Origin of the sequence: Enterococcus sp. DIV1368d, assembly GCF_050542975.1 — a bacterium.
GTDB classification, from domain to species: domain Bacteria; phylum Bacillota; class Bacilli; order Lactobacillales; family Enterococcaceae; genus Enterococcus_D; species Enterococcus_D casseliflavus.
Map to the genome: position 1 here is coordinate 1498355 of NZ_CP172939.1, position 57671 is coordinate 1556025.

A 57671-nucleotide genomic window follows, 5' to 3' on the forward strand; every position below is an offset into this window, starting at 1 on the left:
ACAAGTAGTACTACCGAACCAAGTAGTGAAAATAGCACCAGCAGTAGCACGGAACCAAGTAGTGAAAGCAGTACAAGTAGTACTACCGAACCAAGTAGTGAAAGTAGTACAAGCAATAGCACGGAACCAAGTACTGAAAGCAGCACCAGCAGTAGCACAGAACCAAGTAGCGAAAGCAGCACTAGTAGCAGCACGGAACCAAGTAGCGAAAGCAGCACTAGTAGCAGCACGGAACCAAGTAGTGAAAGCAGCACTAGTAGCAGCACGGAACCAAGTAGTGAAAGTAGCACCAGCAGTAGCACAGAACCAAGTAGTGAAAGCAGTACAAGTAGTAGCACGGAACCAAGTAGTGAAAGTAGCACCAGCAGTAGCACGGAACCAAGTAGCGAAAGCAGCACTAGTAGCAGCACGGAACCAAGTAGTGAAAGTAGTACAAGCAATACACTGGAAGGTTTGCTAAATAATAGTGGATCAAGTCACTCTTCCAGCTCGGCAAGAAGTGATGGTGCCAACCATAATAAGCAGAAGCTTCTCCCGCAGACGGATGAAGTCTTGAATGATCGGTTGATTTTCTTAGGGATAGTCATACTGTCTATCGTTACCTATGTGACGCTAAAAAAATCAATGGGGAAAAGTCCCTTCAACAGATAACAAAAGTCTACAACGGGCAAAAACAAACATAATTATTCAATGGGGACATGGGTTAGCAGAAAACAGAATAAAAAGTAGCGACAAAACCGTTCATGTGTTTTGATCGACTGATTCAGTAAAATTTAGTTCTTTTTGCTGAAAGAGGTCATCAAGGGCATTATCGGTTTTTTTTGCTATTTTCTCGATGGGGTGACCTACCGTTTTTACGCTTGTAGCCCGCCGATTACAGAAAAAATTTGGCTGTTTTGGAATTCTTAAAATGGTTTCTGTAACATTTATCAAGCAGAAACGATGCGGATAACTATCTCACATACCCTTTTTATTCGCGAAGAATATTTGTATTCTTAGAGCAAGTTAATAATCATAAACCGCTTCCATACGCTGACGCTTTTTCGACATATGACTGGAAATGTGCGAGAAATATCAGAAGTTCCCTTAGTCTAGTTAGTGTTTCGGACCCTTCTTTCTAGAAACTGATTTTTGTTTCGATTGCTCGGAAAATGAGCAGAATTCTTCAAAAACATTTACTGACCAAAGGATTGTGATTTTGCTAACAAGAATGAGCGAAGAAGGGTTTAGTGGTATGCACAGGAAGCAATTTATAAAAACGTAAAGCGTTTTGATTACGAAGCATGTTTTTCTTCAAACTGAACAAACCAAAAATAATAGAGAAGGTGGAATGAATATGAGTAAAAATGGTTCTCCAAAAGTGACAAAGATGCAGGTGTTTCCGATTGCTGGGTATGACAGTCCGACCCTTACCTTAAGCGGGTGTCATGCACCTTATTTTACGAGGAATATTGTTGTATTAGAAGACGAAACTGGGAATAGAGGCATTGGTGAGATCCATGGCGGTGAAGACATCACCAAAATGCTGGAGAGTTACATTCCTTTTGTCGTGGGTCAAGAAATTGCCAATTATCGTAATGTGATTACAACGATTCGCAAAAATGCAGCGGCGATGAAAGGAAACGATGGGGAAGGACTTCAAGGGTTGGATTTAAAAAATCTGAAATTTGTCGTCCAAGCGGAGGCAGCGGTTGAATGTGCGATGCTGGATCTGCTTGGCAAGTTTCTAAATAAACCGATGTGTGCATTATTAGGTGATGGTCAGCAGCGTAATGAAGTTGAAGTGTTGGGGTATTTGTTTTATATCGCCGATGCAGGGAAAACCGATCTGCCTTATCGCGTAGAGGAAGAGCCCAAAGATGAGTGGGAGCGCATTAGAAGACAGGAAACCTTAACACCAGAGGGAATGGTGCAGCAAGCAAAAGCACTTGAGGCACGCTATGGGTTCAAAAATTTCAAAGTCAAAGGTGGCGTGCTGAAGGGAACAGAGGAAATGGAAGCAGTAGTTGCTTTACATGAGGCGTTTCCAGAAGCGCGAATCAATATTGATCCTAATGGTGCTTGGTCGTTAGCAGAGGCAATCGATCTTTGCAAAGACAAACTAGACACGATTTCTTATGTGGAGGATCCATGTGGTCCTGAAGCAGGTTTTTCAAGTCGTGAGATCATGAATGAATTCAAAACAGCCACGAGACATCAAGTGGCAACAAATATGATTGCGACCAACTGGCGACAATTTTATCATGCATTAAATTCAAAAGCAGTAGATATCGTTCTGGCTGATCCGCATTTCTGGACATTAAACGGAAGTGTTCGCATGGCCCAAATCTTGAATGACTGGGGATTGACTTGGGGTTCTCACTCCAATAACCATTTTGATATTACGTTGGCAACATTCGCACAGTGTGCCGCAGCTGCACCAGGAAATATTACACCAATCGATACACACTGGATTTGGCAGGATGGACAAGAACTTTGCGATGACACTGTCTTGATTCAAGATGGCGTGATCAAAATCACCGATAAACCTGGCCTAGGTATTGAAATCAATATGGAGAAATTGCTGGAAGCACATCAATTGTACCAGTCAATGGACCCCAAATACCGTGATCGTGATGATTCAATTGCGATGCAATACTTTATTGAAGATTGGCAGTTTGACTCAAAAAAACCTTGCTTTGTGCGCTAAAGGTATTTATTGAAGGACTACTTGATGTCAGAGATATAGCTGAAATTTTTGCTTGAAGTTTCAGCTATATTCCTCTTTGACTGATCTATTATTCGGAGGGATATAAAAAATGAGCTATTTAGCTATTCTTGGCTTTGTCATGATGACATTGATCACGGGTTTATTACTAAGAAATAAAATAAATATACTTGTCTGTTTTGCATTGATACCTGTCGCATTTTCTTTCTTAAGCGGGGCAAGCTGGACAGCGACGGAAGGATATATCGCTGACGGTCTTGATATGACACGAGACATCTTTTTGATGATCATGTTTTCATTACCTTATTTTTCTCTGATATCTGATGCAGCAGTCTTCGATATTATGGTATTCAAGTTTTTGAAAAAAGTAAAAATCAAAGCGCCGATTCTCTGCAGCTTGACTGTGTTTATTTCGGTGATCACCACATTAGATGGAAGTGTCATGTCGACCTATCTAATTGCGATCCCGTTGTTTTTGCCGCTATTTAAGAAGTTGAAAATCGATCCGGTGATACTCGTTTTTCTTTGCTCAGTCGGTATCATGTTAGGATCGATCACACCATGGAACGCACGGATCTTACGGGCTGCAAGTCTGCTTCCAGATGTACCCAATGCACCGATGACCTTATTTACCACCTTACTACCTGTTTGGATCACTGTCTTTATCGGAACGATGATCCTTGGTTATTTCTTAGGTTTAGGTGTCCATAAAAAGCATATGGCAAATGGAGAAAAATTTGAAGGGATCGCTGATTCATTAGCGAAAGAACAAAACTATGGACCGCTTGCTCGTCCCAAGCTATTTTGGTTCAATCTGATCTTGACCATCCTCTTAGTGATCGCTTTGTCGTTTTCAAACCTGCCTTCTTACTATATTTTCGCAGCTGGCTTGATCATCGCTTTGTGCGTGAACTATCCGGACTTCAAAGATCAAAATCAATTGATCAGCAAATATGCTTCAAAAACATATCCGATTGCGCCCATCGTTTTGCTTTCTGGGGTTGTCGTGGGGATCTTGCAAGGAACGGGCATGATGGATGCGATGGTTCAAGTTCTCGTGAATATTATTCCCGCAGCTGTTGGTCCCTATGTTCATATTGCGATCGCTATCTTTAGCACACCATTGATGCTGTTGTTTACCAACGATACTTGGTTTTTTGCGCTCATTCCGATCATTGCAGCTTTAGCAGGAGAATATGGCGTTGCTCCAGATATTGTTGCCTTGACATTATTCTTTAATATTGGTGCGTTTGCTTCACTGATTGCCCAACCACAAATCATTATGGCTTGTGATTTAGGGGAAACCAATGTACGAAAATTCTTGCGTTATTCCTTCTTTAAATTCTGGGGAATCAGCTTAGCATGGACGCTAGTAGGGATCTTATTGGGGATCTTTATTTAAAAATGTTCTTTAGCACAGAAATTCACTGTTTTTCGACGAAAAGTCTGCACTCGATACTCTGTATTCTTTTTTGGGGAAACAGTATATTAAAAACTATCAATTTGACTAGGAGAGATTTTGATGATTCCAAAAATCGTAAAAATGGAAGTTGTCCCTGTAGCAGGACATGACAGTATGCTATTAAATCTAAGTGGAGCCCATGGCCCTTTCTTTACTAGAAATATCGTTATTTTAACTGATGACACGGGTAATACGGGTTTAGGAGAAGTGCCAGGTGGTGAGAAAATTCGTCAGACATTGGAAGACTGTCGTGAATTAGTTGTGGGTCGGACTTTGGGCGAATACAAAAACATCGTAAAAGAGATTCACGAACGTTATGCGCAGTTGGATGCTGGTGGGCGCGGGAACCAAACATTTGATTTGCGAACGACGGTTCATGTTATGACTGCTGTTGAAGCGCCATTGTTGGATTTACTAGGACAGCACATGCAGGTGCCCGTTGCCGCTTTGTTAGGTGAAGGACAAGTGCGCGAATCAGTGAAGTTTTTAGGTTATCTGTTTTATGTAGCAGATCGCAACAAAACAGACTTGCCTTATGCTTCTGACAATACGCTCGATGATTCATGGGGAGCACTACGTCGTGAAGAAGCGATGACCCCAGAAGCAATCGTCAAGTTAGCGAAAGCTGCCTATGAGCGCTATGGTTTTGAGGACTTTAAATTAAAAGGCGGCGTGTTATCAGGGCAAGAAGAAGTACAAACCGTCAAAGCGTTGAAAAAAGAATTTCCCAATGCTCGGATTACCCTTGATCCGAATGGCGGATGGTTACTAGATGATGCAATTGCGCTTTGCAAAGACCTTCACGGCGTATTAGCGTATGTAGAAGATCCTTGTGGTGCAGAAGGTCGCTTCTCTGGTAGAGAAACGATGGCAGAATTCCGCCGAAAAACAGGATTGCCGACGGCGACGAATATGGTAGCAACGGATTGGCGAGAAATGAAAGCAGCGATTCGCTTAGATAGTGTGACGATTCCGCTGGCAGATCCGCATTTTTGGACGATGCAAGGCAGTGTGCGTGTGGCGCAGTTATGTCATGACCTAGATTTGACTTGGGGTGTGCATTCCAATAATCATTTTGATATTTCTTTGGCGATGGTCGCTCATACTGCAGCGGCAGCACCTGGGGAAGTAAATGCCGCAGATACCCACTGGATTTGGCAAGATGGCGAAGGCTTGACCAAAAATCCGCATCAAATCAAAAACGGTGAAATTACTATTCCTAGAAATTCCCATGGCCTTGGGCTGGAACTTGACCGAGAAAAGCTTGATGCGGCGCATCAACTGTATTTAAAAGAAGGCTTAGGGGCGCGCAATGATGCGATTGCCATGCAGTACTTGATTCCTGGCTGGACATTTGACAATAAGAAACCAGCTTTAGTCAGAGAGTAATCGAGCGAATACAAATTAATCGAAGCTTTGAGTGAGAGGATTGACCATAATGGAAAAAGAAAAGATTAAAGGGATCATTGTTCCTTTACTCACGCCAGTGAATGAAGAAGAAATGATTTGTGAAACTAAGTTGCGAAAGATCGTACGGCACGTGATCGATCATGGTGTTCATGGCATTTTGGCTTTTGGCAGTAATAGTGAGTTTTATATGTTCGAACATGATGAAATGCTTGCAGCAACAGAAATCATTTTAGATGAAGCCGCTGGAAAAGTACCTGTTTTCTTTGGGATGGGCCCAATACGTACGAAACATGCGGTGGCGCTTGCCAAACAGGCAGCAAAATTGCCGATCGCTGGTATTTCCGTTTTACACCCAATGTTCATCAAACCCACAGAAGAAGCACTGTACAATCATTTTAAAGCAATCGCAGACGCGGTTTCCGATACGATGGTGCTTTTGTATAACAATCCAGCAAGAGCTGGGTATTCGCTGAGTCAACCATTGATCGAAAAGCTGGCGCATACCGTTGAGAATATCGTAGGGATCAAAGATTCAAGCGGAGATTTGACCTTCCTAAGCGAACTGGTTCGACGGAATGCTGATGTTGGCTTTCGAGTGATTGCAGGAAAAGATACCATTGTTTATCCTTCACTCTGTATGGGAGCAGTCGGCGGTGTCTGTTCAACGGCAAATATTTATCCTGAATTGGTTTGCGGTATTTATGACCAGTACGTATCTGGTGATTTCCAAGGCGCGCTAAAGAACCAATTTACCCTGAACCCGATCCGTTTATCGCAAGATGCAGCAAGTTTCCCTTCAGCTACCAAAGATATGGCAAACTTGATGGGCTTGAATGTGGGACCTTCGATTTTGCCGACGGAAGCAAGTAAGGGCGTTGTCTTAGACAAGATGATTGATGAAATGAAGAAGGCGGGTTTCTTATAATCAAGCCTAACTATAGAAAAGGGGGTGGATTCATGGAAGAACAGCGAATTGTGATTGCAGCAGATTCTTTCAAAGGAAGTGCCTCCAGTAAAGATATCTCAATGTGGTTAGAAAAAGGGATTCGTCGGGTTTTGCCCCATAGTCCTATCGATAAATTTTCAGTCGCCGATGGTGGAGAAGGCACAGTCGAAGCTTTAGTTGATGCCTTGGCAGGAAAACGAAAAAGGATAACTGTTCAAAATCCATTGGGAAATCCTGTGAAGGCGCAATATGGTGTTTTACCTAATCAAATCGTCGTATTAGAAATGGCAGAAGCAAGCGGGATTACTTTAATCGAGCAAAATGCTGAGAATGCCTTAAACGCTTCGACTTACGGGGTAGGGGAGTTGCTTTTGGCTGCCCTCGATGAAGGCGCAAAAGAGATTTACCTTGGCATAGGCGGCAGTGCAACGAGTGATGGCGGGACTGGAATGGCAAAAGCATTAGGGGTCTCCTTTTACGACGATCAAGGAAAGGACATCCCGAGAGGATTAGCTGGATTAGCAAAGCTTGCTTCGATAGATATTTCTAAAATCGATCCACGATTAAAGGATGTAAAAATCAATATTTTATCGGATGTAACGAATCCGTTAGTCGGTGAAAAAGGTGCCATTGCTATCTATGGTCCTCAAAAAGGCATTCCGATTGACCAAACGAAAACCTGTGATCAGTGGATGAAACATTATGCCTCTGTGATCAAAAAAGAGATGCAGATTGATATTGCTGACGCACCAGGTGCAGGGGCAGCAGGCGGTCTAGGGGCTGCATTGCAAGTGTTTTGCCAAGCCAAAACGTGCAACGGTATTGAAACGATCTTAGATTTAGTAGAAATTGAAAAGAAAATTGCCCAAGCTGCTCTCGTCATAACTGGCGAAGGCAAGCTTGACCAGCAATCGCTGAATGGCAAAGTTCCTGTGGGAATTGCCGAGCTAGCCAAAAAGCACCATAAACCGGTGATTGCTGTGGTCGGTAGTCGGGAGAAAGAGGTTTCGGCAGCTTATGCCGCTGGAATTGACCTTATTTTGCCAATTATCCATCGACCAATGAGTTTGCAAGAAGCAATGACACAAGTAGAGGAAAATGTGGTGATCGCTGGAGAAACCGCGATCCGAGCATATTTATTAAATCAACGAAAGTAGGAGATGGTATTGATGAAAGTAGGATTTGTCGGTTTAGGAATCATGGGTAAACCAATGGTGAAAAATATAGTAAAGAATGGCTATGAGGTTATTGTGTTTGATTTTAACCAATCCGCAATCGATGAAGTTGTTTCAGCTGGTGCACTTGCAGCCGAGTCAGGCGCCAAGGTGGCAGAAGCAGCAGAAGTGATCATTACGATGCTGCCGAATTCTCCAAACGTAGAAGCGGCACTATTCAATCCTGGAGGGATCGCTGAAGGCTTGTCAGCTGGTAAAACAGTCATTGATATGAGTTCAATTGCACCAAAAGCCAGCCAAGACTTTGCAGCTCGTTTGAAAGAACAAGGAGTCCATTTTATTGATGCGCCTGTCTCTGGTGGAGAACCAAAAGCCATTGATGGGACGATCGCGGTAATGGTTGGCGGAGAAAAAGCAGTTTTTGAGAAATATGAAGCTTTATTGAAGACGATGGCTTCTTCTGTGACACGAGTCGGTGAAGTAGGTGCTGGAAATATTACGAAACTAGCCAATCAAATGATTGTAGCGATCAACATCGCAGCTATTTCTGAAGCTTATTGTCTAGCCAAAAAAGCAGGTGTTTCTCCTGAAGCAGTTTATCAAGCCATTCGCACAGGTTTGGCAGGAAGCACAGTCATGGATCAAAAATCAGAAAAGATTTTTTCTGGTAACTTCGATCCTGGTTTCCGTATCGAATTGCATATCAAGGACTTGCAAAATGCATTAGACACCTCACATGATAGTAATGTTTCTACACCATTTACAGCATCTGCAATGGAGATTATGCAATCACTGAAAGCCTACGGATTAGAAAAAAGGGATCATTCTGCAATCGCAAACTATTATGAAACGATCAATGATTTAAAATTGCAAGGTTAACAGTAACGAATCGAGGTCATTTGTTTTCCTTTTCACTGAAAAGAGAGCACGAGCTGTTCACAACTAAAGGACATAATAAAAGAGCGTTTCTTCTCAGAGGAGCGCTCTTTTTGTTGCGTGTATTGAAACTCAAAAATACAGTGTAAAAACAATTTTGCGTCAACTGGAAGACAGAAAACAGGGAAACGTTGCTGGTGCTATGAGTTAGGCTGTTGATGGATGATCAGGCTGATTGGAAACAGATGACTTGAACAACAAATGATACCATCGATTTAAAATGCGAAGTTTGTTACGCTGAAGCATTTGCTTGTTCAACAAATTATCTCTCTAGATTAGACAAGCGATAACTCATAAAAGCCGCCGACAACACAGTAAAATCACTCAAATTACGTGGATTGTAGCCCGTCTTTTCCGTGATGCGATTCAGTTTGTTTTGAAAAGTATTCTTGTGTAAAAAAAGTGCCTCGGCACACTTCATAATACTACCATTATAGCGTTTATACGTTTCAAAGATCAATTGGAACTGCTTAATCTCCTCAACAGTCAGACTGCCAAGCACTTTCTTTTGCAATTGTTTATTATCTTCTGCAGAAATCCCGACAAAGAGCAACCCATAATCCATTTCTTGATAAGAAGAGATGGTCGCACTTTTTTGATTGATCAACCAATTGACGGTTTTTTGCGCCTTTTCATAACTAGACCAATACTCATCGATGGTTTCTGCTAAACCGCCGATCCCAAAGGACATTTGACGATCAAAACGCTTAGAAATATCCTTTTGCATTTGCATCAGTAAGGGGATCAGCGAAGCTTCTTCCTGCTTTTCGAAAAACAGGCAAATTTCTTGATTGATCAGCGAGAAGAAACTACCTGGAAAAATGTGCAAATGCGATTGGATGGTATGGAGCAGTTTTTCATAATTCAGATTATTTTTTTCTCTAGTAAAAAGAAATTTCCCTATCACGAGGATGCGAGGTCGTTCCAAATCAATGTCTAAGAGCGAGGCTAAATAAGCCGCCAAGCTATCATCTCTTTGAGGAGCGATCAGCATCGTAGCTAGACTGTGGTAGTTTTGCCGTTGATGGAAATTTGTCAATTGAATCCAGTTTTCTCGGATCAAAATCTCCGTCATTTTTTTGATAATATTCCCCAAAGGCTCTACCTTTGTACGCTCGCCAGTAATTCCAATAATTGCTACAACGGATTGATTAAAAAGGACCGGGATATTGATTCCTTTTTTTGCTCCTTTAAACTGATTGTCATGTTCAATCGTTAATGTCTGTTGATTTTTGGCTGCTAAACGGGCGCCTTCATGACTGGTACCAATCCGCACGGTATCTGTACTAGCTATGATCGTACCCGAGGTGTCAAAAAGATTGATTTCATGGTTGATGATATCTTTTAAGCTTTTAACAATCAATTTTGCTACTTTTGGCTCTAATTCCATCGATCACGTACTCCTAAAGGTTGATTTGCTTATACTTGAATTTTAGCACGAAAATGGTCATATATTATATATGATATATATTTAAATGATAAATAATAAACTGTTTTGTTGGCGGTGGTAAAAGTTCGAGAGAGTTTCAAATGCGGAAGAGGATGGTAAATATCTTTTCTATATATAATACTCGAAATTAAAGATGCCATTTTATTGGGTCTTTCCTTTTTTTTTCGGCGCATGTTTTCTCTGAGAATTTATTATAATTTCCTTATCAAGTTATCTTGAAATATTCATTTAGGAAGTGAGGAAATGAGAAAACTGGTTGGAATTGTGTTGATTTTGCTGTTAGCGGGATTATTGCTGCTGGTGTTTGGTTTCGATCATACTTCAGCAAAAGAACGAGCCGGAGGGAATTTATCGTTTTCTGTTCAAACGAATCGAGTGATCTATGATGAAGCCTTGAAAGTCATTACGATCCCGGTACGGCCGAACAAAACGCTGACTTCACAAAACGTTTGTATCCGTTTAACTTATGGTTGGGATGGCAATGGACACAGTGAAAAGGTGATTGGTGAAACGTATCTAACAAATGTCGATTGGTTTTCAGGTGTTGAAAACTACTTAAGGATCTATGCTGAGATGGCCATCGATGAGATCAAAAGTGTGGATAAAGTAGATTTAGTTGTGATTTATGACGGTGAAACAACGATTACTGAAAACTTGAAGCCTAGTCAATGGCAGGTAATCACACCCCCGAGCTCTAGTGAGACCACGAACTCTGAGATAAGCGCAAGCTCTAAGGTGTCTGAAGAAACAAGCTCTTCCTTTAGTAGTATCGAACCGAAATTTAGCGACTCTCAATCGACGGATCCAAGGACTTCTACTACGGAAAACACAAGTCAGGATTCTCAAAGTATCGAAAGTAGTCACTATGCAAGTGAGTCAGAAAACTTCAACACCCAACCAGTTAGTGAGAGTGAATCGAGTCAGACAATTAGGAGTCAAGAAACCACCGCAACAACAGGAACAATGACCGTTAGTGAAGCGGCATCTGAGGATCTTTCAGATTCAGAAACGAAACCAAACAAATTAGCGCCTAACCAAAGTCAGTCAAGCAAGCGAAGTGTTTCCTCCAATGATCCCGTAGGCAAACAACTCGCTAAAGCATCGTCTTCAGTGAAAATGGAACAGGAACAACGTACGGAGACAAGCAGTGCTAAGGAGGTCAATGGAGCCTTACTACCGAAAACCGGCAGCAAAAATACGAGTATTCGCTATTTACTCTTTGGTCTAGGCGTGGTTATCCTTACTGTCTTCCTTTACTGGCTGAATCGAAAGTTATTTTCTGATGAGAGACAGTAAAGAAAAAAGCCGAGGATAATGAGAGAATTGATAACCCACGATTGGAATTTTCTTCCCCAGAAAGCACAATCACGTTTTGTTTTACCGTTTTTAACAAAAAGTCTGACGATCGTTTTGAGGCGTCAGACTTTTTTTATGAAAATATACAGATAACGAAAGGAAAATTTGTTAAAAGTGATTTGACAGAAAAGAGCGCACGGTGGTACGATCACCAAACACTGCCAGCTTACAATTTTGTAAGATGACAAATTTAGGATAAAAACAGCGTTTGCTGATTATACAAGCGAGGGAAATTTCATGTTACAGGCACTTTTGGATACGACAGAAAAACAAATTTATGCGTTTCTAAGTTATTGTTACGAAACGAACAAGAAAGACTATACAATTAAAGAGCTCTCAGGTGTTTTCGATAGGAAAACCAACAAAATGCAGTCGATCGTTCAGCAAGTAGAGGTGTTTCGTGCACGCTATCCTCAGTTTACTTTGACCTATGATCGGCTGGAAAAAGAAGTGTCGATTGCTTTTTCTCCACGATTTCTATTGAGCCAAGCCTATAGTGTATTGTTGCAGGGAACCGTTGGGTTTATCTTGCTGGATGCACTCTTTCAGGGGGATTATCATTCCCTTGAACAACTCAGCCACAAAACCTTTAGCAGTCCCCGCACGATTCAACGAAAATTGCAGGAGTTAAATCATGTTTTGGCGAACTATCATTTGTCCTATAGTTTAAAAAAAGGTGATCCTTTAGCAGGTGCTGAATATGCGATCCGCTATTTTTATCATCTTACCTATTGGCAAATTTTTGATGAGAAGGACTCACAAGTCTTGGCATCGATCAAGGAGAAAGCGCAGGCTGAAGCGTTGTTTGAAACCCATGCTTCTTATATGAGAAAAATCGATATCGATAAATTTCTTCATCTATTCGCTATAACCGTGCAAAGAATCCATCAAAAGCATCCGCTTTCGTTTTTACCCAACGAAGTACTGACGTTTGAGCACCCATTAATTGAAAAAAATCAGTTTGATCAGGTCTTTTTGAACCCATTGTTTAACAGGAGTCATCTGCCGTTTTCTGAAATTTCGGAGGTTGAACGCAGCTTCTTGTATTATATGTTTGGGGTAATGAACACCTATCTTGAGGAGGATCTCGATGCTGCTAACATCTCGTGGCTGACTCAGCCAAAGTACCAGCAAGAAGCGCAGCTCGTTGAAAAACTAGCCGTGTATTTTCGGTTGACGTTTACAGAGGCCGAAAAAAACTATTTACTGGTTAATCTGGTAATGATCCATTCCGCCTCTGGCTGTTTTGGTACGCGACAAAAAAGCGATAGTTTTGGCAAAACAACCGACGAGCAAGAGCTGCAAGCCGCTTTTCCAGTGCTTTATCCAACCATGAAACGGTTTTTTTTGGAAGCGACTGTTTCTTTACCAGAGTTGCGTAGATTACTGCAAATGAATGATCGTTTGATTTTCCAATACTGTATGTTACTGAGAGTTATTTTTATCAAATATGAACAGCCGGTCACGTTCTCGATCCATTCGAAATACGGAAAAACGCAAGAGCTTTGGATCAAGAACCGCTTGATGAATGCCACGCATCGAGCGATGGCCCATTATTCGCTGTCTCAAAAACCAGATTTGGTGATCAGCGATTATCCGATCCATCAGGAATTTTCCGAGGAAGAACAGCCTTACCTCTTTTATTGGAATGGTCACCCAAGCGCAAAGGAGTGGAAACAGCTCAAGCAAGTGATCAAACAGATCAGAAGTGCCAAGAACAAGGCAGCGTTCGCCCAACTGGCATTCACCCAAACGGAGTGAACCCGCTATAAGATCGAGCAAATAGAACTTATAATTTTGCCAAGCTTTTGACCAGCAGCAATAGGGCAAACGTGAAAAGCAACAGTGATACAGGAAGTTGTCAAGAAGCAAAAACAGGAGCATCGATGTTCCTTTTTCACTTCTTGACTTTTTTTTACAGAGATGGCATGGTATACATATTATCATAACGTTTTTTATTTAAAATCGTTGCAGAAATGGTGTTAGGAAGAAGGGGTAACTTTGACAGAAGTATTAGCACTGCAAAATGTTTCCAAATTGATTGGAACCAAACGAATCATTGATGATGTTTCCTTTGTGGTGGACCAAGGACAAGTCGTTGGTTTATTAGGGCCCAATGGGGCTGGGAAGACGACGATCATCCGAATGATCGTTGGCTTGATGAAGCACAACACAGGATCGATTGCCATTATGGGAAATTTATTGGATTCTTCTTTTAAAACAGCGATTGCCTCAGTCGGAGCGATCGTTGAGAATCCTGAGTTTTATAATTATATGACCGGTTATGAGAATTTGATGCAGTATCAACGTATGGCGAAGAAAAAAGGCACAGCCTCTGAGCTAGAAGCCCTGATCCGTCAGGTGCATTTAGAAGGACATATCCATCAAAAAGTCAAAACTTATTCTTTAGGGATGCGTCAGCGTTTAGGTGTTGCCCAGGCGCTGGTCCATCAACCAGATCTATTAGTTTTAGATGAGCCGATGAATGGTCTGGATCCTAAAGGCATGCGGGAGTTTCGGGAAATGATTCTTTCTTTGCGAGCAAAAGGGGTCTCTGTTTTAGTTTCCAGTCATCAGTTAAGCGACATCGAGCAAATTGCGGATCATTTGATCGTGGTGCAAAAAGGAAAAGTCACCCATCAAGTAGCAATGGCAGAGTTGAAAGCAGAGAAAAATGTGTTGATCATCAAAACCGATGATAACTTGCAAACAGAAGCACTGTTAAAAGCTTCCTTTGACGTCGAGGTCTTGCACGTAGAAGACGAATTGCACGTCACGCTGCAAACAGATCAGCGTTCTGAAATCGCTGCAGCGATCGTGACGGCGGGTATCGGCTTAAAAGAACTACGGACAAAGCAATCTTCTTTGGAAGATACATTCTTGGCTTGGACCGAAGAAGGAGGTTTGTAAGCATGCTGACATTGATAAAAAATGAATGGATCAAATTAACCAAAAAGCGTTCTACTTGGATCATGCTGCTTTTATTGGTTTTAATGACGTTTGGCTTGACCTATGTTGTACGCTTAGGTAGTCCAGAAATTGGAGCCAATGATTTATTTGCTTCTTTAAGCGATATGACGTCGTTCTTAAACTTATTTGTAGTGATTGTGGCGGCTTCTTCAGTGGCAGAAGAGTTCAGTCGTGGAACGATCAAGTTCTTATTGATTCGGCCTTTTTCCAGAAGCCAAATCTTAGCAGCAAAAGCCATCAACACGTTTTTATTTGCGCTGTTAGGGACCGCTGTTTTACTGATCAGTAGTTTAGCAGCTGCCAATTTATTTTTAGCTGCTGAATCACCTTTTGCTGCTACTGGCTACAACGGGCTAGCGGCGATTCTCGTTGCCCTTGTTTTTGCGGGAACCAACTTGCTATTGATTGTCTTTTATATTGCATTGACCATCTTTATCTCAGCCGTGATTCGCTCCCAAAGCTTGGCGGTAGGCTTAGGCTTGGGTATGTTGTTTGGAAGCAGCATCATCAACTCGATCATGCTTTTTGCGCAAGAAAAATACCCATGGCTGAAGTGGAATCCATTTAATTTTATGAATATTAAAGAGCAAATACCGAGTTTATTAAATAGTCCTGACATGCAGATGACTGCTTTTGATCCGGGATTGGGCTATTGGGAAATGGCGATCGGGATCCTTGTTTACAGTGTTTTAATCTACCTTTTAACAAATTGGTTATTCAACAAAAGAGATGTCGCATTAAGTTGAGGAAACGAGTGAAAGTTTTTGGATAAATCCAGCTTTCACTCTTTCTTTTTGTGTTTTTTTCTAGTAAAATGATTCATTGAGAGTACAAGAGAAAGGAGAGTTTTCAAATGACTATTAATATAGGAATCGTAATCGTGATCGCTGTTGTTGCAGCATTACTAGGCGCTGTCGGCGGCTTCTTTTTGGCGCGTAAATATATGCAAGATTATCTAAAGAAAAATCCTCCCGTTAATGAGGATATGCTTCGCTCGATGATGATGTCAATGGGTCAAAAACCTTCTGAGAAAAAAATTCGTCAGATGATGCAGCAAATGAAAAACCAAAAGTAGGTTTTTTTCTAAAAAGCGGGCTGATTTTATCAGCTCGCTTTTTATTGCGGCAAAACGCAGCAACGAATCAAAAATGTCCCCAGGCTACTTTATTTATTTCTGTTCTGTGAATAGCGGGGGAGTGAATGTAACTGAATCCAATGAATATTCGGAAAAATCGCAAAATTTAGGCAACAGGTCATAAAGAAATGGAGAGTGTTATGTCAATATTTAGGAAGTTAGGTTGGTTTTTTAAACAAGAAAAGAAACATTATTTGTTAGGCGTAGGCTCTTTAGTCTTGGTCGCCTTGGTACAGTTGGCACCTCCGAAAGTTATCGGGATCATCATCGATGAGATTGCGGAAAAAGAGATCTCGATGCAGACGATCTTTTTTTGGGTCATGATCTTGATTGCTTCAGCCATCGCTCAATACGTGTTTCGTTTTGTCTGGCGAACGCATATCTGGGGCAGTGCCGCTCGGCTAGAAAAAACGTTACGCAGACAGCTATTTGCACATTTTACAAGGATGGATCAGTTGTTTTATCAAAAGCATCGGACAGGTGATTTGATGGCCCATGCCACCAATGACTTGAATGCCATCCAAAATGTGGCAGGGGCGGGGATCTTGACCTTTGCCGATTCTTTCATCTCGGGAGGGGCAACCATCATTGCGATGGTTCTCTTTATCGACTGGCGGTTAACGATCATTGCTCTATTGCCGCTGCCTTTCTTAGCAGTCATGGCAAGGGTTCTTGGCAGCAAATTGCATGATGCGTTTCGTGACTCGCAAGAAGCATTTTCTTCCATCAACGACAAAGCCCAAGAAAGTATTACTGGGATGAAAGTCATCAAAACCTTTGGACAGGAAAAAGAGGACATCGCTGATTTTCAAACCAAAATCGACCATGCCATCATCAAAAACCGCAAAGTCAATTTTCTGGATGCCTTGTTTGATCCGTTTATTACGATCATCATCGGAATCTCCTATGTGCTGACGATCATCGTCGGTGGCAATTATGTCATGGACGGTACCATCTCGATCGGTCAATTGGTATCTTTTATCAGTTATATCGGCATGTTAGTTTGGCCGATGTTTGCCATCGGACGTCTGTTTAATGTGCTGGAACGAGGCAATGCTAGTTATGATCGGGTTGCCGAATTGTTGGCGGCCAAGACCCATATCATTGAAGCCAAAGATGCGGTCGATGCCCCAGCCCAAGGAACGGTTGACGTTCAAATCAATGATTTTCACTATCAAGGAGATGATTTTGCTCTGCAAGACATCCACTTTACTTTGCCTGCCGGGCAAACACTTGGTGTCGTCGGGAAAACCGGTGCTGGAAAAACCTCTTTGATGAAACTTTTGTTGCGAGAGTATGATTCATTTGATGGAGCGATCACCTTCGGGGGCATCGATAGCAAGCAATACTCCTTGAATGCTCTTTTGGGTTCGATTGGCTATGTTCCGCAAGATCATTTCTTGTTTTCCATGACGATTCGAGACAATATCCGCTTTGCGCAACCACGGGCTTCTCAAGCAGAAGTGGAAGCAGCTGCTGGATTGGCAGTGATCCACGAGGATATCAGTCAGTTTCCTGAAGGGTACGAAACGATGGTGGGGGAACGTGGTGTTTCTCTTTCTGGTGGACAAAAACAGCGGTTATCCATTGCCCGTGCTTTGATCACTGATCCAGAATTATTGATTTTAGATGACGCCCTTTCAGCAGTAGATGCCAAAACAGAAGAAGCTATTTTACAACAGTTGCGGACGTTCCGTCAGAATAAAACAACGATCATTGCTGCCCACCGCCTAAGCAGTGTCAAGCACGCAGAAGAAATTCTCGTGATCGACAATGGGAAAATCAGTGAACGTGGGACCCATGAACAATTATTGGCTGCAAATGGCTGGTATAAAAAAATGTGGGACAAACAGCAACTAGAAGCCAAAATCGAAGGGAGTGAAGCCTAATGCAAGAATCAGAATGGAGTAAATCGATTCCCTTTAAAGAGCAAAAAAACATCATCAAACGAATGTTTCTTTTTGCCAAGCCATTTCGAAAAACCTTCTATGCAGCGATCTTTTTTGCTTTTGTGCTATCGATCGTCAATATCCTGTTGCCTTTGATCATTCAAACCTTTATGGATAATTATTTGACCAATCAAACGGCGACCCAGCAAGTCATTTATTTCTTTGCTGCATTGTATTTCTTTGGGGTGTTGGTAAAAGCTGTGATTTGGTTTTTCCAATGGTTCCTTTATTCGATGGGTTCTTTAAAAACCTATCAGTATATTCGAGCAAAATTATTTGAAAAATTGCATAGTCTTGGGATGCGCTATTTCGATCAGACGCCAGCGGGTTCGATCGTTTCACGGGTCAGCAACGACACAGAAACGTTGTATGAATTTTGGTATGTCTTCTTGATGGTATTGACAGGAATTTTTGCGGTGGTTTCTTCTTTTGCCGCCATGTTCCGCATCAACGTCAAAATTGCCTTACTGAACTTGATTTTTCTGCCGATCCTAATGGTAGTCATCTGGTATTATCAAAAATTCAGCTCTCGTATCTATCGTCAAATGCGGGAAAAACTGAGTCAGCTGAATACGAAATTGAATGAATCGATTTCTGGTATGCAAATCATTCAGCAATTCCGTCAAGAGGCGCGGCTGAATGAAGAATTCGAAGCGACCAACGATGATTATTTGAAAACTAGATACGCTATGATCCGCACGAATGCGCTGCTATTATCACCAATCATTAGTTTGTTGTATGCCTTAGCGATCGCCTTGTCGTTGACGGTCTTTGGGTTTGATGCCTTAGAATCGCCCATTGAAGTCGGGTTGATTTTCGCCTTTACGACCTATATTCAAGGATTTTTTAATCCCATGACACAGATGATGGATTTTCTCAGCGTCTTTACTGATGGGATGGTCGCCGGCAGCCGTATTCTAAAGATTATGGATAACGAAGAATACACGCCCCAGCAAAACCCCGATGCGAGTCAAACCATCACCAAAGGAAAAATCGAATTTCGCGATGTCAGTTTTTCCTATGATGGTAAAAACAACGTATTGAATCATATTTCTTTCATCGCCTATCCAGGTGAGACCGTGGCTTTAGTCGGTCACACAGGAAGTGGCAAGAGCTCGATCATCAATGTGTTGATGCGTTTTTACGAATTCGGGGAAGGGCAAATTTTGATCGATGATCAAGATATCCGCGACTTCACGATGGAAGAGCTTCGGAAAAAAGTCGGACTCGTATTGCAAGACGCCTTCATGTTTTATGGGGACATCGCTGACAATATCCGCTTATTGAATCAGGACATTCGTGAGGAACAGATCGAAGCAGCAGCAAAATTTGTTCAAGCAGATGCCTTTATTCAAAAATTACCTGGTAAATACCACGCCAAAGTGATTGAACGGGGCGCCAGCTATTCAAGTGGGCAGCGACAATTGATTTCCTTTGCCCGCACCATGGTGACCGATCCGAAAGTGCTGGTCTTGGATGAGGCGACTGCCAATATCGATACTGAAACAGAAGGACTGATCCAAGAAGGGTTGGCAAATATGCGTCAAGGGCGAACCACGATCGCGATCGCCCATCGATTGTCTACCATCCGCGATGCCGAGTTGATTTTGGTGCTTGATAAAGGCTCGATCGTCGAACGAGGCACCCATGATGAACTTTTGGCTCAAAAAGGGTTGTATGCCGATATGTACCGTTTGCAGGCAAGTGAAGTTTAATAGTTTTAATAGTAACGCTAACCTTAAAGACTTTCGTTTTTAAGGTTTTTTTGCACGAAAAAAGAAAGAAGGGATGAATATAAAAATAACGAACAACGATTGACAGCGCTTTCCACCTTTGCTATGATAAAGATAATAAAACTGGTTCTAATGGATAGTGATTGTTGATTTTTAACAAGCTAAACCTGATGAAGCTGCGGTATTTGCGCTGCTTTCATGAGGTTTTTTCTGTGTTGACTGTTGGCTCAGCAATAAAGACAAGCAATGAACCATATCCGCAATGATAAAGTAAGTGGGGGTAGGACATGAAAATCAGTAAAGTGTTAAACAATAATGTTGTGATCACTACCGATCAAAGTCAAAACGAGATTATTGTTATGGGGCGGGGGATTGCATTTAAGAAAAAAGTGGGAGATGAAATTTCTTCAGAAACGGTCGATAAAGTGTATCGCTTAGAAAATCAGACGATCTTATCTCAATTTCAAGAGCTGCTTGCTGACTTACCACTGGAATATCTTGAATTATCCAATGAGATCATTGAGTATGCTCGGCGAGAATTGTCATCCCCAATCAATGATTCCATTTACATCTCGTTGACGGATCACATGCACTGTGCCATTGAACGATCGAAAAAAGGAATGACGGTCAAAAATGTCTTATTGTGGGATATCAAGCGTTTTTTCCCCGATGAGTACCAAATAGGCTGCAAAACAGTAGAGAAAATCAAAGAACATTACGGGATTCAGCTGCCAGATGACGAAGCTGGCTTTATTGCTCTGCATCTCGTCAATGCGCAAACTGAGAATGGTGACCAAGGCAATATTGCTGAACTAACCCAAACGATGCAAGACATCATAAACATTGTTAAATATTTTTTCAAAACAACCTTTGATGAAGAGTCCGTTTATTTTTATCGCTTCACTACGCATTTGAAATTTTTTGTTTCAAGAATGCAAAACCATACTACTCATGTGGATGAAACCGATGAAGATCTTTTGGCTATGGTCAAAGTGAAGTATCGAAATGCGTATCAATGCGTACAAAAAATCGCTGAGCTATTAGAAAATCAGTATCAGTATCAAATGTCCAGTGACGAAAGTTTGTATTTAACGATTCATATTGCCAGACTTGTGCAAAAGAATCGTTGATTGAAAAAAACAAGAAAGGAGAAGGATTTCTTGATTCATGAGAAGGTGTCGAAAAAGAAAAATTTCTTCGCAATGATTCTTATCAAACGTCAGCTTCAAGGCATCTGACCATGTAGCAAGAAATCAAAATAAGAAAACATTTTGGATAGTGACATTCAGTTGGCTAAACCTTCAATACAAAAAAATTGGAGGAATCAAAAATGGGAAAATATCGTGAATTAGCAGAAAAAATCGTAGCAAATGTCGGTGGAAAAGAGAACATCAATAGCTTGACGCATTGTATCACACGCCTGCGTTTTAAATTAAAGGATGAAGGCGTCGCAAATGATGAAGTCTTAAAGAACATGGATGGGGTAGTGACGGTCATGAAGAGTGGCGGTCAATACCAGGTGGTTATCGGAAACCATGTACCTGATGTCTATGCAGAAGTGATCGATGTAGCAGGAATCAGTGGTGATGCTGAAGAAACAGCTTCAGGTGGCAACTTGTTTGATCGTTTGATCGATATTTTGAGCGGCTGCTTCCAACCCTTCTTAGGGGCTTTGTGTGCGGCGGGGATGATCAAAGGACTAAACGCACTGTTGCTTTTTATTGGTACAACAGGCTTGATCGATTATACAACGACTACTGGTACCTATGTGATGTTCAATGCGATCGGCGATTCGATCTTCATGTTTATGCCAGTGATTTTAGGATATACGTCAGCGAAAAAGTTTCGCTTAAATCCAATGGTGGGAATCGTGATCGGGTCAGCGCTTTGTTACCCAACAATTCAAGGATCTGCTTTGCAAGCCGCATTTCTTGCAGGCGCTGGCGAGGGAGCTGCTGCACCGTATAGCTTGTTAGGCTTGCCTGCGTACGAAACGTTTTTAGGAATTCCGTGGGTTGGCGCAACGTATACTAGCAGTGTGGTGCCGGTCATCTTTATCATTGCCTTTGCTGCGCAAGTTCAAAAATTTGCGAAAAAAATCATTCCTTCTGTTGTCCAAACGTTCTTAGTGCCGTTCTTGGTTCTCTTGATTGCATTGCCAATTGGGTTTTTGGTGATTGGACCTGTAATCAGTATGTTGACGGACCTTTTGAGCTCAGGATTTGAAGCGTTGATGGACTTTTCACCAGTTGCCTATGGCTTGTTGCTAGGTTTTTTCTGGCAAGTATTGGTTATTTTCGGTCTTCACTGGTCAGTTGTTCCGCTACACATTATGCAAATCACGCAACTTGGTTATAGTCAGATTTTGGTAGCTACGTTTGGTGCCAGCTTTGCTCAAACAGCCGTAGTGATGGCGATGTACTTTAAACTGAAAGATAAAAAACTGAAAGCACTATGTCCACCAGCTATTATCTCAGGGCTTTTCGGTGTAACGGAGCCAGCGATTTATGGGATCACGTTACCGAAAAAAATGCCGTTCTTCTACTCAATGATCGGTGGTGCGGTCGCAGGTGCCTTCTTGATGATCAATGGAACAACGAGCTACACCTCTGGTGGGTTAGGGGTCTTTGGCATTTTCAACTACATCACTCCAGAAGGCGACGCTAGTGGCATGTGGTTCTCTGTCTTCGGAATCTTGATCGCTGCAGCGATTGGCTTTGGTTTGACCATGGCTTTCTGGAAAGATGATGCAGTGGAAGAAGAAATCGCAGAAGGACAACCAGCGATGACTGTTCGAAAAGAAGTGATCACTTCTCCAGTAGAAGGAACGATCGCGCCACTAAGCAGTGCCAAAGATGAAGCCTTTGCTCAAGGAGTGCTAGGAAAAGGCATCCTGATCCATCCTTCAAAAGGCGAAGTTGTGGCTCCTTTTGATGGTACTGTGATGACATTGTTCCCAACCAAACATGCCATCGGGTTGATTTCTGAGAATGGTTTAGAACTTTTGATCCATATTGGTTTGGATACTGTTCAATTGAATGGTGAGTTCTTTGAAGCGCATGTGAAGCAAGGCGATAAAGTCACTCGTGGGCAAAAATTGATCAGCTTTGATAAAGATGCATTGATCAAAGCAGGATTCAATATTGAGACCCCAGTGCTAGTGACCAACTCAGCGGATTATTTGGATATCATCGAGTCTGACAAACGAGAAGTTGGTTGTTCCGATGATTTGATCACGGCTTTAGTTTAGGAAACATTTTCCTGCAAAACAGCTATATAAGGATAAAAGCGATCGGTCGTGAAGGCTCGATCGCTTTTTGACAGTCATTTAATTGGGAAATAGTGAGTCTTTATAATGAAGGTTTTTATCATAGGTTGGTTCAGCGATTATCGTTGATGAAGTGGGGCGCTTATCATACGCCATCCCAATATCGATCAAATGCTGCAGATTTTTCTCATAATGTTCCGAAAAGACGACTGCATACAACAAATCTAGTAAGTAGCAAACCGAGGTATTGATCGTAAAATTCGCAATCTTTGAATAAAGCCTTTCTCTTGTTGTGATATTTAAGACACAATCGCTTAATTTCGCTAACGCATTCTCGCCAATACTGGTCATCCCAATGATGGAGACCTGCCGTTCGGCGAGGATCTTACCGATTTCTTTAACCATTTTATTTTCACCTGTGTAAGAAATCAAAATCGCGGTCGTATCGGAGGTACAGTTGGATGCCTCATAGGCACTTTCGCCGAAGGTATCGCAGACGTGGATACTTTTTCCTAAACGCCGCATCTTCAAAACAAAGTCTTGAGAAATCAAGGTGTTGGCATTGCTGGCGAAAATCCTGATATGGTTGGCATTGAGCAACGATTGTTTCGCTTTTTGTAATTCATCATGATGGATCAAGGAAAGCGTATCTTCAATCGTTGTTTGTTCAAGCTTTGCCAACTTTTTGGCGATGGTCATAATCCCGTCATGGGAAGAGAAGGGAAAGTTCGCATCCACATCGGTAAAATGGCTGCTCATATAAGTTTGCTCTTTCACAAAAGCCGTTTTTAAGTCGAGCCAACCATTGAAGCCTAATTTTTTGGCGATCCGAATAAAAGTAGAAGGATGAACATAGGTTTTTTCAGATAATTCCTTGATGGTTTGATCCGCCATCGCGGTCGGATTGGCTAATAAATAATCAATCAACGATCGTTCGGCGGGTGCTAGTTTGATTTGGCGCATTTTTTCTTGTAACAACATGGTATATATGCTCCTTTTTACATTTTTTATGATTATTTGTAAATGGTTTTTACAGAAATTCGTTTTTATTCAGTACCTAGCGAATCGTTTACATCCTAATTATTCCTTATTTGATGCTCTTTGTAAATCTTTTTTACAAAACATCTGCAAGAAGAAGCGAGATTTGCAAACGCTTTTTCTAAATATGCTATTTACATTGAATCAAATGTTTTTATGAATGATAATAAGAATGTAAATAAAATAGCAAAGGAGCAATACAATGACAAAAGGAATTAAAATTGCAACCATTGGTGGCGGCAGCAGCTATACCCCGGAGTTAATGGAAGGCTTTATCAAACGCTATGAAGAATTGCCGATTCGTGAGATTTGGCTAGTAGATATCGAAGCAGGAAAAGAAAAATTAGCAATCGTTGGTGCGATGGCACAACGGATGTGGGATGCGTCACCCTACGATGTAAAAATCCACATGACATTGGATCGAGAAGAAGCATTAAAAGATGCTGATTTCGTTACGACACAATTCCGAGTAGGATTGCTGAATGCCCGTATCAAAGATGAACGAATTCCTGCCTATTACGGCATGATTGGTCAAGAAACCAACGGCCCTGGTGGTATGTTCAAAGCGTTTCGTACGGTTCCAATCATTCTTGAAATCGTTGAAGACATGAAACGCTTGTGTCCCGATGCCTGGTTGATCAACTTTGCGAATCCAAGTGGTATGGTGACTGAAGCAATCGTGCGTTACGGAAAATGGGACAAAGTCATCGGGTTGTGTAACGTGCCTGTCATGGCAACGATGGTTGAACCAGCGTTGCTTGGCAAAGAACCTGACGAATTGATTTACAAATTTGCAGGATTGAACCACTTCCACTGGCACAAAGTTACCGACTCACACGGCAATGACGTTACGATGGACATTATTGATAAAATGTATGAAGAAGACAATGGCTTACCGAAGAATATCTTTGATGTACCATTTTACAAAGAACAGCTGGAACAAATGAAGATGATTCCTTGCGGGTATCACCGTTATTACTATCGTCAAGAAGAAATGTTGAATCATGCGATCGAAGAGTACAAGACTGTCGGTACACGCGCACAGCAAGTGAAACAAACCGAAGCCGAATTGTTTGAGTTGTACAAAGATCCTGAATTGGATCATAAACCAGAACAGCTGCAAAAACGTGGTGGTGCTTACTACTCAGATGCAGCGTGTGAAACGATTGCTTCCATTTATGCTAATAAAAATACCCAAATCGTCGTTTCAACCAAAAATGAAGGCGCCGTTCCAGATCTTCCTGCCGATTGCGTAGTCGAAGTAACAGCTTACGTTGGCGGACAAGGGGCTAGAAATGTTGCCTTTGGTGAGTTACCGACAGCTGAAAAAGGTTGGTTACAGGTAATGAAAGCAATGGAATTATTAACGATCGAAGCAGCTGTGACGGGGGATTACAATATCGCATTACAAGCCTTCACCATCAACCCATTGGTTCCGTCAGGTGATACGGCAAAACGTGTCATGGACGAACTGTTTATTGCCCACAAAGATCACTTGCCTAAATTTAAGGAAACGATCGCACGTCTTGAAAAAGAAGGCGTAGAAGTACAAGATGAAGTAGCCCGCGAACTTGATCGCGAACTAGTTAAATAAAGAGAAAGTAGGAAAGAAACATGGCATTTAGAAAAGACTTTTTATGGGGCGGCGCAACAGCTGCCAATCAATGTGAAGGAGGCTACCAAGAAGGCGGACGCGGCTTGGCAAACGTTGACGTGGTACCGATCGGCAAAGATCGTTTTCCAGTCATTACTGGTCAAATGAAAATGTTCGATTTTGATGACGAACATTTCTACCCAGCAAAAGAAGCGATCGATATGTATCATCGCTACAAAGAAGACATCGCGCTATTTGGCGAAATGGGCTTTAAAACCTACCGTTTGTCGATCGCTTGGAGTCGGATTTTCCCTAAAGGGGATGAAACAGAACCAAATGAAGACGGCTTGAAGTTCTATGAAGATCTTTTCAAAGAATGCCACAAATATGGGATCGAACCATTAGTAACGATCACTCACTTTGATTGCCCAATGCATTTAGTTGAAAAATACGGGGCATGGCGTTCTCGTGAATTGGTCGGATTCTATGAAAACTTGTGTAACGTGATTTTCAACCGTTACAAAGGATTAGTAAAATACTGGTTGACCTTCAACGAAATCAACATGATTCTCCATGCGCCATTTATGGGAGCAGGTCTTTACTTTGAAGAAGGCGATAACGTTGAGCAAGTGAAATACCAAGCGGCTCACCATGAGCTATTGGCCTCTGCGATCGCAACGAAAATCGCTCATGAAGTCGATCCTGAGAACAAAGTAGGCTGTATGTTAGCTGCTGGCGCATACTATCCATATACAAGCAAACCAGAAGATGTCTGGGAATCACGCAAAGCAGATCGCGAAAACTATTTCTTTATTGATGTTCAATCACGTGGGGAATATCCACAATATGCGCTGAAAGAAATGGAACGTAATGGGATCGAAATCAAAATGGAAGAAGGCGACCTTGAGCTGTTGAAAGCTCACACCGTAGACTTTATTTCCTTCTCTTACTATTCTTCCCGCGTATCAACCACGGACGCTGAATTATTAGAACAAACGGCTGGCAATATTTTTGCCTCTGTGAAAAACCCATACTTGGAAGCAAGTGAGTGGGGGTGGCAGATTGATCCACTTGGTTTGCGCATCACAATGAATGACATTTATGATCGCTACCAAAAACCATTGTTTATCGTTGAAAACGGCTTAGGAGCTGTGGATACACCAGATGCAGATGGCTATGTGGAAGATGACTACCGGATCCAATACTTGGCAGAGCATATTCAAGCAATGAAAGATGCGGTTGAACAAGATGGTGTCGACTTATTGGGTTACACGACTTGGGGTTGTATCGATTTAGTTTCAGCTGGAACAGGTGAAATGAAAAAACGCTATGGTTTCATTTATGTGGACCGTGACAATGAAGGAAACGGCACCTTGAAACGAACAAAGAAAAAATCATTTGATTGGTACAAACAAGTGATTGCTTCAAACGGTGAAGATTTATCGAATAACTAATTATAAGAAGCTGCAGTTGATCCCTTAGAGAAATCTAAGTAGATCGACTGCAGTTTTTTTAAAGTCTTTTTAAAAACTATTGAAACGAATGATTTGTATAAGTAGAAATGGCTGCTCCGAGATTATTGATAACCGACAATGAGAGTGCTGTAAAAGGCTTGCGTTGCAGCAATTACAAAAAAAGGCGACCTTAAGCATGACATGTTTTGTCCTTAAGGTCGCCTTTATTCATTTTTTAAAGAACTTTTTCAATCTCTGGAATCATTTTTTGAGGATTGGTTTGTGGAGCAAAACGCTCCACGACTTTACCTTGGCGGTCCACCAAGAATTTCGTGAAATTCCATTTAATGGCTTTGCCTAATGTACCCGGTGCTTCTGCTTCCAAATAGCGAAACAAGGGATCTGCGTCTTTGCCATTGATCACCGTTAACTTGTGCATCGGAAAATCAACACCATAGGTGGTTCGGCAAGCGGCTGCGGCTTCTTCGGCTGAGCCGACTTCTTGTTTGAACTGGTCAGAAGGAAACCCTAGAACGACCAACCCTTGGTCTTTATAGGTTTCATAAAGACTTTGTAATTCTTTGAACTGCGGGCTCAACCCGCACTTTGTAGCTGTATTGACGATCACCAGCGGTTGACCTTCGTAGTTTGCTAGCGAATAAGTTTCGCCGTTTTCTAATGTTGCTTGGTAGTCATAGATTGACATAGCAAACGCTCCTTTTAATGTAAATCATAGTCGATAGTTTCTGAGATAAGTATAGAGCAAAGTCTTCAAAAAAACCAAGCAAACTTCTTGGCGCATTTTATTTCTTATAAAAAACAAAAAATCCAGCGGCCGTTGGGACCACTGGACTCTTATTATGCTTCTGGTAAGACTTCTGGTTCTGCTTCTTGTGGATGAACGACAGATTTAGTTTTCCATACCCCAGAATGCCAGCGATAGATCATTAAGACGCTGCGCAATGCTTCGTCAATGGCATAAGCGATCCAAACGCCGATCAAGCCAAATTTAAAGACGATCGCCAATGAGTAAGAAAACGGTAAGCTGATGACCCATAGAACAATTAGGCTGCAGATCAATGGGAACTTCACGTCACCACTTGCATTTAATGAACCAACTAGGATCATATTGACTGCACGCGCTGTTTCTAAGACGATCTCTACTAAAAAGACACCTTTAGCAATCTCGATTACTTCGGTATTGGAAGTAAAGATCCCCATGATCGGTTCAATAAATAGATAGGTCAATAAGCAGATCGTAACCGAGGCGATGATCCCGATCACCATCGTGCGCATGCCTCGCTGATGCGCACGATCGAATTCACCCGCACCGACATTGCGGCCAATCATGATTTGGTTTCCTTGACTTAATGCGGAGGCGATCAAATAAACAAATTGGGTGATAACTGTTACGTAAGATTTTGCAATCAAGACACTTGCGCCAAGTTGAGCCACGATCATCGTCACCACGACTTGCGCTCCTTGATAGGAAAGAGACTCGCCAGAAGAAGGCAATCCGTAAGTCAAAATGTTTTTCATCACGCCCCAAGAGACATTCGAGAAACGGGCAGATAAAACAGAAAAATTCACATGTTTCTTCAGCAACATGGCGGCAATTAGTAAACCGATCGAATTACCAAAGACGCTAGAAAATGCCAATCCAGTCACACCGAAATTCGGTAAACCAAAGGGGCTGTATAAGACAAAGTAATTGCCAATGACGGCTAGGATGCTAGCAAACATCGGTACCAATAACGCTGGTTTTGTGAAACTGTGGCTACGCATGACAGCAATTATGACCGCCGTGATCGATGAAAGGAACAGACTTCCGCCATACACTTGTAAGTATCCATGACCTAAAGCAACTAATTCAGCATCTAAGCCCATGAATCGCAAAAGGTAGGTTGAGCCGAAAAGAAACATCAAGCTGATCAAAATCCCGATGAACAATGACCCAAAAAGAGCGGTATTGATGACTTTCGGTATCTGGTCGCGTTTTTTCGCACCAATCAATTGTGCGATAATGATCTGAGTACCCACGGTGATGAAACCGTAAATAAAGACCGTTAAATTCAATAGTTGATTGGCAGCACTGACGGCCGCTACTGCTGGCTCGGAATAATGAGAAATCATCCAAACGTTGACATTCCCAATAACGACCCGCAAAAATAGCTCAACAAAAATCGGCCAGCTGAGAAAAATCAGTTCACGGTCTGATTTTCCTAAAAGTTTTTTCTTATTCAATTGTAAGGACTCCTTATTTTCTATATAATAGACGTATCGTGAAAATTTTACAAAAATTGAAAAGAAAGTCAATGTAATTTTCAAAAGTAAAAGCAGGAATATCTTATTATTTTTTGTAAGCAGATGAGTTGAAAGAATTTGCTTTTGAAAGTAAAGTATGGGTAGTCCAAATTGGAGGGAAATATATGTATGATGTAATTATCATCGGCGCAGGCCCTGCGGGGATGACAGCAGCGCTTTATGCGTCAAGATCGAATTTATCAGTACTAATGATTGAACGAGGAGCACCTGGCGGACAAATGAACAATACGGCTGAGGTTGAAAACTATCCTGGCTTCGAATCAATCTTAGGCCCTGAATTAGCATTTAAAATGTATGAAGGTGCCATTAAATTTGGTGTTGAAAATGCCTATGGGATCGTTCAAAGCATCACGGATCAAGGTGAGTTCAAAGAAGTTGCCACCGAAGACAAAACCTATCAAGGGAAAACAGTCATCATTGCCACAGGATGTGTACATAGAAAGTTAGGCGTCAAAGGCGAAGAAGAATTCGCAGGACGCGGAGTTTCATACTGTGCGGTTTGTGACGGTGCCTTTTTCCGTAACAAACGCTTGATCGTTGTTGGTGGAGGCGACTCAGCAGTCGAAGAAGCTATCTACTTAACGCAATTTGCTTCTGAAGTAACGATCGTTCACCGTCGTGATGAATTACGAGCACAAAAAATCATCCAAGACCGCGCATTTGCCAACGAGAAAATCTCTTTTATTTGGGATTCTGTTGTAGAAGAAATCAAAGGCAATGAGATGGTCGTAACTGGCGTGCAAATCAGAAACGTAAAAACGGATGAAGTGACAGAAGAAGCTGCTGGCGGTGTCTTTATCTATGTTGGTTTAGATCCGTTGACAGAACCATTCAAAGCTAGCGGTATCACGAATGATGCTGGCTGGATTTTAACTAATGATCAGATGGAAACTTCAATTCCTGGTGTTTACGCGGTTGGCGATGTTCGTGAAAAAGGATTGCGTCAAATCACGACGGCAGTCGGCGATGGCAGTATTGCTGGTCAACAAGTGTTTGATTTTATTGAAACACAAAAGGATGTGCAATTAACAAAATAATTTAATGAAATCAGCTGTTATTTTTAAAGTGTCAATCACTTTTGATAGCGGCTGTTTTTATTTTTCGTTTGGTTATTCTTTGAGAAATCTGTAAGTAGTGTTATACTAATTTTAGAGCATTTTAACGGAAAAAGGAGAGGTTATTTTATGGCATGGGAACAAACATTTAATCAATGGAAAAACAGTGAACACTTAGATCCACAATTAAAAGAACAATTGACCGCATTAGAAGCAGATCCTGCGATGTTAGAAGACGCTTTTTATATGCCTTTGGAATTTGGGACTGCCGGTATGCGAGGGATTTTAGGACCTGGTATCAATCGGATGAACATTTATACGATTCGTCAAGCAACCGAAGGATTGGCTCGCTTTATGGATACACAAGATCCTGAAACAAGACGTCGTGGCGTAGCGATCGCCTATGATTCCCGTCATTTTTCACCTGAGTTCGCGATGGAAGCGGCAAAAACATTGGCAAAACACGATATTCCAGTCTTCGTCTTTGAAAGCTTACGTCCGACGCCAGAATTATCTTTTGCTGTGCGTTACTTAAAAACCTTTACTGGAATCATGATCACTGCTTCTCACAATCCAGCCGAATACAATGGCTACAAAGTATATGGGGAAGATGGTGGGCAAATGCCACCTGCAGATGCGGATGCATTGACAAAATTCGTTCGGGAAATTGAAAATCCGTTGGAGATCCCTGTATTAAGTGAAGAAGAAGCCAAAAACAGCGGCTTGATCTCTATTATTGGCGAAGAAATCGATACTGCCTATCTGAAAGAAATCAAAGAAGTCACGATCGATCAAGAATTGATCGATACGGTGGGCAAAGATTTGAAACTTGTCTATACACCACTTCACGGAACAGGGCGGATGCTGGGCGAGAAAGCGTTGAAACAAGCTGGTTTCCAACAATTCATTATTGAACCCTCTCAAGCGGTTGCTGATCCAAACTTCAGTACAGTAAAATCACCGAATCCAGAAGAGCACTCTGCCTTTGAATATGCGATTGCTTTAGGAGAAAAAGAAGGTGCTGACCTATTGATCGCAACAGATCCAGATGCCGATCGCTTAGGGGCTGCAGTAAGAATGCCAGATGGCAACTACCAAGTCTTGACAGGTAACCAGTTAGGCGCATTGATGATCCGTTACATTTTAGAAGCCCATAAAACAGCTGGAACATTGCCGGAAAATGCAGCAGTCTTAAAATCGATCGTTTCTAGTGAATTGCCAACAGCGATCGCTAAATCCTATGATGTGGATATGATCAATGTTTTGACTGGCTTTAAATTTATTGCCGAAAAAATCCAACAATTTGAAACAGACCATTCTCAAACTTTCATGTTTGGCTTTGAAGAAAGCTATGGCTACTTAGTTAAACCATTCGTACGGGACAAGGACGCGATCCAAGCGCTCGTTTTATTAGCAGAAGTGGCTGCTTTTTACAAACAATCAGACAAAACATTGTATGATGGTCTGCAAGATATTTTTGAAGAGTACGGCTACTATGCAGAAAAAACGATTTCTGTAACGATGAGCGGCATGGAAGGGGCAACTAAGATTGCTGCCTTGATGAAGACTTTCCGTGAAAAAGCACCTTCTGTCTTCGCAGGAACCCCTGTCGTGCAAACAGAAGACTTTAAACTGTTGACTCGTGTGGGCTTAGATGGTCACCAACAAAAAATGACCACACCGCCTTCTGATGTTTTGAAATACACCTTGGAAGATGAAAGCTGGATTGCTGTTCGTCCTTCTGGGACTGAACCAAAAATCAAGTTTTATATTGGTGTAAAAGGCGAAACGGCAGAAACAGCAGAACAAAAAATTGCTGATCTGCAAGCAGCGATCGAAGAAATCACAGGTGAATAAAGTCATCTGATGTCTTCATAATCAAAAAATTGCAATTGACTGAATGATCCGAGTGGTAGAAAAAGAAGCGTCCGCTTCCCTCAGCAAACAGGTGTTGAGGGACCGAAGCTTCTAAAGGGAATTTTCTGACGCTTGGATCTATTCTTGTCTTTTAACTCGTTTCTTCTCCTTGATCGTCGAGCATTGATTGACAAGCTGTCTATCAAGGGCTAAAATGCAAAAGGAAATAAGAGAGGATGTGGCGCGATGACTACGCCGAAACTAGAAGAAATTCAGCAAGTAACACAGATTTTTAAAATGCTTAGTGATCCCACTAGACTAAAAATTTTGTTGTCTCTTCAAGAAGGAGAGCGCAATGTCACTTCGATTGCAGAACAAGTACATATGGAACAATCAGCAGTTTCTCATCAGCTGAAACTTTTGAAAGATAATCGGATCGTAAAGTCGGAAAGACAAGGAAAAACCATCCTTTATAGTCTTGATGACAAACATGTTGTGGATATTTTGCAAAAAACATTCGAACATATCCATCACCGTTAAAACTAGGGCGAGAATTTCTCAAAAGTCCTAGTTTTTTCTTATTGTTTTTGGTATGCTAGTGGAAATATTAAAATTAGATGAACGGTTTTTAATAACGTTTTCAGTTAGGGGGCATTATGGGTAAGCAATTGAACATTGGATTATTAGGAATGGGTGTTGTCGGCAGCGGGGTATGCCAAGTGTTGGCAGAGCAAAAAGAAGCCATTCTGGCACGCACAGGAGTCAGTGTGCAAATCACGAAAGCATTAGCTTCGCCTTACGAGGATAAGTCTGCGTTAGCGGCTAAGTACGGGTTTGCGTTGACGAATGAGGCAAATGAGTTGTTTGAAGATGAGACCATCGACGTAATTGTGGAATTGATCGGGAAGATCGATCCGGCAAAAGCGTTTATTTCAGCTGCTTTAGAAAATAAGAAGCACGTTGTGACGGCAAATAAAGACTTGATTGCCACCCATGGACCTGAGCTACTGGCAATCGCTGAAAAAGCCAGGGTGTCTCTTTATTATGAAGCCAGCGTGGGTGGTGGCATTCCGATCTTGCGTACATTGAGCACCCACTATCTGCCTGATACCATCACAGGAATTTTTGGCATCGTCAATGGGACGACCAATTATATGCTGACGAAAATGACGGAAGATGGCATGACCTATGAAGATGCTTTGTCACAAGCCCAAGCAAAAGGCTTTGCCGAATCAGATCCTACCAATGATGTTGACGGTATCGATGCGGCTTATAAAATGGTGATCCTGACCAAATTTGCTTTTGGGAAAACGATCCATGTTGCTGATGTGGCAACAAAAGGCATCCGTGGCTTAGCTGTGGCAGATATTAAGCAGGCACAAGCCTTTGGTTATGAAGTGAAGTTGATCGGTGCAGCACAAAAGACAGTTGACGGTTCCCTTACTGTGTCAGTTGGACCTGTATTAGTGCCGAAAAACCATGCGTTAGCGACGATCCAAAACGAGTTTAATGGCATTTTTATCGAGAGTGAAGGCATCGATCAATCAATGGTTTATGGACCAGGAGCAGGATCGCGACCGACGGCCACCAGCGTGGTAGCGGATTTGACCGTTTTAGCAAAAAATAAAAGTTTTGGGATCGTTGAACCTTTTCTAACTTTTGAAAAAGAAACAGCATTAGCATCTGTAGAAGAAGTGCCTAGCCGGCATTATGTGTCTTTTTCAAGTCAAGAGATCAAAGGGAACGCTCTTCCAGAATGGTTTGCGTTTGAGCAAACGGTGTTCAACGAAGCAGACCAACGAATAGCTGGAATCACCAATCCAATGAGCGAAAAAGAGCTAACAGAAAAACTCGCAACTTATACCGATGCACAAGACATACAAATAATGAAAGTGATGGAGGAATAAACATGTATCAAGGATTATTGCATCAATACAAGGAATATCTGCCAGTCAACGAAAATACACCAGCATTGTCGCTGGCTGAAGGCAACACGCCGTTGATTCCCTTACCAAGCCTTTCCAAGGAATTAGGGATTCAATTGTATGGAAAATACGAAGGGCTGAATCCGACAGGCTCTTTTAAAGACCGAGGGATGGTCATGGCGGTGGCAAAAGCGGTGGAAGAAGGTGCCAAAGCAATCGTCTGTGCATCGACAGGAAATACCAGTGCGGCAGCAGCAGCTTATGCCACCAGAGCGGGTATCAAAGCCTACGTTGTTATTCCAGATGGCAAGATCGCTATGGGAAAATTGGCGCAAGCAATCGTTTATGGAGCCGATATCATTTCGATTCCAGGAAACTTTGATGAAGCGTTAAAAGCGGTCCGGGATATTGCAGAAACTGAAGCCGTGGCGCTAGTAAACTCAGTCAATCCTTATCGTTTAGAAGGACAAAAAACAGCTGCCTTTGAAGTATGCGAACAATTAGGACAAGCGCCGGATGTTCTTGCGATTCCTGTCGGTAATGCAGGGAATATCTCGGCATATTGGAAAGGGTTCAAAGAATGGCATGAGAAAAAAGGCACCACGTTGCCAAGAATGCATGGGTTTGAAGCTGAAGGTGCTGCTGCGATCGTCCGTGGGGAAGTCATCGAACAGCCAGAAACGATCGCTACAGCGATTCGGATCGGCAATCCAGCCAGCTGGCAGTTGGCAGAAGCCGCTCGTGATGAATCAAATGGACACATCGATGCAGTAACCGATGAGGAAATTTTGAATGCTTACCGTAAAATTGCTGCGCAAGATGGTGTGTTTATTGAACCAGGCTCAGCTGCCTCGCTGGCTGGTGTCATCCAGCACGTGAAAGCAGGGAAAATCAAACCAGGTGAGACTGTCGTTGCCGTCTTTACTGGAAATGGTCTGAAAGATCCTGATACAGCTATCAAAGCGACAGAAGTAACCATCAATAAGATGAGTGATTTAGAAGAAATGCGTCAGCATCTTCGTGAAGGAGTTGCCAATCTATGAAGATCCGCGTTCCTGCAACCAGTGCGAACTTAGGGCCTGGTTTTGATTCCTGCGGGATTGCCCTGTCAAAGTATTTGTTCATTGAAGTTTTAAAAGAAAACGATACGTGGGAGATCATCCATGAGCTAGGTTCAGAGATCCCAACGGATGAAACCAACTTGCTTTTGCGTGTGGCATTGAAATTAGCACCAAACATGAAGCCTTTGAAAATCCGAATGAGTTCGGACATTCCTTTGGCACGAGGCTTAGGCAGCAGTTCCTCAGTGATCGTCGCCGGGATTGAACTAGCCAACCGCATGGCCCATATGAATCTGAGTGCAGCACAAAAGCTTGAGATCGCAACTGCCATCGAAGGGCATCCTGACAACGTTGGACCAGCGATTTATGGAGATTTTGCGGTTGCTGCTTACGACCATCAGCACAAGCATACGTATTTAGTCAAGCATCATTTTCCAGAGTGCGAGATCATTGCCTATATTCCTCATGAAGAACTGTTGACTGAAGCAAGTCGTCAAGTCTTGCCGCAGACCCTTTCGCACGAGCAAGCTGTCGAAGCCAGTGCGATCGCCAACGTGATGATCGCAGCGGTCATCAATGGCAATCTACCTCTTGCAGGAAAATTGATGCAGCAGGATCGTTTTCATGAAGCCTATCGGGAAAAGCTTGTGCCGCACTTGTCGACCATTCGCCAAATCTGCGAAGAAGAAGGCGGCTATGGCTGTTTCTTAAGCGGCGCAGGTCCTACGGTCTTAGCGATCGTCCCAGAGGAACGGGCAGAACGAATTTCAAAACTTTTGCACGCCTTGGAGAGCAATGCGTATATCGAACAATTACAAATCGATCGTGAAGGGCTGCAAGTGTTCTAAAAGAGAATAATAAATGAGCGACAGACCAAAAACGGTGAGCAGAAGATTTTCTGCTCACCGTTTTTCATTGCTTCATCGATGTTAGTCTTTCGTTTCTGACGTGTAATAACTATGATCTTCTAAGTTTAATGCATTTAAAATCATAGAGGCGGTTTCTTCGATGGAAAGAGAAGCGACATTGATCACGACACAGCCTAGTTTTTCATACAGATCATTGGCAAACGTCAGCTCCGCTTTGATTTTTTCGATATCGGAATACGCAGAATCTGGGTTCAAGCCGTAGGAGCGCATCCGTTCTTTGCGAATACTGTTTAACACATTCGGATCGTTTGTTAGCCCGACGATTTTTTTCGGATCGATTTCCCAGAGCTGTTTTGGGATGTGGGCTTGCGGCACTAAAGGCAGGTTAGCAACTTTTAAATTTTTGTTTGCTAGAAATAGACTCAAAGGCGTTTTTGACGTCCGAGAAACCCCTAGTAACACGACATCTGCTTCCAAGAAGCCACGAGGGTCTTTCCCATCATCGTACATAACCGCAAATTCCATGGCTTTGATGCGTTTGAAATAATTTTCGTTTAAGTGGTGCAAAGCCCCTGGCTCTCGTGAAGGTGCTACGCCAGTTCGTCGCTCTACTTCACTTACTGGAGGGGTCAATACGTCGAAATGGTAAAGGTCAGCTTCTTCACAAAAATGATTCGTCAAATCTACAAGTTCTTCTTTGATCAAGGTATGAAGAATAATGGCGTTGTGTTTTTTTGCATCAGACAAAGCTTTGATCAAATGCTCTTTTGTGTGGATAAACGTGCGTCTAAAAAGGTTAAATTCGACGCTGGGGTATTGGGCCATTGTCGCTTGTGCAAGCTTCGATGCCGTTTCGCCGGCAGAGTCCGACAACACGAACATCGTCACTGCGGCACTGGTTTGCAATTTTTCTTGCAAGTCTGGTTGTTCAGGTTCAGTTGGCTTCATAAGAAAAATCCTCTCTTGCTTTTTTATTGATTTCATTATACCATACTTAAGATCGATAGAATCGGAATGATTTTGATTTATCAGGAGGGCCTACGATGAAAAATCAAACACTTATTGAGCATGCCATGACTACATTGAAAGAAAATGGCTTTAAATACACCAAAAAAAGAGAAGCGATCATCACCTATTTAGTGAAACGCAATCGCTATTTGCCAGCCAAGGAAATTCATGAATACATGTCAGAAAAGTATCCTGGCTTGAGTTATGATACGATCTACCGGAATTTGCATGATTTTTCTGAGATCGGTATTTTAGAAGAAACAGAGCTGAACGGGGAGATGAAGTTTCGCTATAACTGCTGTGCAGAATTAGAGGACCATCATCACCATCACTTTATTTGCACGGTTTGTGGCAAAACAAAAGAACTGCATATTTGCCCGATGGACTTCTTCCAAGAACAGCTTCCTGGCTGCTTGATCGAGGGACATCGCTTCGAGATTTTGGGCCGTTGTGAAGAATGTCAATGAAAACCCAAACAAACTTGATGGGATCGAAGACTTTTTTAACAGAATGCCTTGACACTTTTTCAGGGGTTAGCTATAATTTTTAAAGGACAGTCGTGTTTTTTGGGATTTTATTTCAATAACAACTACGGTTACTTTTTAAGCTCGGAGGGAGGGAATTTACATGTCAAAAACAGTCGTTCGCAAAAACGAATCACTTGACGATGCTCTTCGTCGCTTCAAACGTTCCGTGTCAAAAGCGGGTACTTTACAGGAATCTCGTAAACGTGAATTTTACGAAAAACCTAGCGTAAAGCGTAAGAAAAAATCTGAAGCAGCTAGAAAACGCAAAAAATTCTAATTTTCTACTGTTTTGAGAATTGGAGCTGGTAGTGTGACACTACTAAGTACACTGAATGATGACATGAAGACAGCGATGAAAGCCAAAGACAAGGAAACCTTGCAGGTGATCCGCATGTTGAAAGCATCAATTCAAAATGAGCAGATCAAAAAAGGTTCTGACTTGAATGAAGAAGAAGAGTTGACCGTTTTGTCTCGTGAGATGAAACAGCGTCGTGATTCTTTAAATGAGTTTGAGAAAGCTGACCGAAATGATCTAGCAGAGAAAGTCAAAGTTGAAATTGCAGTTGTTGAAAAATATTTGCCAGCACAACTCGATGAAGCGGAAATCCGCCAAATCGTCGCTGGAGCGATTGAAAAGACTGGTGCTTCTTCTTCCAAAGAATTTGGAAAAGTGATGGGTGCTGTAATGCCACAAGTTAAAGGCAAAGCAGACGGCAATCAAGTCAATGCGATCGTTAAAGAATTATTGGATCAAATGTAAGCTCACGCCGCAAGTATGGATGACATGCTTGCGGCTTTTTTTTCTGATTTCGAAAACTTAAAAAAAGCATAAGGACAAGGGGAAACGACTGTTGTGCTTGATAAGTAATTTTTCTTTTTTCCATCTTATGTTATTATTAATAAGAACGCCAAAAAAGGAGCTGTAACATATTTGACAGACAAAACAATAACGATCGAGATAACACTTAGTGAAAACGATGACGTTCGTTTATTATTAGGTGCCCACGATAAGAACATCAAAATTATTGAAGACTCCACAGGAACGGTCATTCACACTCGTGGTGAGCTGATCCAAATCGTAGGAGAAACTGAAGCCGCTGAAAAGGCACAATCCGTGATTCGGGCTTTGCAAGAGTTGATCAAACGAGGCATCAATATCAGTACCCCTGATGTGATCACTGCGTTGAATATGGTGAATAAGGGCAGTCTTGATTATTTCAAAGATATGTATGAAGAAGAGATCATCAAAGACCGTAACGGCAAACCGATCCGAGCGAAAAATGCTGGGCAAAAAAAATATATCGAAGCCGTCCGTAAACATGATGTAGTGTTTGGTGTCGGCCCTGCTGGAACCGGAAAGACCTTCTTAGCAGTCGTAATGGCAATTGCAGCTCTAAAGAAAGGCCAAGTGCAAAAAATCATTTTGACACGTCCCGCCGTTGAAGCAGGAGAAAATCTTGGATTCCTACCAGGAGACTTGAAAGAAAAAGTCGATCCTTACTTACGCCCCGTTTATGATGCGTTGTATCAAATTTTTGGGATGGATCATACGAACCGTCTCATGGAACGAGGCGTCATTGAGATCGCACCATTGGCATATATGCGTGGACGTACGCTAGAAGATGCCTTTGTCATTTTAGATGAAGCGCAAAATACGACGATCGCTCAAATGAAAATGTTTTTGACCCGTTTAGGATTCAACTCTAAAATGATCGTCAATGGCGATACCAGCCAGATCGATTTGCCAAAAGGGACTTTAAGCGGCCTGATCCACGCCGAACGAACGTTACAAGAGATCCCTAAAATTGCTTTTGCTAATTTTGAAGCAGGAGATGTCGTGCGGCATCCAGTTGTTGCCGAGATTATTCGTGCATATGAAGAAGCAGATCTTAAAGACAAGCGCTGATCGTCTTTTAGGAGGAGAACTATGATCATTCAACCACTACGGAAATTTAGAGAAAGACTTGGGAAATTCTATCTACCAGTTTTGATGTTCCTTTTCTTTCTTTTTTCGATTGGTATCATGTACACCAGCGTCAAACAAAACAATGTCGATTATAGCGAAGGTCAAGTGGCGGAAGAAAATATCCGTGCCAATAAAACGATCGAAAACACCGCTGCGACGGAACAAAAGCGTAAACTGGCTGCCGAAGCTGTACCACCAGAGTACACGTATCAGGATACACTGGCGCAAACGCAGCATGATCGTATCGATCATTTATTTGACTTAGTTGCTTCAGTCAAAAAATCAGTGGATGAAGCCCATGAAAAAAAAGTGGCTGAGGCCGATGAGGATGAAAATATCCCTAAACCTAGTACAGATGAATATATCGCAGCCTTAAAACAAGAATTTGAAAAAATGAGTGATGATGAACTGGATTTTTATCAGTCATTTACCAATAATTTTTTGACGACGATGTTCTCATTAAGTGATGATGAATTAAATACAGTTCGTACCTATGCGCTACAATTAGTTGATGAACAAATGGCGAAACAGATCCGCCAAACGGAATTAAGTACGTTTCGTTCTGAGGCGGAAGATAAGATCCAGTTCTTAGATGTTAGCTCAGACATGGCTTCTGTCTTACGTTTCTTAGTCAATCAAGGAATCGTCGTGAACGATATCCCAAATGAAAAACGGACAGAAGAAGCACGGCAAACCGCCATGGATGCTGTTCCTCCAGTGATGATTTATCAAGGAGAGATCATTGTCCGTGAGGGCTCGCAGATCGATGCCAATGCCCTAGAGAAGCTGCAGCTTTTAGGAATGACTAATCAGACCTTTTCTGTTTTTCCATTGATCGCTTTAGTGTTAGCAACAGTCTTACAGATGCTTATGGTGTTTTATTACACGAAACAGACGAAAGACGTGGAAAAACGGATGAATGCGGTCACGTTTTATATTTTGGCAATGGCATTCAGTATTTTGATCATGAAGTTTTTCCAACTTTTCCAATCTGAATTAGTGACCTTTATCCCGCTGTTTTTCCCAGCTGCGTTTACACCGTTGATCCTGAGTATTTTCTCCAGCCGTCGTTTGGGGATTTTGTCTGCGATTTTCCAAGTAATCAGTGCACTCTTTATTTACTTTGATTCTAGCGGAACCAACTTGTTGACGACCGTCTTAGTCACCTATTTGTTCTCTGGCTTGATGGGAACGATGATCAAGCGCGCCCGCATCGCTAGTCAAGGGAAAACGGCAGTAGCGTGGGTGATCGTCTTTCCGCTCTTACTGAGTTTTGTGCTGGTGATTTTCCAAGGAATGGATTTTGCTCGCGGGAACACTTGGACCACGATCATTTGTGGTTTAGCAGGCTCTCTCTTAAGCTATTTGCTAACGATGGGACTACATCCTTACATCGAATTGTTGGTGACGGATGAGAGTATGATCGTGTTAAATGAATTGAGTAACCCGAATCATCCATTGTTAAAACAGTTGCTGGAAGAAGCGCCAGGAACGTATCATCACAGTATGATGGTTGCCAATCTTAGTGCCAATGCCGTTGCCGAAATCGGCGGGCAAAGCTTACTGACTCGTGTGGCTTGTTATTACCATGATATCGGCAAGGTCAAACATGCCAATTTCTTCGTAGAAAATTTACCTGCTGGTGCCGAAAACCCGCATAATTTCTTGTTGCCTGAAGACAGCAAACAAATTATCTTCGGTCACGTGATCGATGGGGCGGTAATTCTCGAAGAAGCCAAAATGCCGCGCATGGTGATCGACATTTGTCGTCAACACCATGGCACGACCTTGATGCGTTATTTCTACGTGAAAGCCAAAGAGCGTAATCCCGAGGTGACGGAAGAAGATTTCCGTTATCCTGGTCCAAAACCGCAAACACGAGAAGCTGGCGTTGTGAGTATCGCGGATAGTTGTGAAGCAGCTGTTCGAGCGATGGAAAATCCAACAAATCAAAAGATTCAAGAATTTGTTGCAAATCTCATCAATGATCGGATCTTAGACGGTCAACTGGATGAAACAGGCCTGACTTTGAAAGAAATCCGAATGATTGAAAAATCACTGGTCAACGGACTTTGCAGTACCTTCCATTCACGGATCAAATATCCAAAAATGAAGTCGGAAGCAGAGAAAATGAAAGAAGAACAAGAAAGAAGAGAGCGCTAATGGAGATTACCTTTTTAGATGAGACAAATTCAGTGGGGGAAACCAAGATCAAAGAGATCGAAGGACTGCTGCAATTTGCTGCAGGACATTTAGAACTTCCAGAGGATACAGAAATGTCCGTCACATTTATGGACAATGCGGCGATCCAAGAAATCAATCGGGAGTACCGCGGCAAAGATATGCCAACGGATGTCATTAGTTTTGCCTTTGAAGAAGAAACAGACGAAGAGCTGTCGATCATTTTTGACGAAGCCCTTGAAGAGCTGCCGCGTGATCTTGGAGATATCATGATCTCCATTGAACGAGCGAAAGAACAAGCTGCTGAATACGGGCATACCTATGATCGGGAGCTGGGTTTCTTGGCGTTACATGGTTTCTTGCATATCAATGGCTATGATCATATGACACCTGAAGATGAAAAGGAAATGTTTGGATTGCAAAAGGAAATACTGGATGCCTATGGACTCAAAAGATAAGAATATTGGGAAAAACAAACAATTTATTTCGTCGATCGAATTTGCTTTCACTGGTATAAAAACCGTCTTTAAAGAGGAACGCAATATGCGTAAACATGTTGCACTAGGAATCGTTGCGATCATTGTGGGCTTTATTTTCCGTTTGAGTCAAATGGAATGGCTCTGGTTGCTACTAGCTGTTTTCTTAGTCTGGATCGTTGAGATCATCAACACCGTCTTTGAAAACGTCGTAGATATGTTTACAGATTTCCATTTCCATCCTATTGGAAAAAAAATCAAAGATATGGCAGCTGGTGCCGTGCTGATGACTGCAGTTTTTGCGTTAGTCGTCGCAGCGATCATCTTCTTGCCAAAATTGCTGCAGCTCTTCTGATGCGCACCAAAACACAAGATAAAGGGGAACAACAATGACAACACACAAATCAGGCTTCGTTGCGATCGTCGGGCGGCCAAATGTTGGGAAATCAACACTACTAAATCGAGTCGTAGGACAAAAAATCGCGATCATGAGTGACAAAGCGCAAACGACCCGTAACAAAATCCAAGGGGTCTACACGACGGATGACGCACAGCTGATCTTTATCGATACACCAGGGATCCACAAACCCAAACACCGTTTAGGCGATTTTATGGTTGAAACCGCCTATAGTGCACTGCGAGAAGTTGACGTGACGCTATTTATGATCAGTGCGGACCAAAAGCGTGGGAAGGGCGATGATTTTATTATCGAACGATTGCGCCAAAGTCAGACACCGGTTTTCCTCGTGATCAATAAAATTGATAAAGTCCATCCAGATGCCTTATTGGCAATTATTGAAGACTACTCCTCACAAATGGACTTTGCTGAGATCGTACCGATTTCCGCAACAGAAGGCAATAATTTCGAAACGTTAATGAAGCTACTGATCGATGAAATGCCAGAAGGGCCTCAGTACTTCCCAGAGGATCAAATCACGGATCATCCAGAATACTTTATCGTTTCCGAATTGGTGCGGGAAAAAGTCTTGCTACTGACCAGAGATGAAGTACCTCACTCAGTAGCGGTCGTGGTTGACTCCATGAAACGAGACCACAATGACAAGGTGCATATTCAAGCGACGATCATTGTCGAACGTGACAGTCAAAAAGGCATTATCATCGGCAAAGGCGGAAAAATGCTGAAACAGATCGGTACGAAAGCTCGTTTAGACATTGAACACTTGTTAGATGACAAAGTCTTCTTGGAATTATGGGTAAAAGTTCAAAAAGATTGGCGCGACAAGCAAACATTCTTAACAGATTATGGCTATCGCAAAGATGAGTATTGATGACATGCAGATCAAACATGATCTGTTTTAATGAAGAAAAACTGATGCAGTTAGCGAACTGGATCAGTTTTTTTAAAGAAATGGGGTGCGACGATGAATCTTGTTGAAACAAAAGGAATCTTGCTTTTTTCAAAAGACCATAAAGAAAAAGACAAGCTAGTCAAAATCTTTACGGAATCTGCTGGGAAGCAAATGTTTTATGTCAAGGGTGCCCATCGGAAAAACAACCCCTTGGCACCAGCACTGCTCTCCTATACTGAAGCCACCTACATGGGAACCATCAAAACGGAAGGCTTGTCCTTTTTAAACAATGCCAAAGACATCCATCCTTTTCGTACGATCCAAAGTGATATTTTTATTGCTGGTTATGCAACCTACTTATTGAATTTGGCTGATTCTGCTATTGATGATCGGGTCTATGACCCACATCTATACCAATTTTTACATGAGGCCTTGCAATTAATGGACCAAGAAAACGACGCAGAGATCATCACCAATATTTTTGAGATCCAGATTTTGCACCGTTTCGGGATCACCCCGAATTGGACCCATTGTGCGATCTGCGGAAAAACCGACGGTCGGTTTGACTATTCCTCAAAATATAGCGGTATTTTATGTGAACAGCACTGGGGGATGGACGAACGTCGTTATCATGCTGATTCTCGGGCGATCCATTTTATTCGCTTATTTTCGCAAATATCCTACGAGCAGATTGCTTCAATCAAATTAAAGCCAGAAACGAAAGCCGCGATCCGACGAGTGATTGATTTATTATATGATGAATATGTGGGCATTCATTTAAAAAGTAAGAAGTTTATCGATCAGATGGGGCAATGGCAAGACGTCTTAAAACCGAAAAATCAATGATAGAGTTGGCGAAACTTTAATGGAGTTAAGCCGACTCTTTTTTTGAATAATGCTGTAAAGTGACTTGCATCTTGAAACCCCACTGCGAAGGCAGCTTGTTGAATGGGCAGATCTGGCTGTGCCACCAAAAGCTCTTTGGCTCGGGTCATGCGGTAGTTCAATAAATATTGTGCAGTAGATTGCCCCAAAAAACGTTGGAACAAACGTGAGAGATACTGTGGTGACACATAGACGAGCCCTGCTAGTTCTTTGATCGTGATCGCCTGATCGTAATTCGTTTCGATTTCTTGTATAACGGGAACCAGATATTGTTGGAACAGCGGGTGTTTTTCTGTTGGATTCCCTGAGCGTTCTTGCATGATCGCCAATAAAAAGCGGTAACATTCGCTAGAAGCCCGTAGCGGGTCCCAACTGATTTGTTGGTCTTCTTTGATCCGTTGATTGATCCAGGTGACATAAGAAAAGGTTTCTGACTCTTCAGCTAATATATAGGGCTGATTCGTGTACTGCTTTAACACCTCAGCTGCCAAAGGGCCTTGGAATGTGGCGAAGGATGTTTTCCAGTTAGTCAATGGATAATAGCGATGGGGCGTAAAAGGAAAAATCAAAATGCCTTCATTCGGACGTAAGATAAACGATTCCTGACCAAATGTGATTCGGCCTTCCCCTTGCTCGGTTTGCAGCCAATGGAAGTAGGGATAGCCATCAGGACGAGCGACGTCATCTTGCGCCCAATCGTTGCCGATGCTTTCCAGAGATAAAGGCAGCTGCTGATTGGTTTGATAAAAGTAGATAGGCATAGTGTACCTCCGTGTTTCGAAAAGTTATAAAATAGTGTTTCATGTATTATACTACAACAGAATGAAAAGCCTTACAATAAGAGAGTAGAAATCATTTTATTTTAAAGGAGCGTTCACTTACATGACAAAATTTTTTGATAGCATTCTATTTGGCGGCGATTATAATCCAAATCAGTGGCCGAAAGAGATTTGGGAAGAAGACATTCGGATCTTTAAAAAAGCAAGTATCAATAGCGCGACCGTCAATGTTTTTTCATGGGCAAAGATCCAACCCTCTGAAAATTGTTATGATTTTGAGGAATTGGATCAAATCATCGAAAAATTAAGTACGGAAGGTTTCGACATCGTCTTAGCCACTTCCACAGCTGCTTTGCCAGCTTGGATGTTTAAGAAGTATCCAGAAGTCGCTCGCACCGATTATGATGGACGCCATCATAAGTTTGGGCAACGGCACAATGCCTGTCCCAACAGTTTGGTTTATCAAAAATACGCAGAACGCTTGGCAACGAAATTAGCCGAACGTTACGGCGAAAATCCACAAGTGACTTGTTGGCACATCAATAATGAATACGGCGGCGAATGTTATTGCGACAACTGTGAAAAAGCGTTTCGTGTCTGGTTAAAGGATAAATATCATACGATCGAAGCACTGAATAAAGCCTGGAATATGGAATTTTGGGGTCATACCGTGTATGAATGGGATGAAATCGTGTTGCCAAATGCGCTGTCAGAAGGAATCGGCTATGACAAGACGGCATTTGCAGGAATTTCTATTGACTACCGGCGGTTCAACTCGGATAGTCTTTTAAAAAACTACATGATGGAGCGGGACGCTATTCGGAAAATCGATCCCACAACACCGATTTCAACGAATTTGATGGGAACCTTTAAAGGACTGGATTATTTCAAGTGGGCAAAGGAAATGGACCTTGTTTCGTGGGATAATTATCCATCGTACAATACGCCATGGAGCTTAGTAGCCATGACCCATGATTTGATGCGCGGGTTAAAACAGCAACCCTTTATGCTGATGGAACAAACACCTTCCCAACAAAACTGGCAGCCTTATAATTCATTAAAAAAACCAGGACAGATGCGGGCGCAAAGCTATCAAACGATTGCTCATGGGGCAGATACGATCCAATACTTCCAATTGCGACGTTCCATTGGTGCTTGTGAGAAATTCCATGGTGCGGTCATCGAACATGTCGGTCATGAAGACACGCGGGTTTTCCGAGAAACAGCAGCTCTTGGGGCTGAATTAGCGCAGCTTTCAGACATCATTGGCACGCAAACCCAAGCACAGGTTGCTGTGATTTTCGATTGGGACAATTATTGGGCATTAGAATATACGAGTGGTCCAACCGTTGACCTGAAATATGTAGAACAGATCCATCGCTACTATCGCTATTTTTACGAACAAAATATTGCGGTCGATTTGGTTCCCGTGGATGCTGACTTATCAAAATACAAGCTAGTCGCAGCTCCGGTTCTGTACATGATCAAAGAAGGGATGCAAGAGCGGCTAACTGATTTTGTTAAGCAAGGCGGTGCTTTACTTACAACGTATATGAGCGGCATCGTTGATCAATCAGACAATGTTCACTTAGGCGGTTACCCTGGCCCCTTGCGGGAGTTAGCTGGCATCTGGGTGGAAGAAATCGATGCATTAGCCCCAGAACAATCAAACGAGGTTTCGTTAGTCAATGAAGACCTTACAGGAACAAGTAATTTAGTCAGCGATTTGATCCATTTAGAAAACGCCGAAGCGCTAGCGCATTACACGAGCAATTTCTATGCAGGAATGCCGGCAGTGACCAAAAATACATTTGGCGATGGCACCGTCTATTACTTTGGTGGACAGTTGGAAGATCAGCTGCAAGATCAGCTTTTCAAAACGATCGTCAAAGAGACCGATATTACCCCAGTGATCGAGGAGGCAACAAAACTAGAAATTGCCTGTCGTGAAAATGCAGAGGCGAAATTTTTCGTCATCATCAATTTCCACGAAGAAGCACAACCGCTGCCAGAAATGTTTGTTGGAAAAACGGATCTTCTGACGGGTAAGGTTCTTTCTTCAGAAATGATGCTGACGCAATACACCACCTATATCGTCAAAGAGGGGCGTAACTGATGCGAACTTTTGCTATTGAAGATGACTTTTATCTAGACAACAAGCCTTTTAAAGTGATCTCTGGAGCGATCCATTATTTTCGTGTCGTTCCTGAATATTGGCAAGATCGCTTAGAGAAACTACGCTTAATGGGCTGTAATACCGTCGAAACCTATGTTCCTTGGAATCTTCATGAAGCACAGGAAGGTGTCTATCAATTTGATGGGATCCTTGATTTGCGGCGATTTATCCAAACGGCACAAGAAGTAGGGCTTTATGTCATTTTGCGACCAGCACCTTATATTTGTGCGGAGTGGGAATTTGGGGGACTGCCTTATTGGCTATTGCAAGACCCTATGATGAAGCTTCGGTTTGATTATCCCCCATTTATGGAAAAAATCACTCGTTATTTCGCCCATTTGTTTCCACAAGTGCGGGATCTGCAGATCACCCAAGGCGGTCCGATTATAATGATGCAAGTAGAAAATGAATACGGCAGCTACGCCAATGATAAAGAGTATTTGCGGAAAATGGTGGCTGCGATGCGGCAGCATGGTGTAGAAACGCCGTTAGTGACCTCTGACGGACCTTGGCACGATATGCTAGAAAACGGCAGTATCAAAGACTTGGCATTGCCTACGATCAACTGCGGCTCCAACATCAAGGAAAATTTTGAAAAACTTCGAAAATTTCACGGAGAAAAACGGCCACTGATGGTCATGGAATTTTGGATCGGCTGGTTTGATGCCTGGGGTGACGACCAGCACCATACGACCTCAACACAAGATGCAGTAAAGGAATTGCAGGATTGTTTAGCATTAGGTTCTGTCAATATCTATATGTTTCATGGCGGGACCAACTTTGGCTTTATGAACGGGTCAAACTATTATGAACGCTTAGCGCCGGATGTCACTAGCTATGATTACGATGCCTTGTTGACAGAATGGGGAGAACCTACTGCCAAATACCAAGCCTTCAAAAAGGTGATCGCTGACTATGCGGAAATTCCTGAGTTTCCATTGAGTATGGAAATTGAGCGAAAAGCTTATGGAACATTCTCAGTGAAAGAACGAGTCTCCTTGTTTTCGACGATCGACACGATCAGTCAACCGATTATAAGTAATTACCCGTTATCGATGGAAGCCTGCAATCAAGCGACGGGTTATATCTATTATCGCTCACTGATTGGGCCTGCTCGGAAGATTGCCGACTACCGTCTGATCAATACGATGGATCGTGCCCATACGTTTATCAACCAGGAACTTTTGCGCATCGATTACGATCAAGAAATCGGTCAAACCTACAGTTTCGATTTATCAGTATCAGAAAACGAGTTGGGGATCTTGGTGGAGAATATGGGGCGGGTCAATTATTCCGTAAAAATGAACCATCAGCACAAAGGCATCAAAGACGGTGTGATCATCAATGGCGCCTTCCAAAGCAACTGGGAAATCTATCCCTTACCGATGGATAATTTGCATGCCATTGATTTCCAAGGAAAATGGCAAAAAGGACAACCAAGTTTCTCACGCTTTGAATGTGTTTTTGATGAATGTGCAGATACTTTTATCGAATTGCCAGGCTGGGGTAAAGGGTTTGTCCAAGTCAATGGTCATACGATCGGCCGTTTCTGGGAAAAAGGACCGCAGCAGCGCTTGTACGTCCCAGCACCGTTTTTAAAAATCGGAATGAATGAGATCATCGTTTTTGAAAGTGATGGGAAAATCGCTGATGAGATCGTCTTTCATGACCAGGCGGATTTAGGCCCAGAAGCATAAAAGTTCAAATTAATCATTGACAAACCCTAGCTTCAACTACTATCATAAGGGTAATCGAATCCGTGCTATGATCGGAAGAAAGAAAGAAGACCATTCCATGAAGCGAACTTGGGAGAGTGAAAGCCAAGTTGGAACCTTATTTCGCAGGCGTCCGTGAGCATGATCAATGAAGCTGCCGACTTGTCGGAAGTAGGGTGGAACCGCGAATTTATCGTCCCTATATCTATACAAAGTGTATAGATATAGGGACTTTTTTATGTTTCACACCAAGAATAGCCAAAAACAAAGGAGGGTTTTTATGTTATTTGATATGACGATTCCAGCAAGTGCGTTTACCGAAAAAAAGCTCAAAGTATTAGCAAGTATTCCACTGCAAGTTCGCCTTTTAAAGGATGAACAGCTTTTACATGAATTTACAACGAGTCCAGACCAAATGCTTTACGACTTATCGGATGTTTTAGAAGCAGATGTCGTGGTCGAAGTGAAATTGATCCCTGGATCAGTTGTCGAATTTTATCCTGTCGTCAATGCGTTATAAGAAAGGAAGAAAAAGATGAGTAAACTAACTGTGCAAGAGATGATTTTGACCCTGCAAAAATTCTGGTCTGAAAACGGCTGTATGCTGATGCAGGCCTATGATACAGAAAAAGGGGCTGGGACCATGAGCCCATACACATTTTTACGTGCAATCGGTCCAGAACCATGGAACGCCGCTTACGTAGAACCTTCTCGCCGTCCAGCTGATGGCCGCTACGGGGAAAACCCAAATCGTTTGTATCAGCACCACCAGTTCCAAGTCGTGATGAAGCCTTCTCCTGAAAATATCCAAGAGCTTTATTTAGAAAGCCTGCGTCTTTTAGGGATCGATCCATTAGAACATGATATTCGTTTTGTCGAAGATAACTGGGAAAATCCTTCGATGGGTTGTGCAGGTCTTGGTTGGGAAGTGTGGTTAGACGGGATGGAGATCACTCAGTTTACGTACTTCCAACAAGTCGGCGGCTTAGCATGTAAGCCAGTGACATCAGAGATCACTTACGGCTTAGAACGTCTAGCATCTTATATTCAAGAAGTTGAAAGTGTCTACGATCTTGAATGGTCTGCAGGTGTCAAATATGGTGAGATTTTCCGCCAACCTGAGTATGAACATTCAAAATATTCCTTTGAAGTCAGTGACCAAGACTTGCTTTTAGGGAACTTCGATCGTTTTGAAAAAGAAGCAAAACGCTGTATCGATGAACGCTTAGTTCATCCAGCTTACGACTATATCTTAAAATGCAGCCATACCTTCAATTTGTTGGATGCACGTGGTGCAGTCTCCGTCACTGAACGTGCTGGGTACCTCGCACGTATCCGTAACATGGCACGTCAAGTAGCAAAACTATTTGTAGCAGAACGGGAAAACCTCGGTTATCCATTGCTTGATCCAGAAGTGGCGCAAAAACTGATTGAGGAGGGAAAATAAGATGGCACAAAACCTATTATTAGAAATCGGCTTAGAGGAATTACCTGCGCATGTCGTAACCCCAAGTATGAAACAATTACAAGAAAAAACGGCAGCTTTCTTAGATGCTCATGCGTTGCCTTATACAACGATCGAAGCCTATTCCACACCTCGCCGCTTGGCTGTCTATGTCACCGGTATTCCTGAAAAACAAGCGGATACGCAAGAAGAGGTCAAAGGACCAGCGAAAAAAATCGCGTTAGATGATGCAGGCAATTGGTCGAAAGCAGCTCAAGGGTTTGTTCGTGGACAAGGATTGACAACCGATGACATCACCTTCCGTGAATTAAAAGGTGTTGAGTATGTCTATGTAACGAAACATACCCAAGGTCAACCAACCGTTGAGGTATTGAAAGGATTGCAGGAAGTAATCACGAGTTTGACGTTTCCAGTAACGATGCACTGGGCAGACTACGATTTTGAATATATCCGACCAATTCATTGGATCGTAGCACTCTTTGGTGAGCAAGTCATTCCTTTCCAAATCCTTGATATTGTTACCGGTCGCGAGTCAAAAGGTCATCGTTTCTTAGGTGAGGCAGTCACATTTGATCATGCGGACGACTATTTGGAAAAAATGAAGCATCAATTTGTCATCGCTGATCCAAGCGAACGTCAACAAATGATCACCACACAAATCAATGCGATCGCTCAAGAAAACAACTGGCGGATCGATTTAGATGAAGATTTACTAGAAGAAGTGACAAATCTAGTTGAATACCCAACAGCCTTTGTAGGGGACTTTGAAGAAAAATATCTTTCTGTCCCTGAAGAAGTATTAGTTACTTCTATGAAAGAACATCAACGTTACTTCGATGTTCGCACCCTTGACGGAGAATTGCTGCCGCACTTCATCTCTGCCCGCAACGGGGATGCTGTGAAAATCGATAATGTCATCAAAGGAAACCAAAAAGTCCTGACCGCTCGTCTAGAAGATGCTGAGTTTTTCTACAATGAAGACAAAAAGCTGACCATTGACCATTGCGTAGAAAAACTTAAGCAAGTCACCTTCCACGAAAAAATCGGCAGCTTATATGAAAAAATGCAACGTGTCGGACTAGCAGCGCAAATCATCGGGAAGACCGTTGGTTTAACACAAGAAGAACTGACCGACCTTCAACGGGCAGCTCAAATCTATAAATTTGATTTAGTGACCAATATGGTAGGGGAATTCCCTGAGTTGCAAGGGATCATGGGGGAAAAATATGCCCTGATCCAAGGAGAGAAACCAGCAGTTGCCCAAGCGATTCGTGAACACTACATGCCGATCTCAGCAGAAGGCGAGCTGCCACAATCAAAAATCGGGGCTGTTTTAGCGATTGCGGATAAATTAGACAGCTTACTTGCGTTCTTCGCTGTTGATATGGTTCCAAGCGGTTCAAACGATCCTTATGCTTTACGCCGTCAAACCTACGGGATTATCCGCATCTTAGCTGAAAAGCGCTGGTACTTCCCATTTGCTCAGTTGCAAGAAGAAATTCGTGAAGCCATTAATGCTCAACCAGAAGTTTTTGGGATTCAACTTGCCGCTGGTCAAGAACAAGTGACCGATTTTGTGAAAGGTCGTCTGCGTCAATTCTTACTCAGCAAAAATACGCGTCATGATGTCATCGAAGCTGTCTTAGGCGCACGTCAAGCAGACATCAGTACGTTGTTTGAAACGGCTCAAATGTTAAGAGAACATCTGCAGGACAACGACTTCAAACCATCGATGGAAGCTTTGACACGGGTGATCAATTTAGCGAAAAAAGCCGAATTGGATCAAGCAGCAATTGATCCTGCCTTGTTTGAAAACGACTCTGAAACTGCCTTGTATGAAGCGGTCTTAACAGTAGAGGACAAGTTCCCACATCAAACGATGGAAGAAAACTACCAAAGCTTAGTGGCACTGCGCCCATTGATCGAAGCTTATTTTGATCAAACAATGGTCATGGTGGAAGATGAACAGATTCGCCGCAACCGTTTTGCCTTGTTGGATAAAATCGCGAAGATGAGTCTGGCAGTGGCTAGTTTAGATGCTTTGATTACGAAATAAAAGAAGCTTGCAAGTTGCACGTTTCTAAATAAAAAAAGCTGGAACTGAAAGAATCAGTTCTGGCTTTTTTCTATGTTTCTCGATGTACTTGTGTTCAGTCCCAAGAAAACCGTCCTTTTTGTACAATGAAAGGACGGTTTTTGGTGTTAAATTTTATAGCCGATCCCCCAAACGGTTTTGATATAAGAGGACTTCTTGTGGGTATCGTGCATTTTTTCCCGAAGGTTTCGAACGTGGACCATGATGGTATTATTGGAAGACGTGTAATATTTTTCGCCCCAAACCTCTTGAAACATTTCCTCAGAGCTTACCACTTGGCCTTTTCGCTCCATCAATAATTTTAAAATGGAAAATTCGATCGGCGTCAGGGAAAGTTCTTCTTCTTGCAAGAAACATTTTCGCTTATTGACATCTAATTCCAACTCCCTCACGATCAATTTGTTTTGATCTGAGCCGTTGTATTGAGTCGAGCGGCGTATCTGAGCTTTCACCCGAGCGATCACTTCCAACGGACGAAAGGGCTTGGTGATGTAATCATCGGCACCAATTGTCAAACCAGTGATCTTATCGATTTCCTCAGATTTAGCTGTCAACATAATAATTGGGTAATGATGCTTCTTGCGGATGATTTTACACAGGTCAAAGCCTGTGATATCTGGCAGCATGACATCAAGAATCGCCAAAGAAAAGCTGTTTTGCTCGATCTGTACCTGAGCTTCATGCCCATCTGCACAAGTGATGACAGAAAAATTTTCGTTTCGTAAATAAAAGGCAATCAAATCTGAAATTTCTTTTTCATCTTCAACTAAAAGTATCTTTTCCACTCGTATTGACCTTCCTTTTCAGTTAACTGACTTTCTAGTTTTTTCATGTTGATTTGTCGCTAAAGGCAATGTGACGATCATTTGAATCTCATTGTTCTTGCTAGCAGCTCGGATCGTTCCCTGATGCGCCAAAATAATTTCTTTGGCGATCGCCAATCCGAGACCTGCTCCACCTGTCTTGGTTGAACGAGCTTGATCCAGACGATAAAATTTTTCAAATAATGCCTCCAATTGTTCTTGTTCGATCGGCTCACTTTGATTCGCTAGGATAAAAGTTGCTGCTTGTTCGTCCACGGTTAGCTGCATTGTGATCGTGGTTTGATCAGGCGCATAGGCAATGGCATTTTTTAACAGATTGTTTAACACTCGCGCCAACTGTTCACTATCGGCTTTTAATTTCAAGCTCTCTGGTCCAGAGTAGCAGATGGTTTGTTCTTTTTCTTTCAGCAGCGGATAGAATTCTTCTTGGATTTGCTTCAGTAAGAAGACGAAATCAAGTTCCCGTTGATACAATTGGATGTCTTGTAGATTAAAACGGGTGATGTCGAAAAATTCATTCATCAGCGTTTCCAAACGCTCAGACTTTTCTAGAGCAATCGTCAAGGATTGCGTCATTTGTTCATTGGTCAAGTTTTTCGTATCCAACAATAGGTTGAGATAGCCGATCACTGAAGCTAAGGGAGTCTTCAAGTCATGCGCCAAATAGGTGATCAAGTCCTTGGTGCGCTGTGTTTCTTCCTTTAAAAGAGCCTCATTGCGGTTCATCGAATCTTTTATTTTTAATAATTCATGATCGATCGCTAGGCTGCCCGTCGAACTTGCTTCCGATTGAGAGAAAAAGAGCTGAATTCCTTCGGCGATCCTTGCAATTTTTTTCCTTGAAACATAACGATAGATAAAATAGCAAATCAAGGTAACGGCAAAAACGAGAAAGAAGGAGAATGCCAAGAACAATTGTTTAATAGGGCGCCAGTCGACAAAGGTACCAACGATCATCCCGCCTTCGCCATCACTTGTTTCCACAACGCCATCTGTAACAAGGTTTGACAAAAAATTATCTAGCACCATTTGAATGAGTCTCGTTTCCTTTAATAGCCATAAGGCTCCTACCAATAAGAAGAAGCCAACCAGAAAAAAGACAAATGAAGAATATTTACTACGCATGAAACAGTCCTTTCTAACTCGTTCTTGATTCTTTCTTGATTATAGCAAAGAGGAGTAAGAGCGAATAGCTAATTCTTCTTAAGAATTCTTCATATTAATAAAAAAAGAATGGAGAAATTCTATTTTCTTAAGAAATCTTCAGCAGATATTAAGAGAAACGTTCAAAACGGAAATTGATTCAATGGTTAAATAAAGGTGGTCATTCGATTAACCAATCAGGAAGGTGAGATGTTTGAGAAAGCATATGAACAAATCAAAAAAGAGTTTTATGATCATCAGTAGTTTACTGATCATCGGCAGTTTAGGCTGGACGAGTGCCTGGGGGATTGCTCGTCGTGAAGAACCTTCCATCACTCAAATAACTTTGCAAGATCTGCAACCGAGAGCAGATTTTTACTTAGTAGGAGTCGTTGAACCAGCAAGAACGGTTGAAGTCAAGGTGGATAGCTCAAGAGGATCAGTTGTTGAGAAAAAAGTAGAGGCAGGGGATCAAGTCAAAGCAGGGCAAGCTCTTTTTGTTTACTCTAACCCTGAGGGGGCTTTGGCCATTAAAGAAGCAGAACAGGCGACGGCAAATCGCTCGAGAGCTGTGGAACAAGCAAGACGGCAAACGAATCAAAAATGGGAACAATACAATAAGGTCACGAATCAGCTGGAGGAGACGAAACAAAAAATTGCCAGTGCGGAAGAAGAGGACAAAGAAGGGCTGGAAGATCGTAAAACCGATTTGGAAATGCAGCAAAGTCAATTACTGCTAGAAGCGCAAAACTTGGAAAGCAGCATTGGCGATGCCGAATTAGAGCTGGAACGGGCAGAATTAGAACTACGTTCAGTCAAAGAGCAACATGGCTCAGACGTCGTGGAAGCCGAAATTGATGGAATCGTTAAAGACGTGGACGAGCGACAAATGAATCGAAGCGCAAGTGAAGCGGCTCCAGAGAATCCTTTTATGACGATCGTTGATACCAGTCGGCTCTTTTTAAAAGGGACTGTGGATGAATTTCGCCGCAATCAACTTGAGCCTGGTCAAAAGGTGGAACTTAGAGACCGTAATGGCGGCAGTCAGCGATGGACTGGAAAGATCACCCGAGTTGGGGATATGAAAGAGCCTTCGGTAGTGGTTGAAGAACAAGGCGCAAACCCCAATTTGTCGCAATTTAGTTTTGAGGTCGTTTTAGATGAAAGTGAAGAGCCACCTAGTATTGGCATCCATTGTTTTGTAGAACGCATTGAGGAAGAGCAAACCGCGATCAAGCTGCCCAAATCTTTCGTGTTTTATGAAGAAGATAGGCCCTTCATCTACGTCGTTGAGGACCATAAAATCAGTAAACTATCCGTGGAAATCATGGAAGATGAAACGGATGAAGCCATGTATCTGTTAGAAAGTGAACTGGATATGCAAGTGGTGCTCGTCTTCCCAACAGTTCGGATCCAAGAAGGAAAGGATGTGAAACCAAATGATCCAACTGATTGATGTCTGCAAAACGTTCCCACAGGGCACTAGCGAAATTCACGTTTTGAAAAAAATCAACTTAACAATCAATGCTGGCGAGTTTGTTTCCATCATGGGCCGATCAGGATCAGGCAAGTCGACCTTGATGAATATTATTGGCTGTTTAGACACGCCAACAACGGGTAGCTATCTACTTGATGGTAAAAATACCAGTCATTTGAGTGAAGTTGAACTGTCCGAGATCCGCAATCAAAAAATCGGCTTCGTGTTTCAAAATTTTGAACTGTTGCCCAAACTATCCGTTTTACAAAATGCTGCCTTACCGCTCTTGTATGCTGGTGTCAATCAGGAAGAACGAACGACTCGAGCAATTCACGCCTTAGAAAGTGTCGGATTGAGGGATCGGATCGATTTTAGGATCAATCAGTTGTCAGGAGGGCAAAAACAACGAGTAGCGATCGCTCGGGCATTAGCAGGAGAAGCAAATGTGATTTTAGCGGATGAGCCGACGGGTTCTTTAGATACCGCTAATAGTCATGAGATCATGGCGCTATTTACTAAGCTGAATCATCTAGGAAAAACAGTGGTTTTGATTACCCACGAACAAGAAGTCGCGGACTATGCAAAGCGGCAAATCGTCATTAAAGATGGTGAAGTTGTTGAGGAGGGCACAAGATGACCGAAAATATTCGCTTAGCCATTCAGGCAATCTACCAGCATCGTTTGCGTTCCTTGTTGACGATGCTAGGAATCATTGTCGGGATTGCCTCCATCATTTCCATTGTGAGTATCATCAACGGAAATACTGAGAACATGAAAAAGCAGCTGATTGGTGGTGATACTAACTCGATGCGGATCGAATATGACGCCAGAAGTGCTTTTTTAGCGGGCGAAAGCGGCAGAAATGATCGTTTGCCTGATTACGCCCCGCAACTATCAGAAGGAGAGCTGCAAAAGCTGTTGACTATTGATCATGCCAAGAACGTTAGCTTGTTCTATGAAGCCAATCTGACAGTTTTCCAAAGAGACCAGCAAACCGATACGATAGTGCTAGGCATGGATCGCGGGTTCTTTGAAATTTTGCCCCATACGATCCTTGCTGGCAGAGCAATGAGTGAAACCGAATTGCAGACACAAAAACAAGTTGCGGTGATTACGAAAGATTTGGCGGAAATTTTTTTCTCGTATCGTGATCCTATCAATCAACTGATCGAAATCAATGGGACGCCCTTTCGCATCGTTGGCGTAGCTGTTTCTGACACGGAGCAACTGTCAGGAAAATATGTCTTCATCCCTCGAGGCAGCCAAAGTTTCGTCGAAGGAAAGCTCAACCAAAGGCCAACAGTGCTGTTTCAGGCGACGAATGCGGACGTCTTAGAATCAGCAGTCGTCCAAGCCAGCCATGAATTGACCAAGAGTATTCCGCCTTCAGATTTTGTTTTTTCCATCCGCAACTATGATGAAGTGCAGAAAATGACCGATGATGTCAATCGATCGAATATGATTTTACTGGGGGGGATTGCTAGCATTTCCTTACTCGTCGGTGGTATCGGAGTAATGAATACGATGCTAGTCAGTGTGACAGAGCGTACCAGAGAGATCGGTTTGAAGAAAGCATTGGGTGCCAAACGTAAAGTGATTTTGCAGCAATTTTTGACAGAAGCAATCGTTTTATCGGTGATCGGCGGGCTGATTGGCATCTTCGTCGGTCTGTTGATCAGTCTGATCGCCTTGCGTCTGTTAGAGTATCCGATGACGATCTCATTGTTATCCATTTTGATCAGTGTGTCATTTTCAATGCTGATCGGTACTATTTTTGGTTACTTACCCGCTTATAAAGCGTCGAAATTAAAACCGATCGAAGCATTACGCTATGAATAAAAGGAAGGTGTTTTTTATGATAAAAAAACAAACAGCAATTATCTTGTTTGTGGCATTACTTAGTGGTTGTGGTGTTGCTACGAATGACCCACAGACAAACAACGACAACGTACCCATCAACAACCAAGTC

Annotated in this window: 50 protein-coding genes (2 of these 50 running past the window's edge); 42 read left to right on the plus strand and 8 right to left on the minus strand. The window is 42.3% G+C overall.

Annotated elements, in window-relative coordinates; translation table 11 throughout:
• The 7 genes from IGJ44_RS06930 to garR all read left to right on the plus strand — a co-directional run.
• Positions 1-651 carry the 3' end of an Ig-like domain-containing protein gene (locus tag IGJ44_RS06930; protein ID WP_430606482.1) on the plus strand. 1251 nt of this gene lie to the left of the window's left edge, so only the last 651 of its 1902 coding nucleotides appear in the window; the start codon falls outside the window, past its left edge; its stop codon occupies positions 649-651.
• Positions 652-1336: 685 nt separating this feature from the next.
• The gene (locus IGJ44_RS06935; protein WP_074535706.1) at positions 1337-2689 is read left to right on the plus strand and encodes an enolase C-terminal domain-like protein; all 1353 of its coding nucleotides are present in this window, start codon (positions 1337-1339) and stop codon (positions 2687-2689) included.
• Positions 2690-2798: 109 nt separating this feature from the next.
• A complete protein-coding gene (locus IGJ44_RS06940) occupies positions 2799-4109 on the plus strand; it encodes an SLC13 family permease (protein WP_010748022.1) in 1311 nt (436 codons plus the stop codon).
• Between the two features lie 120 nt (positions 4110-4229).
• Complete coding sequence (locus IGJ44_RS06945) at positions 4230-5558, plus strand: enolase C-terminal domain-like protein (protein WP_175445283.1); 1329 nt, start codon at positions 4230-4232, stop codon at positions 5556-5558.
• Between the two features lie 49 nt (positions 5559-5607).
• Positions 5608-6504, plus strand: coding sequence for a dihydrodipicolinate synthase family protein (locus IGJ44_RS06950; RefSeq protein ID WP_074535710.1), 897 nt, complete (start codon positions 5608-5610; stop codon positions 6502-6504).
• Between the two features lie 32 nt (positions 6505-6536).
• Positions 6537-7682 carry a glycerate kinase gene (locus IGJ44_RS06955; protein ID WP_074535712.1) on the plus strand — a complete coding sequence of 382 codons (1146 nt, stop codon included), beginning with the start codon at positions 6537-6539 and terminating at the stop codon, positions 7680-7682.
• Between the two features lie 12 nt (positions 7683-7694).
• Positions 7695-8579 carry a 2-hydroxy-3-oxopropionate reductase gene (garR, locus tag IGJ44_RS06960; protein ID WP_074535714.1) on the plus strand — a complete coding sequence of 295 codons (885 nt, stop codon included), beginning with the start codon at positions 7695-7697 and terminating at the stop codon, positions 8577-8579.
• A 319-nt stretch (positions 8580-8898) separates the two neighbouring features.
• On the opposite strand, the gene IGJ44_RS06965 is transcribed toward garR, so the two are convergent.
• Complete coding sequence (locus IGJ44_RS06965; RefSeq protein WP_074535717.1) at positions 8899-10026, minus strand: CdaR family transcriptional regulator; 1128 nt, start codon at positions 10024-10026, stop codon at positions 8899-8901.
• A gap of 303 nt (positions 10027-10329) precedes the next feature.
• On the opposite strand from IGJ44_RS06965, the gene IGJ44_RS06970 reads away from it, so the two are divergent.
• From IGJ44_RS06970 to IGJ44_RS07010, 9 genes are all read left to right on the plus strand, one after another.
• Positions 10330-11382: an LPXTG cell wall anchor domain-containing protein gene (locus IGJ44_RS06970; protein WP_074535720.1), complete on the plus strand. Its 1053-nt coding sequence runs from the start codon at positions 10330-10332 to the stop codon at positions 11380-11382.
• 297 nt (positions 11383-11679) lie between these two features.
• Positions 11680-13203 (plus strand): helix-turn-helix domain-containing protein, encoded by a 1524-nt coding sequence (locus IGJ44_RS06975; protein WP_074535722.1) that lies wholly within the window; start codon positions 11680-11682, stop codon positions 13201-13203.
• 240 nt (positions 13204-13443) lie between these two features.
• Positions 13444-14352 carry an ABC transporter ATP-binding protein gene (locus tag IGJ44_RS06980; protein WP_074535724.1) on the plus strand — a complete coding sequence of 303 codons (909 nt, stop codon included), beginning with the start codon at positions 13444-13446 and terminating at the stop codon, positions 14350-14352.
• A gap of 2 nt (positions 14353-14354) precedes the next feature.
• Entirely contained in the window at positions 14355-15158 is an 804-nt protein-coding gene (locus IGJ44_RS06985) for an ABC transporter permease (protein WP_010748033.1), read from the plus strand.
• Between the two features lie 107 nt (positions 15159-15265).
• The gene (locus tag IGJ44_RS06990) at positions 15266-15487 is read left to right on the plus strand and encodes a YneF family protein (protein WP_005225816.1); all 222 of its coding nucleotides are present in this window, start codon (positions 15266-15268) and stop codon (positions 15485-15487) included.
• A gap of 200 nt (positions 15488-15687) precedes the next feature.
• Positions 15688-17436: an ABC transporter ATP-binding protein gene (locus IGJ44_RS06995; protein ID WP_060792801.1), complete on the plus strand. Its 1749-nt coding sequence runs from the start codon at positions 15688-15690 to the stop codon at positions 17434-17436.
• On the plus strand, positions 17436-19211 hold the full coding sequence (locus tag IGJ44_RS07000; protein WP_010748035.1) for an ABC transporter ATP-binding protein: 1776 nt from the start codon (positions 17436-17438) through the stop codon (positions 19209-19211). The genes IGJ44_RS06995 and IGJ44_RS07000 overlap by 1 nt, the downstream gene beginning before the upstream one ends.
• 305 nt (positions 19212-19516) lie before the next feature.
• The gene (gene licT / locus IGJ44_RS07005) at positions 19517-20359 is read left to right on the plus strand and encodes a BglG family transcription antiterminator LicT (RefSeq protein ID WP_005225819.1); all 843 of its coding nucleotides are present in this window, start codon (positions 19517-19519) and stop codon (positions 20357-20359) included.
• Between the two features lie 200 nt (positions 20360-20559).
• Positions 20560-22479, plus strand: coding sequence for a beta-glucoside-specific PTS transporter subunit IIABC (locus tag IGJ44_RS07010; protein ID WP_074535726.1), 1920 nt, complete (start codon positions 20560-20562; stop codon positions 22477-22479).
• Between the two features lie 78 nt (positions 22480-22557).
• Here the strand turns inward: IGJ44_RS07010 and IGJ44_RS07015 are convergent, their stop codons facing one another.
• Positions 22558-23478, minus strand: a complete 921-nt coding sequence (locus tag IGJ44_RS07015) for a MurR/RpiR family transcriptional regulator (protein WP_074535728.1) — start codon at positions 23476-23478, stop codon at positions 22558-22560.
• 259 nt (positions 23479-23737) lie between these two features.
• On the opposite strand from IGJ44_RS07015, the gene IGJ44_RS07020 reads away from it, so the two are divergent.
• Together IGJ44_RS07020 and IGJ44_RS07025 are read left to right on the plus strand one after the other, a co-directional pair.
• Positions 23738-25129: a 6-phospho-beta-glucosidase gene (locus tag IGJ44_RS07020; protein WP_005225822.1), complete on the plus strand. Its 1392-nt coding sequence runs from the start codon at positions 23738-23740 to the stop codon at positions 25127-25129.
• A 20-nt stretch (positions 25130-25149) separates the two neighbouring features.
• On the plus strand, positions 25150-26583 hold the full coding sequence (locus tag IGJ44_RS07025; RefSeq protein WP_008378424.1) for a 6-phospho-beta-glucosidase: 1434 nt from the start codon (positions 25150-25152) through the stop codon (positions 26581-26583).
• 235 nt (positions 26584-26818) lie between these two features.
• Here IGJ44_RS07025 and IGJ44_RS07030 read toward each other — a convergent pair whose 3' ends face one another.
• Both IGJ44_RS07030 and IGJ44_RS07035 read right to left on the minus strand, forming a co-directional pair.
• The gene (locus tag IGJ44_RS07030; protein ID WP_005225824.1) at positions 26819-27289 is read right to left on the minus strand and encodes a glutathione peroxidase; all 471 of its coding nucleotides are present in this window, start codon (positions 27287-27289) and stop codon (positions 26819-26821) included.
• Positions 27290-27441: 152 nt separating this feature from the next.
• Complete coding sequence (locus IGJ44_RS07035; protein ID WP_430606488.1) at positions 27442-28827, minus strand: MATE family efflux transporter; 1386 nt, start codon at positions 28825-28827, stop codon at positions 27442-27444.
• A 185-nt stretch (positions 28828-29012) separates the two neighbouring features.
• Here IGJ44_RS07035 and trxB point away from each other — a divergent pair, with 185 nt between their 5' ends.
• From trxB to thrB, 6 genes are all read left to right on the plus strand, one after another.
• Positions 29013-29945 (plus strand): thioredoxin-disulfide reductase, encoded by a 933-nt coding sequence (gene trxB, locus IGJ44_RS07040; protein WP_167827430.1) that lies wholly within the window; start codon positions 29013-29015, stop codon positions 29943-29945.
• 147 nt (positions 29946-30092) lie between these two features.
• Positions 30093-31820 carry a phospho-sugar mutase gene (locus IGJ44_RS07045; protein WP_167827431.1) on the plus strand — a complete coding sequence of 576 codons (1728 nt, stop codon included), beginning with the start codon at positions 30093-30095 and terminating at the stop codon, positions 31818-31820.
• A 246-nt stretch (positions 31821-32066) separates the two neighbouring features.
• Positions 32067-32360 carry an ArsR/SmtB family transcription factor gene (locus IGJ44_RS07050; protein WP_005225828.1) on the plus strand — a complete coding sequence of 98 codons (294 nt, stop codon included), beginning with the start codon at positions 32067-32069 and terminating at the stop codon, positions 32358-32360.
• A gap of 116 nt (positions 32361-32476) precedes the next feature.
• Positions 32477-33727 (plus strand): homoserine dehydrogenase, encoded by a 1251-nt coding sequence (locus IGJ44_RS07055; protein ID WP_430606490.1) that lies wholly within the window; start codon positions 32477-32479, stop codon positions 33725-33727.
• Positions 33728-33729: 2 nt separating this feature from the next.
• Complete coding sequence (thrC, locus tag IGJ44_RS07060) at positions 33730-34788, plus strand: threonine synthase (protein WP_081118105.1); 1059 nt, start codon at positions 33730-33732, stop codon at positions 34786-34788.
• Positions 34785-35654 carry a homoserine kinase gene (thrB, locus tag IGJ44_RS07065; RefSeq protein ID WP_005225831.1) on the plus strand — a complete coding sequence of 290 codons (870 nt, stop codon included), beginning with the start codon at positions 34785-34787 and terminating at the stop codon, positions 35652-35654. The genes thrC and thrB overlap by 4 nt, the downstream gene beginning before the upstream one ends.
• A gap of 81 nt (positions 35655-35735) precedes the next feature.
• Here the strand turns inward: thrB and IGJ44_RS07070 are convergent, their stop codons facing one another.
• The gene (locus IGJ44_RS07070) at positions 35736-36623 is read right to left on the minus strand and encodes a pyruvate, water dikinase regulatory protein (protein WP_010748043.1); all 888 of its coding nucleotides are present in this window, start codon (positions 36621-36623) and stop codon (positions 35736-35738) included.
• 95 nt (positions 36624-36718) lie between these two features.
• Between IGJ44_RS07070 and IGJ44_RS07075 the strand changes: the two genes are divergently transcribed.
• From IGJ44_RS07075 to recO, 9 genes are all read left to right on the plus strand, one after another.
• Entirely contained in the window at positions 36719-37150 is a 432-nt protein-coding gene (locus tag IGJ44_RS07075) for a Fur family transcriptional regulator (RefSeq protein ID WP_005225833.1), read from the plus strand.
• Positions 37151-37310: 160 nt separating this feature from the next.
• Entirely contained in the window at positions 37311-37487 is a 177-nt protein-coding gene (rpsU, locus tag IGJ44_RS07080; RefSeq protein ID WP_002356740.1) for a 30S ribosomal protein S21, read from the plus strand.
• A gap of 33 nt (positions 37488-37520) precedes the next feature.
• Positions 37521-37970 carry a GatB/YqeY domain-containing protein gene (locus IGJ44_RS07085; protein ID WP_005225841.1) on the plus strand — a complete coding sequence of 150 codons (450 nt, stop codon included), beginning with the start codon at positions 37521-37523 and terminating at the stop codon, positions 37968-37970.
• A 171-nt stretch (positions 37971-38141) separates the two neighbouring features.
• Positions 38142-39116: a PhoH family protein gene (locus IGJ44_RS07090; protein WP_005225842.1), complete on the plus strand. Its 975-nt coding sequence runs from the start codon at positions 38142-38144 to the stop codon at positions 39114-39116.
• A gap of 21 nt (positions 39117-39137) precedes the next feature.
• A complete protein-coding gene (locus tag IGJ44_RS07095) occupies positions 39138-41339 on the plus strand; it encodes an HD family phosphohydrolase (protein WP_167827432.1) in 2202 nt (733 codons plus the stop codon).
• Positions 41339-41815: an rRNA maturation RNase YbeY gene (gene ybeY / locus IGJ44_RS07100; RefSeq protein WP_005225844.1), complete on the plus strand. Its 477-nt coding sequence runs from the start codon at positions 41339-41341 to the stop codon at positions 41813-41815. The genes IGJ44_RS07095 and ybeY overlap by 1 nt, the downstream gene beginning before the upstream one ends.
• Positions 41799-42188, plus strand: a complete 390-nt coding sequence (locus tag IGJ44_RS07105) for a diacylglycerol kinase family protein (protein WP_270266577.1) — start codon at positions 41799-41801, stop codon at positions 42186-42188. The genes ybeY and IGJ44_RS07105 overlap by 17 nt, the downstream gene beginning before the upstream one ends.
• A 34-nt stretch (positions 42189-42222) precedes the next feature.
• Positions 42223-43122: a GTPase Era gene (gene era, locus IGJ44_RS07110; protein ID WP_005225846.1), complete on the plus strand. Its 900-nt coding sequence runs from the start codon at positions 42223-42225 to the stop codon at positions 43120-43122.
• 93 nt (positions 43123-43215) lie between these two features.
• Positions 43216-43989 (plus strand): DNA repair protein RecO, encoded by a 774-nt coding sequence (recO, locus tag IGJ44_RS07115; RefSeq protein WP_005225847.1) that lies wholly within the window; start codon positions 43216-43218, stop codon positions 43987-43989.
• Here the strand turns inward: recO and IGJ44_RS07120 are convergent.
• Positions 43983-44789: an AraC family transcriptional regulator gene (locus tag IGJ44_RS07120; protein ID WP_005225848.1), complete on the minus strand. Its 807-nt coding sequence runs from the start codon at positions 44787-44789 to the stop codon at positions 43983-43985. The genes recO and IGJ44_RS07120 overlap by 7 nt on opposite strands.
• 121 nt (positions 44790-44910) lie before the next feature.
• On the opposite strand from IGJ44_RS07120, the gene IGJ44_RS07125 reads away from it, so the two are divergent.
• The 5 genes from IGJ44_RS07125 (at position 44911) to glyS (ending at position 52219) form a co-directional block, all read left to right on the plus strand.
• Positions 44911-46923, plus strand: coding sequence for a beta-galactosidase (locus IGJ44_RS07125; protein ID WP_430606494.1), 2013 nt, complete (start codon positions 44911-44913; stop codon positions 46921-46923).
• Positions 46923-48680, plus strand: coding sequence for a glycoside hydrolase family 35 protein (locus tag IGJ44_RS07130; protein WP_074535737.1), 1758 nt, complete (start codon positions 46923-46925; stop codon positions 48678-48680). The genes IGJ44_RS07125 and IGJ44_RS07130 overlap by 1 nt, the downstream gene beginning before the upstream one ends.
• Positions 48681-48978: 298 nt before the next feature.
• Positions 48979-49218: a hypothetical protein gene (locus IGJ44_RS07135; RefSeq protein ID WP_015509542.1), complete on the plus strand. Its 240-nt coding sequence runs from the start codon at positions 48979-48981 to the stop codon at positions 49216-49218.
• A gap of 15 nt (positions 49219-49233) precedes the next feature.
• A complete protein-coding gene (gene glyQ / locus IGJ44_RS07140) occupies positions 49234-50145 on the plus strand; it encodes a glycine--tRNA ligase subunit alpha (protein ID WP_005225852.1) in 912 nt (303 codons plus the stop codon).
• Between the two features lies 1 nt (position 50146).
• Complete coding sequence (gene glyS / locus IGJ44_RS07145; RefSeq protein WP_074535738.1) at positions 50147-52219, plus strand: glycine--tRNA ligase subunit beta; 2073 nt, start codon at positions 50147-50149, stop codon at positions 52217-52219.
• A 146-nt stretch (positions 52220-52365) separates the two neighbouring features.
• Here glyS and IGJ44_RS07150 read toward each other — a convergent pair whose 3' ends face one another.
• The gene (locus IGJ44_RS07150) at positions 52366-53043 is read right to left on the minus strand and encodes a response regulator transcription factor (RefSeq protein ID WP_005225854.1); all 678 of its coding nucleotides are present in this window, start codon (positions 53041-53043) and stop codon (positions 52366-52368) included.
• A gap of 18 nt (positions 53044-53061) precedes the next feature.
• Complete coding sequence (locus IGJ44_RS07155; protein WP_074535741.1) at positions 53062-54207, minus strand: sensor histidine kinase; 1146 nt, start codon at positions 54205-54207, stop codon at positions 53062-53064.
• 244 nt (positions 54208-54451) lie between these two features.
• Here IGJ44_RS07155 and IGJ44_RS07160 point away from each other — a divergent pair, with 244 nt between their 5' ends.
• The 4 genes in view from IGJ44_RS07160 to IGJ44_RS07175 are tightly spaced (at most 16 nt apart) and all read left to right on the plus strand, a layout consistent with a single transcriptional unit that may run on beyond the window.
• On the plus strand, positions 54452-55681 hold the full coding sequence (locus IGJ44_RS07160; protein ID WP_430606497.1) for an efflux RND transporter periplasmic adaptor subunit: 1230 nt from the start codon (positions 54452-54454) through the stop codon (positions 55679-55681).
• Positions 55665-56339 carry an ABC transporter ATP-binding protein gene (locus tag IGJ44_RS07165; RefSeq protein WP_074535742.1) on the plus strand — a complete coding sequence of 225 codons (675 nt, stop codon included), beginning with the start codon at positions 55665-55667 and terminating at the stop codon, positions 56337-56339. The genes IGJ44_RS07160 and IGJ44_RS07165 overlap by 17 nt, the downstream gene beginning before the upstream one ends.
• Positions 56336-57541, plus strand: coding sequence for an ABC transporter permease (locus IGJ44_RS07170; RefSeq protein ID WP_167827485.1), 1206 nt, complete (start codon positions 56336-56338; stop codon positions 57539-57541). The genes IGJ44_RS07165 and IGJ44_RS07170 overlap by 4 nt, the downstream gene beginning before the upstream one ends.
• Positions 57542-57557: 16 nt before the next feature.
• Positions 57558-57671 carry the 5' end (the start) of a hypothetical protein gene (locus tag IGJ44_RS07175; protein ID WP_254777448.1) on the plus strand. Its footprint extends 456 nt past the window's final position, so the window shows 114 of its 570 coding nt (coding positions 1-114); it begins with the start codon at positions 57558-57560; its stop codon lies off the right edge, out of view.

Excerpts from the sequence above, each read along its gene's own strand:
- ybeY (WP_005225844.1), top strand. The coding sequence starts at position 41,339 with ATGGAGATTACCTTTTTAGATGAGACAAATTCAGTGGGGGAAACCAAG.
- IGJ44_RS06970 (WP_074535720.1), top strand. The coding sequence starts at position 10,330 with ATGAGAAAACTGGTTGGAATTGTGTTGATTTTGCTGTTAGCGGGATTA.
- IGJ44_RS07010 (WP_074535726.1), top strand. The coding sequence starts at position 20,560 with ATGGGAAAATATCGTGAATTAGCAGAAAAAATCGTAGCAAATGTCGGT.
- IGJ44_RS07045 (WP_167827431.1), top strand. The coding sequence starts at position 30,093 with ATGGCATGGGAACAAACATTTAATCAATGGAAAAACAGTGAACACTTA.
- IGJ44_RS06940 (WP_010748022.1), top strand. The coding sequence starts at position 2,799 with ATGAGCTATTTAGCTATTCTTGGCTTTGTCATGATGACATTGATCACG.
- era (WP_005225846.1), top strand. The coding sequence starts at position 42,223 with ATGACAACACACAAATCAGGCTTCGTTGCGATCGTCGGGCGGCCAAAT.
- IGJ44_RS07120 (WP_005225848.1), bottom strand. The coding sequence starts at position 44,789 with ATGCCTATCTACTTTTATCAAACCAATCAGCAGCTGCCTTTATCTCTG.
- IGJ44_RS07015 (WP_074535728.1), bottom strand. The coding sequence starts at position 23,478 with ATGTTGTTACAAGAAAAAATGCGCCAAATCAAACTAGCACCCGCCGAA.
- IGJ44_RS06995 (WP_060792801.1), top strand. The coding sequence starts at position 15,688 with ATGTCAATATTTAGGAAGTTAGGTTGGTTTTTTAAACAAGAAAAGAAA.
- IGJ44_RS07135 (WP_015509542.1), top strand. The coding sequence starts at position 48,979 with ATGTTATTTGATATGACGATTCCAGCAAGTGCGTTTACCGAAAAAAAG.
- IGJ44_RS06935 (WP_074535706.1), top strand. The coding sequence starts at position 1,337 with ATGAGTAAAAATGGTTCTCCAAAAGTGACAAAGATGCAGGTGTTTCCG.
- IGJ44_RS07025 (WP_008378424.1), top strand. The coding sequence starts at position 25,150 with ATGGCATTTAGAAAAGACTTTTTATGGGGCGGCGCAACAGCTGCCAAT.
- IGJ44_RS07030 (WP_005225824.1), bottom strand. The coding sequence starts at position 27,289 with ATGTCAATCTATGACTACCAAGCAACATTAGAAAACGGCGAAACTTAT.
- IGJ44_RS06975 (WP_074535722.1), top strand. The coding sequence starts at position 11,680 with ATGTTACAGGCACTTTTGGATACGACAGAAAAACAAATTTATGCGTTT.
- thrB (WP_005225831.1), top strand. The coding sequence starts at position 34,785 with ATGAAGATCCGCGTTCCTGCAACCAGTGCGAACTTAGGGCCTGGTTTT.
- garR (WP_074535714.1), top strand. The coding sequence starts at position 7,695 with ATGAAAGTAGGATTTGTCGGTTTAGGAATCATGGGTAAACCAATGGTG.
- trxB (WP_167827430.1), top strand. The coding sequence starts at position 29,013 with ATGTATGATGTAATTATCATCGGCGCAGGCCCTGCGGGGATGACAGCA.
- IGJ44_RS07050 (WP_005225828.1), top strand. The coding sequence starts at position 32,067 with ATGACTACGCCGAAACTAGAAGAAATTCAGCAAGTAACACAGATTTTT.
- IGJ44_RS07055 (WP_430606490.1), top strand. The coding sequence starts at position 32,477 with ATGGGTAAGCAATTGAACATTGGATTATTAGGAATGGGTGTTGTCGGC.
- IGJ44_RS07165 (WP_074535742.1), top strand. The coding sequence starts at position 55,665 with ATGATCCAACTGATTGATGTCTGCAAAACGTTCCCACAGGGCACTAGC.
- IGJ44_RS06955 (WP_074535712.1), top strand. The coding sequence starts at position 6,537 with ATGGAAGAACAGCGAATTGTGATTGCAGCAGATTCTTTCAAAGGAAGT.
- IGJ44_RS06965 (WP_074535717.1), bottom strand. The coding sequence starts at position 10,026 with ATGGAATTAGAGCCAAAAGTAGCAAAATTGATTGTTAAAAGCTTAAAA.
- IGJ44_RS07095 (WP_167827432.1), top strand. The coding sequence starts at position 39,138 with ATGATCATTCAACCACTACGGAAATTTAGAGAAAGACTTGGGAAATTC.
- thrC (WP_081118105.1), top strand. The coding sequence starts at position 33,730 with ATGTATCAAGGATTATTGCATCAATACAAGGAATATCTGCCAGTCAAC.
- IGJ44_RS06985 (WP_010748033.1), top strand. The coding sequence starts at position 14,355 with ATGCTGACATTGATAAAAAATGAATGGATCAAATTAACCAAAAAGCGT.
- IGJ44_RS06950 (WP_074535710.1), top strand. The coding sequence starts at position 5,608 with ATGGAAAAAGAAAAGATTAAAGGGATCATTGTTCCTTTACTCACGCCA.
- glyS (WP_074535738.1), top strand. The coding sequence starts at position 50,147 with ATGGCACAAAACCTATTATTAGAAATCGGCTTAGAGGAATTACCTGCG.
- IGJ44_RS07105 (WP_270266577.1), top strand. The coding sequence starts at position 41,799 with ATGGACTCAAAAGATAAGAATATTGGGAAAAACAAACAATTTATTTCG.
- IGJ44_RS07155 (WP_074535741.1), bottom strand. The coding sequence starts at position 54,207 with ATGCGTAGTAAATATTCTTCATTTGTCTTTTTTCTGGTTGGCTTCTTC.
- IGJ44_RS07170 (WP_167827485.1), top strand. The coding sequence starts at position 56,336 with ATGACCGAAAATATTCGCTTAGCCATTCAGGCAATCTACCAGCATCGT.
- IGJ44_RS07020 (WP_005225822.1), top strand. The coding sequence starts at position 23,738 with ATGACAAAAGGAATTAAAATTGCAACCATTGGTGGCGGCAGCAGCTAT.
- IGJ44_RS07160 (WP_430606497.1), top strand. The coding sequence starts at position 54,452 with ATGAACAAATCAAAAAAGAGTTTTATGATCATCAGTAGTTTACTGATC.
- IGJ44_RS07075 (WP_005225833.1), top strand. The coding sequence starts at position 36,719 with ATGAAAAATCAAACACTTATTGAGCATGCCATGACTACATTGAAAGAA.
- IGJ44_RS06945 (WP_175445283.1), top strand. The coding sequence starts at position 4,230 with ATGATTCCAAAAATCGTAAAAATGGAAGTTGTCCCTGTAGCAGGACAT.
- IGJ44_RS07000 (WP_010748035.1), top strand. The coding sequence starts at position 17,436 with ATGCAAGAATCAGAATGGAGTAAATCGATTCCCTTTAAAGAGCAAAAA.
- glyQ (WP_005225852.1), top strand. The coding sequence starts at position 49,234 with ATGAGTAAACTAACTGTGCAAGAGATGATTTTGACCCTGCAAAAATTC.
- IGJ44_RS06990 (WP_005225816.1), top strand. The coding sequence starts at position 15,266 with ATGACTATTAATATAGGAATCGTAATCGTGATCGCTGTTGTTGCAGCA.
- IGJ44_RS07130 (WP_074535737.1), top strand. The coding sequence starts at position 46,923 with ATGCGAACTTTTGCTATTGAAGATGACTTTTATCTAGACAACAAGCCT.
- licT (WP_005225819.1), top strand. The coding sequence starts at position 19,517 with ATGAAAATCAGTAAAGTGTTAAACAATAATGTTGTGATCACTACCGAT.
- IGJ44_RS07125 (WP_430606494.1), top strand. The coding sequence starts at position 44,911 with ATGACAAAATTTTTTGATAGCATTCTATTTGGCGGCGATTATAATCCA.
- recO (WP_005225847.1), top strand. The coding sequence starts at position 43,216 with ATGAATCTTGTTGAAACAAAAGGAATCTTGCTTTTTTCAAAAGACCAT.
- rpsU (WP_002356740.1), top strand. The coding sequence starts at position 37,311 with ATGTCAAAAACAGTCGTTCGCAAAAACGAATCACTTGACGATGCTCTT.
- IGJ44_RS07070 (WP_010748043.1), bottom strand. The coding sequence starts at position 36,623 with ATGAAGCCAACTGAACCTGAACAACCAGACTTGCAAGAAAAATTGCAA.